The sequence below is a fragment of the Pseudomonas sp. PAMC25584 genome (assembly GCF_058135675.1).
On sequence record NZ_CM176870.1, the window covers coordinates 5,266,413 to 5,324,083 of the forward strand.

A 57,671-nucleotide genomic window follows, 5' to 3' on the forward strand; every position below is an offset into this window, starting at 1 on the left:
AGCATCGAACCGGTATTGGGGCAGTGAATGGTCAAGAACTCGCCGGTAACGGTTTCGATATCGGTGAGAAAACGCTTGTAGCGGCGAATCAGCCGCGCCTCTTCGAGGGGAGGATGAAAGCGCATCAGCCCTGCCAGCTGCGCAGGCCGCGGGCGATACGCTCCACCGCCTCTTGTAGCCGATCAAGGTTTTGCGTGTAGGCAAAGCGCACATGGTGACCGGCTTGATAGCGACCGAAATCCAGCCCTGGGGTGAACGCCACATGCTCGTTCTCAAGGAAATGACGGCAGAACGCGAAGGCATCATCGCCGAACGCGCTGATATCGGCGTACAAATAGAACGCGCCTTCCGGCTCGACGGCAATACCGAAGCCCAACTCGCGCAGGGCCGGCAGCAGGAAATCACGACGGCGACCGAACTCGGCGCGACGCTCTTCCAAAATGCTCAGGGTTTGCGGGGTAAAACAGGCCAGCGCTGCGTACTGCGCCATGCTGGGAGCGCTGATGTAGAGGTTTTGCGCCAGCTTCTCCAGTTCACCGACCGCATCGGGCGGCGCCACCAGCCAACCCAGGCGCCATCCGGTCATGCCGAAATACTTCGAAAAACTATTTAGGACAAACGCGTCATCGTCGACTTCCAGCACGCTGGCAGCGTCGGTGCCATAAGTGAGCCCGTGGTAGATCTCGTCCACCACCAGATGGCCGTTACGCGCCTTGATTGCGCTCGACAACCCGGCCAGTTCGTCCCGCGTAAGGATGGTGCCGGTCGGGTTGGCTGGCGACGCGACCAGCGCGCCGACGCTGTCCTGGTTCCAGTGCTTGGCCACCAGGTCGGCGGTCAATTGATAACGCACGTCCGGGCCGACGGGCACCAACTGCGCCGCGCCCTCCACCAGGCGCAGGAAGTGCCGGTTACACGGGTAACCCGGGTCGGCCAACAGCCAGTGTTTACCGGGGTCCACCAGCAGGCTGCTGGCCAACAGCAACGCGCCGGAGCCGCCCGGGGTGATCAGGATGCGCTCGGGGTCCACGCTCAGGCCGTAGCGTTGCTGGTAGAAACCGCTGATGGCATGGCGCAGTTCCGGCAGGCCGCGAGCTGCGGTATAGCGGGTCTTGCCATTGGCCAGCGCGGCCTGGCCGGCCTGGATGATCGGTTCGGCGGTGGTGAAATCCGGTTCACCGATTTCCAGATGGATCACATCATGGCCTGCCGCCTGCAGTTCATTGGCTCGCGCCAGCAACGCCATGACATGAAAAGGTTCGATGGCGCGACTGCGCGCACTGTAGGGCTGAGCCATTAGCCTTCCTTAACGGTGAGGACAAAAATAGCGATTCTACCGAACCCTCGCGGTAAAACATGCTCTATTGCCTGCTCAGCCATCCAAGATGAGCCCGGCAAGCGCTTGCAAAACGACTAAAATTAACCTTCGAGGCGATTCATACCCAGCCACAGCGGGCTGCTGCCATTTGCAACCTCTGCGTGATGGGCCTCGACAACCGGGAGTGGCGCGCCCTGAATCTATCTGGTAAGTTCGCCCGCTTGCAGCCGCAGGGCCGGCAGGTGTCGGTGACGTTGCAATCCTGCGCAATGGATTAGAAGAGTGAGAGGCGGTCTATTCATGTCCACCCAAGCAAAGCAACAGCAATCCCCAGGCCTCAGCGGCTTCGAACCTTACGTCGAGAAGAAAGGTGAGGAGTACATGGGCGAGCCCATGCGCGAGCACTTCACCAAGATCCTTAACAAGTGGAAACAGGACTTGATGCAGGAGGTCGACCGTACCGTTGACCATATGAAGGACGAAGCTGCCAATTTTCCTGATCCGGCCGACCGTGCGAGCCAGGAAGAAGAGTTCGCCCTTGAACTGCGCGCCCGTGATCGCGAGCGCAAGCTGATCAAGAAGATCGACAAGACGCTGCAGTTGATCAAAGACGAAGAATACGGCTGGTGCGAATCCTGCGGCATCGAAATCGGTATTCGCCGCCTGGAAGCACGTCCGACCGCCGATATGTGCGTGGACTGCAAGAATCTGGCAGAAATAAAGGAAAAACAGGTCGGCAAGTAATCCCTGCCGAACTGAACGAATGGGGCGTACAAACGCCCCATTTTTGTTTCTGGCGTTCAGCGATTTTCCAGTAGTATCCGGCCCATGACAGCCTCTCCCTATATCGGGCGTTTCGCCCCCACGCCCAGCGGCCATCTGCACTTCGGCTCGCTGGTCGCCGCCCTCGCCTCCTACCTCGACGCCCGCGCCAACCATGGCCGCTGGTTGATGCGTATGGAAGACCTCGACCCTCCACGCGAAGAACCCGGCGCCCAGGCGGCAATCCTGCACGCCCTGGAAAGCTACGGTTTTGAGTGGGACGGTGAACGGGTCCGACAAAGCGATCGGCACGACGCCTACGCCAAGGTGCTGAACGACCTGTTCAACCACGGCTTGGCCTATGCCTGCACCTGCTCGCGTAAACAACTGGAGCCCTACCACGGGATTTACCCAGGTTTGTGCCGTAATGCCGGTCACGACCAGCACGATGCAGCCATCCGCCTGCGCGTTCCGGAGTTGGAATACCACTTTACCGACCGCGTACAGGGCGAATTCCGACAACACCTGGGCCGCGATGTAGGCGATTTCGTCATCCGCCGCCGCGATGGCCTCTACGCCTACCAACTGGCCGTAGTGCTGGATGACGCCTGGCAAGGTGTTACCGACATCGTCCGCGGCGCCGACCTGCTCGACTCCACGCCACGCCAGTTGTACCTGCAAGAATTATTGGGGCTGCGCCAACCGCGCTACCTGCACGTGCCGCTGATCATCCAGCCGGACGGTAACAAGTTGGGTAAATCCTATCGTTCCCCGCCCTTGACCACGGACCAGGCCACGCCTTTGCTGTTGAGAGCCTTGCGCGCCCTCGGCCAGCAACCCGGCGACGAGCTGCTTCACGCCAGCCCACGGGAACTGCTGGATTGGGGCATTGCACACTGGGATGCGCGGCTGATCCCGCGCACACTCACGCTGGCCGAAACACAGTTGCGCTGAAGGCGCTTGCAGCCGGCCAGGCATCCGTTACCATCGCCGCAATTATTCGATCAGAGGCCAACATGTACATCTATCGCTTGGTCCTGCTGCTGGTCGTCGGGATCTACCTGTTTTCCCCCGCCATCATGGATTGGTGGATCGACGCCACAGGCGCCTGGTATCGCCCCTATCTGCTGTGGCTGATCCTGATCGTCGTGACTTTCATCCTGCAGAGCCAAAAAGATGCCGATGAGCTTTAGCCTCACCCAGATGCTGCTGATCAGCGCCGCCTACCTGGCCGCGTTGTTCGGCGTCGCCTGGATCAGTGAGCGCGGAATGATTCCGCGGGCGATCATTCGCCATCCGTTGACCTACACCTTGTCCTTGGGCGTGTACGCCAGCGCCTGGGCGTTTTATGGCACGGTGGGTCTGGCCTATCAGTACGGGTATGGCTTTCTGTCCAGTTACCTCGGGGTGTCCGGGGCCTTTTTGCTGGCGCCAGTGCTGCTGTACCCGATCCTGAAGATCACCCGGACCTATCAGCTGTCGTCCCTGGCCGACCTGTTCGCCTTTCGCTTTCGCAGCACCTGGGCCGGCGCGTTGACCACGATTTTCATGCTGATCGGTGTGCTGCCCTTGCTGGCCCTGCAGATCCAGGCGGTGGCCGACTCCATCAGCATCCTGACCCGTGAGCCGGTGCAATATCGCGTCGCCCTGGCCTTCTGCGCGCTGATCAGCCTGTTCACGATTTTCTTCGGTTCGCGCCACATCGCCACCCGCGAGAAACACGAAGGCCTGGTCTTTGCGATTGCTTTCGAGTCGGTGATCAAGCTGATCGCTATCGGTGGCGTCGGGCTCTATGCGCTCTACGGCGTGTTCGACGGCCCGCAACAGCTGGAGTTGTGGCTGCTGCAAAACCAGACCGCCCTCGCCGCGCTGCACACCCCGCTGCAGGAAGGCCCGTGGCGCACGCTGCTGCTGGTGTTCTTCGCCTCGGCCATCGTGATGCCGCACATGTACCACATGACGTTCACCGAGAACCTCAACCCGCGCTCGCTGGTCAGCGCCAGTTGGGGCTTGCCGCTGTTCCTGCTGTTGATGAGCCTGGCGGTGCCGCTGATCCTCTGGGCCGGCCTCAAGTTGGGCGCCACCACCAACCCCGAATACTTCACCCTCGGTGTCGGCATTGCCGCCAACAGCAAGGCCCTGGCGCTGCTGGCCTATGTTGGCGGTTTGTCAGCGGCCAGCGGTTTGATCATCGTCACGACGCTGGCCCTCTCGGGCATGGCGCTCAATCACCTGGTGCTGCCGCTGTACCAGCCGCCGGCCGAAGGTAATATCTACCGCTGGCTGAAATGGACCCGCCGCGCGCTGATCGTCGCGATCATCATGGCCGGCTACGGTTTCTACCTGCTGCTGGGCGCCGGGCAAGACCTGGCCAACCTGGGGATCGTCGCGTTTGTCGCAACCTTGCAGTTCCTGCCGGGGGTGTTGTCGGTGCTGTACTGGCCGACGGCCAATCGGCGTGGTTTTATCGCCGGGCTGCTCGCGGGGATTCTGGTGTGGATGATCACCATGCTGCTGCCGCTGGTCGGCAATCTGCAGGGTTTCTACATCCCGCTGCTGAACATGATCTACGTGCTCGACGACACCAGTTGGCACATGGCGGCGATTGCCTCGTTGGCCGCCAACGTGCTGATGTTCACCCTGATCTCGCTGTTCACCAACGCCAGCCCGGAAGAAACCAGCGCCGCCGAAGCCTGCGCGGTGGACAACGTGCGCCGTCCGCAACGCCGCGAGCTGCATGCCGCCTCGCCCCAGGAGTTCGCCACGCAACTGGCCAAACCCCTGGGCGCCAAGGCCGCGCAAAAGGAAGTCGAACAGGCGTTGCGCGATCTCTATCTGCCGTTCGACGAGCGCAGGCCCTACGCGCTGCGCCGCCTGCGCGACCGAATCGAAGCCAACCTGTCCGGGCTGATGGGTCCCAGCGTGTCACAGGACATGGTGGAAACGTTCCTGCCTTACAAGGCGAGCGGTGAAAACTACGTCACTGAGGACATCCATTTCATCGAAAGCCGGCTGGAGGATTACCACTCACGCCTCACCGGCCTCGCCGCCGAACTCGATGCCTTGCGCCGTTACCATCGCCAGACCCTGCAGGAACTGCCGATGGGGGTCTGTTCCCTGGCCAAGGACCAAGAGATTCTGATGTGGAACAAAGCCATGGAGGAACTCACCGGGATCGCCGCGCAACGGGTCGTGGGCTCGCGCCTCAATACCCTGGGCGACCCGTGGAAGGAACTGCTGCAAGGCTTTATCAACCTGCCCGACGAACACTTGCACAAGCAGCACCTGGCCCTCGATGGCCAGACCCGCTGGCTCAACCTGCACAAGGCGGCGATCGACGAGCCCCTGGCCCCCGGTAACAGCGGCCTGGTGTTGCTGGTGGAAGACCTGACTGAAACCCAGATGCTCGAAGACAAGCTGGTGCATTCCGAACGCCTGGCGAGTATCGGTCGCCTGGCTGCCGGCGTGGCCCATGAAATCGGCAACCCGATCACCGGTATTGCCTGCCTCGCGCAGAACCTGCGCGAAGAGCGCGAGGAAGACGGCGAAATCACCGAGATCAGTGGGCAGATCCTCGAACAGACCAAGCGCGTGTCGCGCATCGTGCAGTCGCTGATGAGCTTCGCCCACGCCGGCGCCCATCAGAACCACGACGAAGCGGTGTGCCTGGCCGAAGTCGCACAGGATGCCATTGGGCTGCTGGCCTTGAACCGGCGCAATTTCGAAGTACAGTTCTTCAATCTGTGCGATCCGGACCACTGGGTCGACGGAGACTCCCAGCGCTTGGCGCAGGTGCTGATCAACCTGTTGTCGAACGCCCGTGACGCCTCCCCGGCCGGCAGTGCGGTACGCGTCAAGAGCGAGGCATTCGAGCACACGGTCGACTTGATCGTGGAGGACGAAGGCAGCGGCATTCCACAGAACATCAAGGACCGCTTGTTCGAACCCTTCTTCACCACCAAGGACCCCGGTGAAGGCACCGGTCTGGGCCTTGCACTGGTCTATTCCATCGTTGAAGAGCATTATGGACAAATCACCATCGACAGCCCGGCTGACACAGAAAGCCAACGCGGCACCCGTATTCGGGTGACCTTGCCGCGTCATGTCGAAGCGACGTCCGCTGTGAACTGAGACCGTCGAGAGAATTGAATCAATGCCGCACATTTTGATCGTCGAAGACGAAACCATTATCCGCTCTGCCTTGCGTCGCCTGCTTGAACGTAATCAGTACCAGGTCAGCGAAGCCGGCTCGGTGCAGGAAGCCCAAGAGCGATTCAGCATTCCCACGTTCGACCTGATTGTTAGCGACCTGCGCCTGCCGGGCGCGCCGGGCACCGAGTTGATCAAGCTCGGCCAGGGCACCCCGGTGCTGATCATGACCAGCTACGCCAGCCTGCGCTCGGCAGTGGACTCGATGAAGATGGGCGCGGTGGACTACATCGCCAAGCCGTTCGACCACGATGAGATGCTCCAGGCCGTGGCCCGCATCCTGCGCGACCGCCAGTCGGCCAGCAGCGCTCCCACCGAACAGCGCACCGCCGGCAAGGCTGCCAACGGCGCCGACAAGCCGGGCATCGACAACAGCAATGGCGAGATCGGCATCATCGGTTCCTGCCCACCGATGCAGGACCTGTACAGCAAGATCCGCAAAGTCGCGCCGACGGACTCGAATGTGCTGATCCAAGGCGAATCGGGGACCGGTAAGGAACTGGTGGCCCGCGCCCTGCACAACCTGTCCAAGCGCGCCAAGGCACCGATGATCTCGGTGAACTGCGCGGCAATTCCTGAATCCCTGATCGAATCCGAATTGTTCGGCCACGAGAAAGGCGCGTTTACCGGTGCCAGCGCCGGGCGCGCGGGCCTGGTGGAAGCGGCGGACGGCGGCACGCTGTTCCTCGACGAAATCGGCGAGTTGCCCCTGGAAGCCCAGGCGCGTCTGCTGCGCGTGCTGCAGGAAGGGGAAATCCGCCGCGTAGGTTCGGTGCAATCGCAGAAGGTTGATGTGCGCCTGATCGCGGCCACTCACCGTGATTTGAAGAGCCTGGCCAAGATTGGCCAGTTCCGCGAAGACTTGTACTACCGCCTGCATGTCATCGCGCTCAAGCTACCGGCCCTGCGTGAACGGGGCGCCGACGTCAACGAGATCGCCAACGCGTTCCTGTTGCGCCAGAGCGCACGCATCAACCGTACCGACCTGCGGTTCGCGGCGGACGCCGAGCAGGCGATTCGGCACTACTCGTGGCCGGGTAACGTGCGGGAGTTGGAGAATGCGGTCGAGCGTGCGGTGATTCTGTCGGAGAGCCCGGAAATTTCCGCCGAAATGCTGGGTATCGATATAGAACTCAGCGACCTGGACGACGACGATTTCCTCGGCCTGGCCCCGCAACAGGGCGCCGCCGGGAATACCAGCCATGAACCGACGGAAGATTTGTCACTGGAAGACTACTTCCAGCATTTCGTCCTGGAGCACCAGGACCACATGACCGAGACCGAACTGGCGCGCAAGCTGGGCGTGAGCCGCAAGTGCCTGTGGGAACGGCGCCAGCGCTTGGGCATTCCACGACGCAAGACCGGAGTGGCCAGCGAGAGTTGAGGGTGCGCCCCCACAGGTAACACCCGCCGATGTGAAAAAACTGTTACCGCGGATATTTCGCGTAACAAAAGCCGGGGCTTACGGTAACGAAGCCCCGGCTTTTTTTTCGCCGCCAAAAAACCAAAAACCCCTCAACCCCCCGTTTTTGCTGGTCGGCACAAAAGTTGGCACGCACCCTGCTATATGCTTAGTACAAAAACAATAACAAGCTTTGTACAAGACAATAAAAATAAGACGAATCGACTCACGCACAATAAAAACAACACGGCGGAGGCGCAGCTAACTGATTCTTTTGGAGAGGCGTTGCATTTGGGGCTTGCCCCGCAACCAGGCAGAGAACAACAAAAACTGCCCTAAGGCAGAGCCTGAACTGGTTGGATCGTAGATCAGCAACACAGCAACCAAAGCAATCCGTTTGCTCTTGACTCCCGATTGGGAGTGCCATGAAGGTCACACTTCATGGCGAGGGCGATCAACAAAAACAAGAAGCCCGAAACCAATAATAAAAATAGAGCACGCAACTACTTCTGGGGGAGCTTCGGCTCCCCTTGTAGTTTCCGGTATTTAACGTTTTGAGGCTTATGGCGCAAGGCCTGCAGCTTGTTCCTACACCATCCCCCGACTAAATGCTAGAATCCCGGCCCATCATGCGGTCATTCTTTGTTATGGCCGAACATTCCTTCAAACAGTGCATCCCATGCTGAAGAAGTTGTTCCAGTCATTCCGTTCCCCCTTGCGTCGAACGCAACACAAACGCAGCACGCCTGAAGTGCTCAACAGCAGCCAACATTCGCTGCAACGCGCTCAGTTCAGCCGTTATGCAGTGAACATCGTCGAACGCTTGCAGAACGCCGGCTACCAGGCTTATCTGGTGGGCGGGTGTGTACGCGACATGTTGCTTAATATCACGCCCAAGGACTTCGACGTCGCCACCAGCGCCACGCCCGAGCAAGTGCGTGCCGAGTTTCGCAATGCGCGAATCATCGGCCGCCGCTTCAAGCTGGTGCATATTCACTTTGGCCGCGAAATCATCGAGGTCGCGACCTTCCGCGCCGGTCATCCGCAAAACGATGAGGAAGAGGACACCAATCAGTCTTCCCGAAACGAAAGCGGACGCATCCTGCGCGACAACGTCTACGGCACCTTGGAAGAAGACGCGCAGCGCCGCGACTTCACCATCAACGCCCTGTATTACGACCCGGTCAGTGAGCGCATCCTCGATTACGCCAACGGCGTACACGACATTCGCAACAACCTGATCCGCCTGATCGGAGACCCGGCGCAGCGCTACCAGGAAGACCCGGTACGCATGCTGCGGGCGGTGCGTTTCGCTGCGAAGCTGAACTTCGGTATCGAGCGACACACCGCTGCGCCGATTCGCGAACTGGCGCCGATGCTGCGGGAAATCCCCTCGGCGCGCCTGTTCGAAGAAGTGCTCAAGCTGTTTCTCTCGGGCTACGCCGCCGACACCTTCGAAATGCTCGTCGACCTGCAGTTGTTCGATCCATTGTTCCCGGCGAGTGCCGAAGCACTGGAATACAACCCGACGTATACCCACACCCTGATCAGCGAAGCGTTGATCAACACCGACCTGCGCATCAAGCAGAACAAACCGGTCACCCCGGCGTTCCTGTTTGCCGCCTTGTTGTGGCCGGCCTTGCCGAAACGCGTACTGCGCCTTCAGGATCGCGGCATGCCGCCGATCCCGGCCATGCAGGAAGCCGCTCACGAGCTGATCGCCGAGCAGTGCCAGCGCATCGCCATTCCGAAACGCTTCACCATACCGATCCGCGAGATCTGGGACATGCAGGAACGCCTGCCGCGTCGCAGCGGCAAGCGCGCCGACCTGTTGCTGGACAACCCGCGCTTCCGCGCCGGCTACGACTTCCTGCTGCTGCGTGAAAGCGCCGGCGAGCAGACCGACGGCCTGGGCGAATGGTGGACCGACTACCAGGACGCCAATGACAGCGAGCGCCGCGAGATGATTCGTGAGCTCGGCAGCAAAGGCGATGGCGTCGGCGAAGGCGTTGGCCCGAAAAAACGTCGTCGCAGCGGCAGCAAACGCAAGCGCAGCGCCGGCGATGCCTCGGGCGCCGCAGGCGAATAAACGTGGAACGCATCTACATCGGCATGGGCAGCAACCTGGCGGCCCCGGATCAACAATTGCGCAGCGCTATCGAAGCGTTGGCGCAATTGCCGGACACTACCGTCGCGGGGGTGTCGGCCTTCTATCAAAGCGACTCGCTGCTCCCCGGCCAACCGCGCTACACCAATGCGGTTGCGGCCCTGGACAGCAGCCTGGCGCCGCTGGAACTGCTCGATGCGCTGCAAGCCATCGAGAACGACCAAGGCCGCGAACGCCTTGAGCGTTGGGGCCCACGCACGCTCGACCTGGATATCCTGCTGTACGGCGACCGCCTGATCGACGAACCCCGCCTGCAAGTGCCGCACTACCAGATGCACCTGCGCGCCTTCGTGCTGTACCCGCTGGCCGAACTGGCGCCAGCCACCCTGCAATTGCCCGATGGCCAGCGCCTCAGCGACCTGCTGGCAGCCTGCCCGTTTGTCGGCCTGGAACGCATCGCTACTGCCTGACTCGCTGCCTGCCCCACCCTGCTGAATCGCATCAGTTACAGCGGTAACACCACCGCCGTAACAATGCGGTAACACATGCAATTGACTTCCCGTGCCCTCCTCACGACTATAGGCGTCCCGCTGCCGCCAACCGGCGCTAAAGGGCGCAATCCAGGCCTTATAAGCACTGCTATCAAGAAAGTGCGCCTGTATAAACGAAGACTCACGCGCGTTACTCGCTGTTTCCAAGCGCCTGAACGAGGACCCTTTTCATGCCAGACGTTACCCTGACCACCTTGCAGAGTCTCAAGCTCAAAGGTGAAAAAATCACCATGCTGACCTGCTATGACGCCACCTTCGCCCACGCCTGCTGCCAAGCCGGTGTCGAGGTGCTACTGGTGGGCGACTCCCTGGGCATGGTTCTTCAAGGGAATGACAGCACCCTGCCCGTCACCACGGATGAACTCGCCTACCATACCGCTAGCGTCAAGCGCGGTAACGACGGCGCGTTTATCATCGCCGACCTGCCATTCATGGGTTACGCCACCCTCGAACAAACCTTCCAGAACGCCGGCAAACTGATGCAGGCCGGGGCGCACATGGTCAAGCTGGAAGGCGCCGTCTGGCTCGCCGAGTCGATCCGCCTGCTGGCTGAACGTGGCGTGCCGGTGTGTGCGCACATGGGCCTGACGCCGCAGTCCGTGAATCTCCTCGGCGGCTATAAGGTCCAAGGCCGCAATGAAGCCCAGGCGCGCCAGATGCGTGCCGATGCCATTGCCCTGGAACAAGCCGGCGCGGCGATGATCGTGCTCGAATGCGTGCCCAGCGAACTGGCCGCAGAAATCACCCATGCGGTTAAAGTGCCCGTAATCGGCATTGGGGCCGGGTCGGCCACCGACGGCCAGGTCCTGGTGTTGCACGACATGCTCGGCCTGTCGATGACCGGCCGCGTGCCGAAGTTCGTGAAGAACTTCATGACCGGCCAAGACAGCATCCACGCCGCGTTGAGCGCATACGTTGCCGAAGTCAAAGGCGTGACCTTCCCTGGCGCCGAACACGGATTCTCTGCATGAACACCGTAAAAACCGTCCGCGAACTGCGGGCTGCCGTCGCCCATGCCCGCAACGCCGGCAAACGCATAGGCTTTGTGCCCACCATGGGCAACCTGCACAGCGGCCACGCGACCCTGGTGGCCAAGGCTGCCCAGCAGGCGGACTTCGTGGTGGCGAGCATCTTCGTCAACCCGCTGCAGTTTGGCGTCGGCGAAGACCTGGACACCTACCCGCGCACCCTCGCCGCCGACCAGGAAAAGCTCCTGCAAGCCGGCTGCAACCTGTTGTTCGCGCCGACCGTCGAGGAAATATACCCCGGCGGCATGACCGGCCAGACCCGCGTCAGCGTGCCGCAATTGTCCGAAGGCCTGTGCGGCGCCAGCCGTCCCGGGCACTTTGAAGGCGTGGCCACTGTGGTCAATAAGTTGTTCAACATGGTCCAGCCGGACATGGCCGTATTTGGCCAGAAGGACTACCAGCAACTGGCCGTGATTCGCGCCATGGTCCATGACCTGAACATGCCGATCCAGATCATCGGTGAACCGACCGTCCGCGCCGATGACGGCCTCGCGCTGTCATCACGCAACGGTTACCTCACCGCCGAGCAGCGGGCGATCGCGCCGGTGCTGTACCGCAGCCTGAGTCAGATGGCCGCCGCCATCAAACACGGTGACCGCGACTTCGCCAAACTGCGTGCCGAGCAGGTCCAGCAGATCGAGGCCGCCGGGATGCGCCTGGATTACCTCGAAGTGCGCCAAGGCGTCCACCTGCGTCCAGCCACGCCCGAGGATCGCGACGTAGTTATCCTGGTTGCGGCCTACCTGGGGGCGACACGCCTCATCGATAACCTGCACCTGAACCTCGACTGACCCCAGCCTGATGCGCCGGTATAAAAAAGTACCGGCCACAGCGCAGACAAAGCCAAGACATATCGACACGCTAGGTTTAATGTATTCGCCCAGCGCTATGGTTAGCGCTGTCTGGAACCCATTGTTTGATGAAACACTGGATGTTTCGGGCTTTGAAGTGTCCTAAAGGCAGTCCCCGTAATAAAAGGAAACCCGCAGCGATGGCGTACTACCGCACCCCTCATGACGTTACCGCTCTGCCGGCCTGGCAAGCGCTCAATCAACATCGCCAAGCCATGCAGGATTTCAGCATGCGCGACGCGTTCAATGCCAATCCTCAGCGTTTTTCCCAATTCACCTTGAGCAGCTGCGGGCTCTTCCTCGATTACTCGAAAAACCTGATCACCAGCGAAACCCGCGACCTGCTCGTGGGCCTGGCCAAGGAAGTCGACCTTAAAGCCGCGATCGACGCGCTGTATGCCGGCGAACCGGTGAACTCCTCCGAGGGGCGCCCTGCCCTGCACACCGCCCTGCGCCGCCCGGTGGGCGACAAGTTGTCGGTCAACGGCGTGAACATCATGCCGGACGTACACAAGGTGCTGAACCAGATCACCGACCTCGTGGGCCGCATCCACGACGGCCTGTGGCGTGGCTACAGCGAGAAGCCGATCACCGACGTGGTGAACATCGGCATCGGTGGCTCGTTCCTCGGCCCGGAGCTGGTCTCCGAAGCGCTGCTGTCCTACGCCCACAAAGGCGTGCGCTGCCACTACCTGGCGAATATCGACGGCAGTGAGTTCCACGAACTGACCATGAAACTGCGCGCCGAGACCACGCTATTCATCGTCTCGTCGAAATCCTTCAACACCCTCGAAACCCTGAAAAACGCCCAGGCCGCCCGCGCCTGGTACCTGGCCCAGGGTGGCTCGGAAGCCGAGCTGTATCGCCACTTCATCGCCGTATCGAGCAACAACGCGGCCGCCGTGGCCTTCGGTATTCGCGAAGAAAACATCTTCCCGATGTGGGACTGGGTCGGCGGCCGTTACTCGCTGTGGTCGGCTATCGGTTTGCCAATCGCCCTGGCCATCGGCATGTCGAACTTCAAGGAGCTGCTGTCCGGGGCCTACACCATGGACCAGCATTTCCAGAACACGCCGTTCGAACAGAACATGCCGGTGCTGCTTGGCCTGCTGGGTGTGTGGTACGGCAACTTCTGGGGCGCGCAGAGCCATGCGATCCTGCCCTACGACCACTACCTGCGTAACATCACCAAACACTTGCAACAGCTGGACATGGAATCCAACGGCAAGAGCGTGCGCCAGGACGGTACGCCAGTGTCCACCGATACCGGTCCGGTGATCTGGGGCGGCGTGGGCTGCAACGGTCAGCACGCGTACCACCAGTTGCTGCACCAGGGCACCCAACTGATCCCGGCTGACTTTATCGTGCCGATCGTCAGCTTCAACCCGGTGTCCGACCACCATCAGTGGCTGTACGCCAATTGCCTGTCCCAGAGCCAGGCACTGATGCTCGGCAAGACCCGCAGCGAAGCCGAAGCCGAACTGCGCGACAAGGGCCTGCCGGAAGCCGAAGTGCAAAAGCTGGCCCCGCACAAGGTGATCCCGGGCAACCGTCCGAGCAACACCCTGGTGGTCGAGCGCATCAGCCCGCGGCGCCTGGGCGCACTGGTCGCCATGTATGAGCACAAAGTGTTCGTGCAAAGCGTGATCTGGGGCATCAACGCCTTCGACCAATGGGGCGTGGAGCTGGGCAAGGAGCTGGGCAAAGGCGTTTACAACCGCCTGACCGGCGCCGAAGAAACCCCGGCCGACGATGCGTCGACCCAGGGCCTGATCAACTACTTCCGCGGTCGTCACCGCGGCTGACGTCGGTCACACAGGGCCGACGTCCATTTGGACGTCGGCCTTGAACCCTCCCCCTACTGGGTGCATCTTGATGACTTGTCGCAAAAACAAGAATAAGGATCGCTCATGTTCGATATCAGCACGTTTCCCATCGCCGATGCCGTTCGCCGGGCTGCGCAACTGAGTCAAGAGGACTACCAGCGCCTCTATCGCCAATCCATCGAACAGCCGGACACGTTTTGGGCTGAACAGGCCAAGCGCTTTCTCGATTGGATAACCCCCTGGCACACCGTCAATACCTCGGACATCAAGACCGGCGCCACCCAATGGTTTGCCGGCGGCCAATTGAACGTCAGCTACAACTGCATCGACCGTCACCTGGCGCAACGCGCCGATCAGCCAGCCTTCATCTGGGAGGGCGATGATCCGACCACGTCTTCCACCATCACCTACCGCCAACTGCACCAAAACGTCAGCCGCCTGGCCAATGTGCTGAAAAACCGTGGCGTGAAAAAGGGCGACCGGGTGTGTATCTACATGCCGATGATTCCTCAAGCGGCCTACGCCATGCTCGCCTGTACGCGGATTGGGGCAGTGCATTCAGTGGTGTTTGGTGGTTTCTCACCCGACGCCCTGCGCGACCGCATTCTCGACGCCGACTGCCGCACGGTGATCACCGCCGATGAAGGCGTGCGCGGCGGCAAGCCGGTGGCGTTGAAACAAAATGTCGACAAGGCCCTGGCCAGTTGCCCGAACGTCAGCACCGTACTGGTGGTGGCGCGTACCGGGGCGGCCGTGAACTGGAGCGACGGCCGCGACCTCAACTATCAACAGGCCGTGGATGCCGCCAGCGACGACTGCCCGCCCGAGCCGATGGACGCCGAAGACCCGCTGTTTATCCTCTACACCTCCGGCAGCACCGGCAAACCCAAGGGCGTGCTGCACACCACCGGCGGCTACCTGCTGCAAGCCGCGATGACCTTCAAATACGTGCTCGACTACCGCGATGGCGAAGTGTTCTGGTGTACCGCCGATGTGGGCTGGGTCACCGGCCATAGCTACATCGTGTACGGCCCGCTGGCTAACGGCGCCACGTCGCTGATATTCGAAGGCCTGCCCGTCTACCCGAGCAGCTCGCGCTTCTGGCAGGTCATCGACAAGCACCAAGTCAATATCTTCTACACCGCGCCCACGGCCCTGCGCGCGTTGATGCGCGAGGGTCACGCCCCGCTGGAAAACACCTCACGTGCCAGCCTGCGCCTGCTGGGCAGCGTCGGCGAGCCGATCAACCCGGAAGCCTGGGACTGGTACTTCAACGCCGTCGGCGAACAACGCTGCCCGATTGTCGATACCTGGTGGCAGACCGAAACCGGCGGCATCATGCTCAGCCCGCTGGTCAGTGCCCAGCGCATCAAGCCCGGCTGCGCGACCCAACCGATGTTCGGCGTACTGCCGGTGCTGCTCGATGAACACGGCAAGGAAATCAACGGCCCCGGCAGCGGCGTGCTGGCGATCAAATCCAGCTGGCCGGGGCAGATCCGCAGTGTCTATGGCGACCCGCAACGCATGATCGATACGTACTTCAAACCCTACCCCGGTTATTACTTTACCGGCGATGGCGCGCGGCGCGATGAAGACGGCGATTACTGGATCACCGGGCGCATTGACGATGTGATCAACGTCTCCGGCCACCGTATTGGCACCGCCGAGGTGGAAAGTGCCCTGGTGTTACATGACTGGGTGGCCGAAGCTGCGGTGGTGGGGTATCCCCATGACATCAAAGGCCAGGCCATCTATGCGTTCGTCACGCCGATGAATGGCGTGGAACCCAGCGATACGCTGAAAAAACACCTGCTCGAACTGGTCAGCAAGGAAATCGGCAGCTTTGCCAAACCGGAACTGATCCAATGGGCCCCGGCCTTGCCGAAAACCCGCTCGGGTAAGATCATGCGACGCATTTTGCGCAAGATCGCCTGCAACGAGTTGGACAGCCTCGGGGATACCTCCACCCTGGCCGACCCCAGCGTGGTCGCCGGCCTGATCAATAAACGCCTGAACCGATAGGAACCCGCGCGTCGCCATGGAATTTATCCGCAGCCGTATCGAAACCCAGTTGATGAGCCTCACCGGCTTGTCGCTGGGCCAGTTGGACCTGGAAAACCCCAAGGGCGACCCCGGCCTGTTCGGCCCGGACTCGGTCAGTTGGCAAGTGCATGGCGACTTCAGCAGCATGCTCATCGGCGGCATCAGCGCCTTGATGCTGCAAGCCTTGCACCCCTTGGCGCTGGCCGGCGTGTGGGACCATTCGAATTTTCGCCAGGACCTGCTCGGGCGCCTGCGCCGCACTTCGCAGTTCATCTCCGGCACCACCTTCGGCTCGCGCAAAGACGCCGAATGGCTGATCGAAAAAGTGCGCACCGTTCACCTCCAGGTCGTCGGGCATGCGCCGGACGGCCGCCCCTACGCGGCCAGCGACCCGGAGCTGCTGACCTGGGTGCATGTGGCGGAGGTCAGCAGCTTCCTCGCCGCTCACCTGCGTTATCGCAACCCACAGCTGTCGGGGCGCGACCAGGATCGTTACTACGACGAAATCGCGCTGGTCGCCGAACGCCTGGGCGCACGGAATGTGCCACGCTCACGCGAGGAAATTGCGGATTATCTGGCGTGTATTCGTCCGCAATTGTTGTGCGACGAGCGCAGCCGCGAAGTGCTGCGCCTGCTGCTCGATGCGCCGGCTCCCAGCACGCTGGCAAAACCCTTTGGCGCCCTGATGATGCAGGCCGGGATCGACCTGCTGCCGGACTGGGCGGGCGCGATGCTGGGGCAACACCCAAGCCTGTTGCAACGCCAGTTGGTGCGTGCCGGGGTCAAGCGCAGCGCACCGTTGCTGCGTTGGGCGATGCGCAATGGCTCGGTGCAGCGCGCACATCGGCGGATGGGGTTGATGTAGGCGGCGCTGCATAGCTGCTAAACTCCGCGCCCACATTTACCCAGCAAGGCGCGCTCCATGTCTCCCCTGAACCAGGCGCTGCGCGCCGCCCTCGATCATCGCCAAGACCTGATCAGCGAGCTGCATGCCCACGGCACCGACTGCTACCGGCTGTTCCATGGTAGCCAGGAAGGTGCAGGTGGCCTGACCATCGACCGCTATGGCCCGCAATTGCTGGTGCAGAGCTTCCACCAGGCGCTGGAAACCACCGACCTGCTGGAGCTGCATCAACTGATCAACCAGTACATGGGCCTGGAATTGCTGCTGGTGTACAACGATCGTTCCCGTGGCAACTCGCGGATCGACCGCGAAGACACGGTCTACCGCGCCACACCCGAGGCGCTGCAGGATCTGGTCGGCCACGAATGGGGCCTCAATTACCGCGTGCGTGGCCGCCATGCCGGGCAAGACCCGTTGCTGTTCCTCGACCTGCGCAACACTCGCGGCTGGGTCAAGGCACACAGTGCCGGCAAAAGCGTGCTGAACCTGTTTGCCTACACCTGTGGCGTGGGCCTGAGCGCTGCCGCCGGCGGTGCCCGTGAAGTGTGCAACCTGGATTTTGCCGAAGGCAACCTGGCGGTCGGGCGCGAAAACGGCTTGCTCAACCCGCAGCTGGTAAGCATGACGTTCGTGCAGTCCGATTATTTCCCGGCGATTCGCCAACTGGCCGGCCTGCCGATCACCCAGCGGCGCGGGCAGAAACTGCCGAGCTATCCCCGCCTGGAACCGCGTCAATATGACCTGGTGCTACTTGACCCGCCGGCTTGGGCCAAGAGCGCCTTTGGCACCGTCGACCTGTTACGCGACTATCAAAGCCTGCTCAAGCCGGCGCTGCTGGCAACCGCCGATGACGGCGTGCTGATCTGCTGCAATAACCTGGCAAAAGTGAGCATGGACGACTGGCGTGAGCAGGTTCTACGTTGCGCCGAGAAAGCCGGGCGTCCGGTACGCGACTGGCAAGTCATGCCACCTGGCGCCGACTTTCCGTCGCAAGACCAGCAACCACCGCTGAAGACTCTGATCCTGCAGTTATAGGAATTTTCTGAAAGGAGCTGGCTCTTCGGAACCGAAAACCCGTGCCATACTCCAAGGCACTCCTGTTCAACATAGATGGCGCCGCCCCATGCCCAAAGGATTGATCCGCGCCACTGGCGCCTTGTTGACTGTTGTTGCCCTGTACAGCTTGCTGGGCTTTTTGATTTTGCCCGGCATTGCCCTTCGCATAGCCAACCAACAGTTGGCCAACTACGCTACGGTGCCGGCGCGCATCGAGCGTATCGAGCTCAACCCGTTCAGTCTGGAACTGACGCTGTGGGGCCTTAAAATCGGCGAACCCGGCAAGGAACAAGTGGGTTTCGAGCGGCTGTACGCCAACCTGCAGCTCGACAGCCTGTGGACCCGCGCCCTGCACCTGGCCGATGTGCAACTCGACAAACCCAAGACCGAGTTGCTGTTCGACAAGTCCGGCCAGTTGAACCTGGCGCAGTTGTTCAAACTGCCGCCCAGCGAAGCGACCCCGACAGACCCCAACGCCAAGCCGTTCCCGCTGCGTATCGAGCGGATCAAGCTGGCGGGCGGCTATGTGCATTTCCAGGATCTGCGCCCCAGCGAGCCGATCGAGTTCCTCTACGACAAACTCGACTTCGAGCTGAAGAACCTCAGCACCCTGCCGGAAGACAATGCCAACATGACCCTGGTCGCCGCCGGCCCGGAAGGTGGGCAGATCGACTGGAAAGGTAACGTCAGCCTGGTGCCGATCACCTCCAAAGGCACCCTGAAAATCACCGACGGCAAGATGAAAGCCTGGTGGCCCTATGTGCGTGACGCACTGCCGTTGGTGCTCGAAAACGGTGTGCTCAACTTCAGCACGGACTACACGTTCAGCCTGGCCAAAGAGACCGAGCTGAACCTGACCAACACCGCCGCCAGCATCGCGCCATTCGCCATCAAGGCGCCGGATGGCCGGCCGCTGGTGCGCCTGGAGCGCCTGGACGTCAGCGAAACCACGATCGACCTGGCCAAGCAGCAGGTGGTGGTCGGCAAGATCCGCAGCAACAAGCTGGAAACCTGGGCCGCCCGCGAGGCCGATGGGCAACTGGACTGGCAGAAACTGTTCGCCAGCCAGCCGAGCAAGCCGGCCAAGGCGCCGGAACCGGCCAGCGCACCAGCGGCTGCCGACTCGCCAAAACCCGCTGTCGCAGCGCCCAGCAAACCGTGGCAAGTCCTGCTCAAGGATGTGCAACTGCGTAACTATCAGGTCCACCTGGCCGACCGCCAGGCCAAACCCGCCGTTGCTCTGGAACTGGGCCCGCTGAACGTCGATGTGCAGAACTTCGACAGCCTCAACGGCAACCCCTTTACCCTCAAGGTCGACACCGGCCTGGGCAAGCAAGGCAAGATCCAGGCAACCGGCGAGGTCAACCTCAGCCCGGTCAGCGCCAAGCTGAAAGTGAACACCCAGGATATCGACCTGCGGGTCGCGCAATCCTATATCAGCCCGTTCATACGCCTGGAGCTGCGTAGCGGCATGCTCGGCAGCAACCTCGACGTGAACCTGAAAAGCACCGATCCTCTGGCCCTGCAGATCACCGGCCGGGCGCAGGTCGATCAGTTGCACACCCTCGACACACTCAAGACCCGCGACTTCCTAAAATGGCAGCGCCTGGTGTTGGAAGGCGTGAACTATCAGCATGGCAACAGCCTGTCGATCGACAAGGTCAACCTGCTGCAGCCCTACGTGCGCTTCATGATCAACGATGATCGCACCACCAACGTCGACGACCTACTGATCCCACAGCCCGCCAACAGCGGCGCCAAGCCGGCGGCCAAGGCGGCTGCCAGTAACGAAAAACCTCTGGGCATTCATATCGGGCAGATTGCGATCAACGACGGTTCGGCGAACTTCGCCGACTTCAGCCTCACGCCCAACTTCGCCACCGCGATTCAACAGCTCAACGGGCAGATCGGCACCATTGACAGCCGCCAGGCCAAACCGGCCAGTGTCGACATCAAGGGCAAAGTGGATCGCTATGCACCGGTCACCATCAAAGGCAGCGTGAACCCGTTCGATCCGATGGCGGCGCTGGATATCGCCACCAGCTTCAAACGTGTCGAACTGACAACCCTGACGCCCTACTCGGGTAAATTCGCCGGTTTCCGTATTCGCAAGGGCCGCCTTAACCTCGACCTGCATTATGTGATCATCAAAGGCCAGTTGAAGGCCGAGAACAAAGTGGTGGTCGAGCAACTGCAACTGGGTGAGAAGGTCGACAGTGCCGATGCGGTAGACCTGCCGATTCGCCTCGCGATCGCTCTGCTCAAGGACTCTGACGGCAAGATCTCGATTGAGCTGCCCGTCAGCGGCGACTTGAATAACCCGCAATTCAGCGTGATGCCGATCGTGTGGCAGACATTGCGCAACCTGGTGGTGCGCGCAGCAACGGCGCCCTTCAAGTTTATCGGTGGGCTGGTGACCGGCGGCGGTTCGGAAGACCTCGGCAATGTCTCGTTCGCAGCAGGCTCCAGCGAACTGAACAAAGACGCCGAGGGCGCCCTGAACACCCTGGCCAACGCCCTCAAGGAGCGCCCGACCCTGCGCCTGGAAATCGAAGGCACCGCGGCTGCCGACAGTGACGGCAAGTTCCTGGCAGAGCAGCGCCTGGAGCGTGAATACCAGTACAACTACTACAAGATGCTGCAGCGCCGTGGGGACAAGGTTCCGGCCCAGGCTTCCTTGCTGCAAGTACCGGAAAAGGAAAAAGCCCCGTTGCTCGAGGGTATCTACCGCACCCGCCTGAAGCAACAACCACCGGCGGAATGGAAAAACCTGAGCGACGATGAGCGCACGGCCAAACTGAAGGACGGCGTGATCACGTTCTGGAGTGGCAGCGACGTGCTGCTGCGCCAGCTCGGTCAGGACCGCGCGAGCACCATCAAGGACTACCTCGTGGACAAAGGGCAGTTGGAAGATGATCGGGTGTACTTCATCGATGCCAAACTTGGCCAGGCCGAGAAGGATGGCCGGGTGATAACGCCGATGCATCTGGACGCTGAGTAACCCCCCAATCGTCATACACCGACGAAATGCAGAATAGAACAGGCCCCGACACATGTGCCGGGGCCTGTAATGACCACATCCCTATGGTCGGTCGCATGAACCCGTGAGGTGCATTGAGTGGATATCTAACTCACTCGTTGCCGCCGACGCCTAGTTCAGACGATAGGTTGGGCGTTACTCTGCTTTCAGGCCATCGGCCGATACAGCTTTCACGCCTTTGATTTTCTTGGTGATGTTCACCGCAGTAGTTTTCTGCGCTTCAGTCACTGCGACGGAAGAAGACAGGGAAACTACACCCTTGTTGGTTTCGACTTTGATGTCGGTACCAGGAATACCTTTCTCGGTGACCAAGTCAGCCTTCACTTTGGTGGTGATCCAAGTGTCCGAAGTGGCTTCCTTGGATTTGTCGATGTTGTCAGCTTTTACCGCACCGCCAGCCAGCAAGCCGTCAGCGGACACCGCAGTGACACCCTTGATACGCTTGGTGATGGCTACGGCGGTGGCTTTCTGCGAGTCGGAGATGGCAACGGTCGAAGACAGGGAAACCACACCTTTGTTGGTCTCAACCTTGATGTCCGAACCTGGGATGCCCTTTTCGGTCAGCAGGTCAGCTTTGACTTTGGTGGTGATCCAAGTGTCCGAGGTGGACTCTTTGGCTTTGGTCATTTCGCCAGCAGCCAGTGTCATAGGCGCCTGAGAGGTTTGAGCGAAGGCAACGTTGGCCATGGCCAGGGTCAAAGCGGTAGCAGTTGCGGTAGCGAGAGCGAACTTCTTCATACGAGTAACTCCTGTTTTATTAAAAGTCTGCAGTGTGTGTACCTTGATGCTGCAGCGTTAACAGGAATATTGCAGGCACTGTGCCAAGTCGAATCATAAAAATAAAACCTTTAAAAACAACACGTTAAGAATTTAGCCAGTTTTCGCATTCGTGCAATTTGCATGAAGCGGATCGTGCCTGCATGCAAGTTGCGGTTTTTGGATGTGATTAAGCGCCTGATTTTTCGGCATTTTCCTGCGCGCATAAAAAAAGGACTCCGAAGAGTCCTTTTTCAGCGTGAAGCCTGCGGGTATTTAAACGCCCGAAGCCTTGGCTGCTGCCACGTCTTTGATGGACAGCTTGATGCGGCCGCGGTTGTCCACGTCCAGTACCAGCACTTCCACTTCCTGGCCTTCTTTTAGAATGTCGGTCACTTTCTCAACACGAGCGTCGCTCAGCATGGAGATGTGAACCAGACCGTCTTTGCCTGGCAGGATGTTGACGAATGCGCCGAAATCGACGATGCGCTCAACTTTACCGACGTAGATCTTGCCAATCTCGGCTTCGGCAGTGATGCCCAGAACGCGCTGACGCGCAGCTTCTGCAGCTTCCTTGGTTTCGCCGAAGATCTTGATCGAGCCGTCGTCTTCGATGTCGATCGAAGCCTTGGTTTCTTCACAGATCGCACGAATAGTCGCGCCGCCTTTACCGATAACATCACGGATTTTGTCGGTGTCGATTTTCATCGCGATCATGGTCGGAGCATTTTCCGACAGCTCGGTACGGGACTGACCAATGATCTGGTTCATCTGACCGAGGATGTTCAGGCGCGCTTCCAGGGCTTGGCCCAGAGCGATTTCCATGATCTCTTCGGTGATGCCCTTGATCTTGATGTCCATCTGCAGCGCGGTCACACCTTTGGCGGTACCGGCTACCTTGAAGTCCATGTCGCCCAGGTGATCTTCGTCGCCCAGGATGTCGGTCAGGATGGCGAACTTCTCGCCTTCTTTAACCAGGCCCATGGCGATACCGGCAACCGGTGCCTTCATTGGCACACCGGCGTCCATCAGTGCCAGGGAAGCACCGCAGACCGAAGCCATGGAGCTGGAACCGTTGGACTCGGTGATTTCCGACACAACACGGATGGTGTACGGGAACACGTCTGCGGCAGGCAGCATGGCCGCAATCGAACGACGGGCCAGACGGCCATGACCGATTTCACGACGACCAGCACCACCCATGCGACCACACTCGCCCACCGAGAACGGAGGGAAGTTGTAGTGCAGCATGAACGGGTCTTTTTTCTCGCCTTCCAGGGTGTCCAGCAGTTGTGCGTCACGGGCAGTACCCAGCGTCGCGACTACCAGAGCCTGGGTTTCACCACGGGTGAACAGCGCCGAACCGTGAGTCTTCGGCAGAACGCCGACTTCGATGTTCAGCGGACGCACGGTGCGAGTGTCGCGACCGTCGATACGTGGCTTGCCGTTCACGATGTTTTCGCGAACGGTGCGGTATTCGATTTCACCGAAAGCCGCTTTGACGTCGCTGGAAGAAGGCTGGCCTTCTTCACCGGACAGCTTGGCCACAACCTGATCCTTCAACTCGCCCAGGCGAGCGTAACGGTCGGCCTTGACGGTGATGGTGTAGGCCTGGGAGATCGCTTCGCCGAATTCGGAGCGGATAGCGCCCAGCAGTTCAGTCGCTTCGGCTTGTGGAGCCCACGCCCAAGTTGGCTTGGCAGCTTCGGCAGCGAGTTCTTTAACAGCGTTGATCACAACCTGGAACTCGTCGTGAGCAAACAGTACAGCGCCCAGCATCTGGTCTTCGGTCAGCTCTTTGGCTTCCGATTCAACCATCAATACGGCTTCCGAGGTACCGGCAACGACCATGTCCAGGCTCGAGGCTTTTTGCTGCTCGTAAGTCGGGTTCAGCAGGTAGCCGGTGCTTTCGTGGAAAGCAACGCGCGCGGCGCCGATCGGGCCATCGAAAGGAATACCAGAGATGGCCAGGGCAGCCGAGGTACCGATCATCGCAGCGATGTCCGGATCGGTCTTTTTGCTGGTGGAAACGACGGTGCAGACAACCTGCACTTCGTTCATGAAGCCTTCTGGGAACAGCGGACGGATCGGACGGTCGATCAGTCGGGAAGTCAGGGTTTCTTTCTCGGAAGGACGGCCTTCGCGCTTGAAGAAACCGCCAGGGATCTTACCGGCAGCGTAAGTCTTTTCCTGGTAGTGAACGGACAGAGGGAAGAAGCCCTTGCTTGGGTCCGCGTGCTTGGCGCCAACAACGGTCACCAGTACGGTAACGTCGTCGTCAACGGTAACCAGCACTGCGCCGGAGGCTTGACGGGCGATACGGCCTGTCTCGAGGGTAACGGTCGACTGACCGAACTGAAATTTTTTGATAACCGGGTTCACGGTGTCCTACCTTCTTTGTGGCTCTTGGGGAACTTGTCTTCTTGCGAAATTCTTGGGCAATGTCGGGAATCGGCCCAACCCTTGTCCAGGGGTAAAACGTGTATCCAGATAAAACTTGAGGCTGGAAGCCTGCCATGGGCCAGCGGGAATCCCACTGACACACGACAAACAACCAACCTCTAGCGCAATCGCTTATTAGCGACGCAGACCCAGGCGACCGATCAGAGCCTGATAACGACCCAGATCCTTGCCTTTCAGGTAGTCCAGCAGCTTGCGGCGCTGGTTTACCATGCGGATCAGACCACGACGGGAGTGGTGATCTTTACCGTTGGCCTTGAAGTGACCTTGCAGCTTGTTGATGTTGTGAGTCAGCAGTGCAACTTGCACTTCTGGCGAACCAGTGTCACCAACAGCTTGCTGATAGTCAGCTACGATTTGTGCTTTTTCTTGAACGTCGAGAGCCATGAGGCAATCCTTTTTTCAGGAAACCACCCAAAGGGCAGTTTCAACAGGCCAGGGACAAATCCCTGTATCTAAAAATGAGTAGTGACCGTGCCTGCTAACAGCCACCCTCGTTCCAGTTTGCGTAAAAGCTACTGCGCTTTTACCACAAACAGGTTCCGGTCATTCTGACCGAATCAGTCGACGTGGCGCGATGCGCCCGTCTTCGCTCACTTCACCGATACCGATAAAGCGACCGTTATGATCCTGTACCCGCACCATGCCGAATTTCGGGGCGTCCGGGGCACGTACCGGCTGGCCGTTGAGCCAGTAGAACGCGCTGTGCTCCGAAAAGTGCAGCAATGGCCAATCGAGTAAACCGCTGTCCGATGGCATCAGAAAGCGATCAACCGCTTCATTGCCGCCTTCGGCGTGTACCGCTTCCAGCTCTTCCAGCGTAACCGTCTGCGCCAGACTGAAAGGGCCGGCCTGGGTGCGTCGCAGTTGTGCAACATACGCGCCGCAACCGAGCGTTTCACCAATATCTTCCACCAGGGTACGGATATAGGTGCCTTTGCTACAGTCCACGGCCAGGCGTGCGGTGTCGCCTTCACAGGCGAGCAATTCCAAGCGCGCAATAGTAACAGAACGCGGTTCGCGCTCCACTACTTCGCCCGCACGTGCCAGCTTGTAAAGTGGCTGCCCATCCCGCTTGAGCGCCGAGTACATCGGCGGTATCTGGCTGATTTTCCCACGAAAAGCGGGCAAAGCAGCCTCGATATCAGCACGACCAACGGTCACGTCACGAACCTGCAAAACATCACCTTCGGCATCGGCCGTGGTGGTGGTCTTGCCCAGTTGCATCAGGGTTTCGTAACCCTTGTCGGAATCGAGCAGGTATTGCGAGAACTTGGTGGCCTCGCCAAAGCACAACGGCAACACGCCGGTGGCCAGCGGGTCGAGGCTGCCGGTGTGCCCGGCCTTCTCGGCATTGAGCAGCCAACGGACTTTCTGCAACGCCGCATTGGAGGTAAAGCCAATGGGTTTATCGAGCAGAATGATGCCGCTGACGTTGCGACGGATACGTTTGACCTGAGCCACCGCTTACTCCTTGGCGTCTTCAGGTGTGGACGGGTGCTGATTATCCTCAGCCACGGCGCGCTCGATCAGTGCCGACAGGTGCGCACCACGCACGACGCTTTCGTCGTAGTGGAAGTGCAACTGAGGCACGCTGCGCAGCTTCATTTCGCGGGCCAACTGCATGCGCAGGAAACCTGCGGCCGAGTTGAGCACCTTGATGCTTTGCGCAATTTCTTCGCTGCTGTCCTCACCCATCACGGTGATGAAGATTTTGGCGTGACCCACGTCACGGCTCACGTCAACGGCGGTGATGGTGACCAGGCCAACACGGGGGTCTTTGACTTCGCGACGGATCAGTTGGGCCAGCTCGCGCTGCATCTGATCGCCGATACGCTGGGTACGGCTGTATTCTTTTGCCATGTCTTGTTACCTGTTACTGCCACACGGTGAAACCCGTGGGGTCTGAAAGCGGCAAACGCCCGGCCTGACAAAAGCCAGACCGGGCGTTGCGTTTAGAGTCCGAACGTTGAGCGGGGCATTTGCATGCCCACACGCGGCGTGGCTCCTGAAGTGCGCGAGTTAGAGGCTGCGAGCAACCTGAACCTTCTCGTAAACTTCGATCTTGTCGCCAGGCTTGACGTCGTTGTAGCTCTTGACGCCGATACCGCATTCCATGCCGGCACGTACTTCGGAAGCGTCATCCTTGAAGCGGCGCAGGGATTCCAGCTCGCCTTCGAAGATAACGATGTCTTCACGCAGTACACGGATTGGACGGTTACGGTGCACAACACCTTCGATAACCATGCAACCGGCGATCGCGCCGAATTTCGGCGAGCGGAACACGTCACGCACCTCGGCGATACCCAGGATATTCTCCCGAACGTCGCTGCCAAGCATGCCGGTAAGGGCTTTCTTGACGTCTTCGATGATGTCGTAGATGACGTTGTAGTAACGCATGTCCAGGCCTTCCTGCTCGACGATCTTGCGAGCGCCAGCATCGGCACGCACGTTGAAGCCGAACAGTACAGCGTTGGAAGCCAGTGCCAGGTTAGCGTCGGACTCGGTGATACCACCGACACCGCCACCGACGACACGCACTTGCACTTCGTCGTTACCCAGGCCGTTCAAGGCGCCGTTCAACGCTTCGAGGGAACCACGAACGTCAGATTTGAGGACGATGTTGAGCGTCTTCTTCTCTGCCTGGCCCATGTTCTCGAAGATGTTTTCCAGCTTGCCGGCGTGAGCGCGAGCCAGTTTGACTTCGCGGAACTTGCCTTGACGGAACAGAGCCACTTCACGGGCTTTCTTCTCGTCCGACAGCACGCTCATCTCGTCGCCAGCGTCCGGGGTACCGTCCAGGCCGAGGATCTCGACAGGGATGGAAGGACCCGCTTCCTTGATTTGCTTGCCGTTCTCGTCGAGCATGGCACGTACACGGCCGTAGTTCGAACCGACCAGCACCATGTCGCCTTGACGCAGGGTGCCGTCTTGAACCAGAACGGTTGCAACCGGGCCACGACCTTTGTCGAGACGCGACTCAACCACAACACCGCGACCTGGGGCCGATGGCGTTGCTTTCAGTTCGAGTACTTCAGCTTGCAGCAAGACCGCTTCGAGCAGCTCGTCCACGCCAGTACCGACTTTCGCCGAAACCGAAACGAACGGCGTATCACCGCCCCACTCTTCAGACGTCACGCCGTGAACCGACAGTTCGCTACGGATGCGATCGAGATCGGCGCCCGGCTTGTCGATTTTGTTCACTGCCACAACCAGTGGAACACCAGCGGCCTTGGCGTGCTGGACAGCTTCAATGGTCTGCGGCATTACGCCGTCGTCCGCTGCAACCACCAGGATCACGATGTCAGTCGCCTTGGCACCACGGGCACGCATTGCGGTAAACGCGGCGTGACCTGGGGTGTCGAGGAAGGTGACCATGCCGCGATCGGTTTCAACGTGGTACGCGCCGATGTGCTGGGTGATACCGCCGGCTTCGCCTGCAGCTACCTTGGCACGACGGATGTAGTCGAGCAGCGATGTCTTACCATGGTCAACGTGGCCCATTACGGTCACAACTGGCGCACGGGAGAACGTCTCACCTTCAAACTTCAGGGACTCGGCCAGGGAATCTTCCAGGGCGGTGTCGCTGACCAGGGTCACTTTGTGGCCCAGTTCTTCGGCTACCAGTTGAGCAGTTTCCTGATCAAGCACCTGGTTGATGGTCGCGGGAGTACCCAGTTTGAACATGAACTTGATGATTTCTGCAGCCTTGACCGACATCTGATTGGCGAGATCGCCAACTGTGATGGTCTCGCCGATCTGCACATCACGCACGACAGGGCCGGTTGGGCTCTGGAAACCGTGGGCGTTGCGTTTTTTCAGCTTGGCCTTGCCGCGACCACCACGACGAAAGCTATCGCTTTCTTCGTCGGTAGTACGTGGCGCAACGCGTGGAGCAGGCGCTTTCTCTTTGACCGAGGCGCGATGCGGAGCGTTTTTGCGCTCGCCATCACCGCCGCCACCGCGACGACTATTATCGTCGGCACGTGGTTTGTCCGGACGACGAGGTTCGTCACGCTTGCGGGCGTCAGCAGCAGGTGCTGGTGCAGCGGCAACCGGAGTGGCCTCACGCACAGCTTCTACAGGCGCAGCAGGAGCCGCGACCGCTTCAGTACCAGCAGGTTGCGCAGCAGTAGGCTGGCGACGCGCTTCTTCTTCGGCGCGACGCTTGGTTTCTTCTTCAGCCTTCTGACGAGCAGCATTATCTACTGAGCGGCGTTCTTCCAGATCGCGTTTGCGCTCGGCTTCGATTTCTTCCGGGCTGCGCTGTACGAAGACTTTCTTCTTGCGTACTTCAACGCTGATGCTCTTGCTACCAGCAACACGCAGGGTGCTGGTGGTTTTGCGCTGCAATGTAATCTTGCGCGGTTCTTCCACTTTCGCCTTGTGGCTGCTCTTCAAGTGAGTCAGCAAAGACTGCTTCTCACTATCGCTCACACCTTCATCGGCGGCGGTGTGCGGCAGACCTGCCTCACGCATCTGCTGCAACAGGCGCTCTACCGGTGTTTTGACCTCATCGGCCAGTTGTTTCACCGTGACTTGCGTCATGCACTTCTCTCCTCAGGCCGCGCCTAATTACTCGAACCAATGGGCTCGGGCGGCCATGATCAACTTGCCGGCACGATCATCGTCAATGCCGTCGATGTCGAGCAGATCGTCAATAGACTGCTCGGCCAGGTCTTCGCGGGTAATTACGCCGCGCACCGCCAGTTCCATCGCCAAATCCTTGTCCATACCCTCAAGCGAGAGCAGGTCTTCGGCCGGATGGGCGTCTGCCAGCTTTTCCTCAGTAGCGATGGCTTTAGTCAACAAACGATCCTTGGCCCGAGCGCGAAGCTCGTTGACGGTGTCTTCGTCAAAGCCATCGATGTTGAGCATTTCTTCCAACGGTACGTAGGCAATCTCTTCCAGGCTGGTGAAGCCTTCATCTACCAGCACCTGCGCCAGGTCTTCGTCGACTTCCAACTCGTCGATGAAGTTGCGCAGGATGTCACCGGTTTCAGCTTGCTGCTTAGCCTGGATGTCCGATTCGGTCATCACGTTCAGGGTCCAGCCGGTCAGTTGGCTGGCCAGACGCACGTTCTGACCTCCACGACCAATGGCCTGAGCCAGATTGTCAGCGCCAACGGCGATGTCCATTGCATGGGCATCTTCGTCAACGATAATTGCCGCCACTTCAGCCGGCGACATGGCGTTGATCACGAACTGCGCCGGGTTATCGTCCCACAGGACGATATCCACACGCTCACCGCCCAACTCGCCCGACACTGCCTGGACGCGCGAGCCGCGCATACCAATGCAAGCGCCCTGCGGGTCGATGCGTTTGTCCTTGGAGCGGACCGCGATCTTGGCGCGCGAACCCGGGTCGCGGGCCGCAGCCATGACTTCGATCAGGCCTTCGGCGATTTCCGGCACTTCGATACGGAACAGCTCGATCAGCATTTCCGGCGCGGTACGCGACAGGATCAACTGAGGGCCGCGGTTCTCGGTGCGGATTTCCTTGAGCAACGCACGCAGACGCACGCCGACACGGAAAGTTTCGCGAGAGATGATGTCTTCGCGGGCCAGCAACGCTTCGGCGTTGTTGCCCAGGTCGACGATCACGTTGTCGCGGGTGACTTTTTTCACGGTGCCGGAGATGATTTCCCCCAGACGCTCGCGATAGGCGTCAACGACTTGAGCACGCTCAGCTTCGCGAACCTTCTGCACAATGACTTGCTTGGCAGTTTGCGCAGCAATACGGCCGAACTCGATCGATTCGATCTTTTCTTCGACAACATCACCGACATTGGCGCCAGGGTGCGTTTCAGCAACCTTGCTCGGCCAGGTTTCGATGGCCGGATCATCAAGATCGGCTTCTTCAACAACCGTCCAGCGACGGAAAGTCTCGTAGGCACCGGTGTGGCGATTGATTTCCACACGCAGATCAACTTCGTCTTCAAAACGCTTTTTGGTAGCAGTGGCCAGGGCCAGCTCCAGCGCCTCAAAAATCACGTTTGCCGGTACGCCCTTTTCATTGGATACCGACTCAACAACCAGCAGTACTTCTTTGCTCATCGTACGCCTCGCCTTTCGCAAGCCATTGGATCCGCGGGATCCGCGTCTCAGTCAAAACTGGGAATAATGTTGGCCTTGTCGATCATATCGATCGGCAACAGGAACTCATGGTCTTCTACTTGCACCACGACATCCTGCTCTTCTACACCGCGCAGAAGGCCCTGAAAATTGCGCCGCCCTTCAAAGGGCGATCGCAGCTTGATTTTCACTTGTCCACCGGCAAATTTTGCAAACTGCTCGAGAGTGAACAGTGGGCGTTCCATGCCTGGCGAGGAAACTTCGAGGGTGTACTCAACAGCGATTGGATCTTCAACATCCAGAACACCACTGATCTGACGGCTGACAATGGCACAATCGTCCACCAGCACGCCGCCCTCTTTATCAATATAAACGCGCAACATTGAGTGGCGACCTTGAGCCGAAAACTCAATACCCCAGCATTCATAGCCCAGGGCCACGACCACCGGGGCCAGCAAGGCCTGCAACTCTTCTAGCTTGCTCGACACCTGAACCCCCTCGTGCATGTATGTGCATGCTGTGCAAAATAAAAAAATGGGCGAAACGCCCATCCTTGAAACGCCGTCGAATAGCGGCGTTGAAAGTGTCCAGCTAACAAAAAGCCCCTTAATAAGGGGCTCCGCTAAAACTGGTTGCGGGGGCCGGATTTGAACCGACGACCTTCGGGTTATGAGCCCGACGAGCTACCAGACTGCTCCACCCCGCGACAAAGCTGGGGCGGAAGTATACGACCGATCCCTTACAGGGTCAATGTAACCTTCCACCTACAAGAAAGCCCGCAACAGCGGGCTCTCCTGATAATTGGTACCGAGAAGGGGACTCGAACCCCTACACCCTATGGGCACAACCACCTCAAGGTTGCGTGTCTACCAATTCCACCACCTCGGCAATACAGCGTTTACAACCCTTCTTACTTTTGCTCTTGAGCTGGAGGCACGTCAGTCGCTGGAGTAGCAGACTTTTGCTCTTGAAGCACCGGGACGTCATCAGAAGCCGGCTTTGCTTTTGGCACTTCCAATACAGCTGGGTTTGGCAAACCTACTTGAGTCAGCACATGAGCTTTCTCTTTAGCAAAGTAACCTAACCCTAAGCTGGTTATGAAGAAACCTGCGGCAAGTATAGCAGTAAACTTACTAAGAAAGGTAGAGGAACCTTGGCTTCCGAATACAGTATTTGAAGCACCTGCACCGAAAGACGCACCAGCATCCGCACCTTTACCCTGTTGCAACAAAACCAGGGCAATTACGCCCAGGGCAGCCAACAGATGAAAAACGACTACGACTGTTTCCAGCATTTTTTCAGTTTCCCGCGGCGCGACAAATCGCACCGAACTCATCTGCATTCAGGGAAGCTCCACCAATGAGCCCCCCATCGATATCCGGCATGCCGAACAGTTCGACCGCATTGGCCGCCTTCACGCTGCCGCCGTATAGAAGCCGCACACCTTGTGCGACCTCAGAATTCTCTGCCGCTAACTGCGCGCGGATGGCTGCATGCACATCCTGCGCCTGTTGCGGTGTTGCAGTCAGCCCGGTGCCAATGGCCCAGACCGGCTCGTAAGCAATGACTGCCTTCGCAAACGCACCAACACCCAGCTCTTCGATGATGCTGCCCAACTGACGCGAGACAACCTCGAAGGTGTTGCCCGATTCACGCTGCTCAAGGGTCTCCCCTATGCACAACACCGGAATCAAGCCACAAGCCTGTGCCGCTGCGAACTTGCGATTGAGTGTTCCGTCACGCTCGCCCATCAACTGACGGCGCTCGGAGTGCCCAATAAGCACATAGGAACAACCCGCATCAACCAACTGACTTGGCGAAATCTCACCTGTCAGCGCACCTTGCATGGGTTCCATCGCAGAATTCTGCGCGCCGATCTGAATCGACTTACCTTTCAAGCCATCAACCACTTGGTTGATATGCAAGCAAGATGGAAAAACCGCGACATCAACACTGCTCGGCAAGGCCAAATGACGAAGGCCATTGATCAGCTCAGCGACACTGGCGCGGGTACCGTGCATCTTCCAGTTACCAGCTACCATAGTGCGACGCATGCTGTACCTCGTCGGTCAAAGTGGGCGCAGATGTTACCCAACCACATCATCACTGGCAAGCCGAATTCAGGCGCAAACTTCAGTTACCAGTTTTGCCAGGTCTTCGGCATGGCCGCGAACCTGGGTTTCGTCCTCGCCTTCGACCATGACGCGCACCAGAGGCTCTGTGCCAGACTTGCGCAGCAACACTCGCCCACGCCCCGCCATTGCCAGGGTCACGCGCTCGCAGGCCGCTTTGACAGCCGGGTGCTCGATCGGGTTGTCGCCACCGGAAAAACGCACATTGAGCAGCACCTGCGGGCACTTGCGCAAGGCCTGACGCGCCTGGGCCAGGCTCTCCTGGCGACGGCGCAACGACAACAATACCTGCAGCGCTGCAATGATCGCGTCACCCGTGGTGGTGTGCTGGAAGCACACGACATGGCCGGAGTTCTCGCCACCGATCTGCCAATTGCGCTCCTGCAGCTCGGCAATCACATAGCGATCCCCGACATTGGCCCGCACAAAAGGAATTCCCAGCTCGGCCAGCGCCAACTCCAACCCGAGATTGCTCATCAGCGTGCCGACAACACCACCCTGCAGCCGATTACGCTCATGCAGGTCACGAGCAATGATGAACAGCAGGTCATCGCCATCAACCACGGCGCCGGTGTGATCCACCATCAATACGCGGTCGCCGTCACCATCAAAGGCGATACCCAGGTCGGCATGCTCGGCAAGGACGGCAGCCTGCAGTTGCTCCATATGCGTGGAGCCACAGTTGTCGTTGATGTTCAACCCGTTAGGCTGGGCCGACAGCACCGTCACTTCCGCACCCAGCTCCTTGAATACGCTCGGCGCGACCTTATAGGTCGCACCATGAGCACAGTCGACGACGATCTTAAGCCCGGCGAAATTGGTGCTGCTTGGCACACTGCTCTTACAGAACTCGATATAACGGCCAGAGGCGTCATTGATCCGCGACACCTTGCCCAGCTTGCTGGACTCGACCACCGTCATCGGCGCATCCAGCAGCTCTTCGATCATCAACTCGATCTCGTCCGGCAGCTTGGTGCCCTGCCCCGAGAAGAACTTGATGCCGTTGTCATCATGGGGATTGTGCGAGGCACTGATCACAATACCGGCTTCAGCGTGAAAGGTACGCGTCAGGTAAGCGATCGCCGGGGTCGGCATGGGGCCCAGCAGCATCACATCAGCACCGGCGGCGGACAATCCAGCCTCCAGCGCAGACTCAAACATATAGCCCGAGATACGCGTGTCCTTGCCTACCAGGATGCGGCACGCGCCCATGCTGCGGAACGCCATGCCTGCCGCCCAACCCAGCTTGAGCATGAAATCAGGGGTAATCGGAAACTCGCCGACCCGACCACGAATACCGTCGGTGCCAAAGTATTTCTTTGTCATAAGTGCTCCATCATTCTTATTCGGCCGATTCTACTGCGGCAAGCATGCGGACAACATCCACGGTCTCGGCGACATCATGCACACGCAAGATGCGCGCACCCTTGGTCACAGCAAGTGCCGCAAGCGCCAACCCGCCATAAAGCCGCTCGCCCACCGGACGATTCAGCGCCTGACCTATCATGCTCTTGCGCGAAACGCCGACCAACAAAGGCCGACCCAGGGCATGCAAGGCTTCCATATGCTTGAACAGACTTAGATTGTGCTGCAGGGTCTTGGCGAAGCCAAACCCCGGATCGAGGATGATCTTGTCGGCAGCGATCCCTGCTGCGGCGCATTGAGCAATGCGATCAGCCAGGAACCCACTCACTTCGCCAACCAGATCATCGTAGTGCGGATTATCCTGCATATTGCCGGGCTCACCCAGCATATGCATCAGACAGACCGGCAGGCCGGTAGCCGCGGCAGCGTCCAGCGCGCCATCACGCCGCAACGAACGCACATCGTTGATCAGCCCCGCCCCCAGGCGCGCCGTTTCACGCATCACGGCCGGGGTCGATGTATCCACTGAAATGATCACATCCAACTCGCGAGCGATGCGCTCGACGATCGGCGCCACCCGCTCCAGCTCCTCCACGGGAGAAACAACGCGAGCGCCGGGCCGGGTCGACTCGCCGCCGACATCGATCAAGGTCGCACCCGCCGCCACCATCGCCTCGGCGTGACGCAACGCAGCATCGAGCTGATTGAAGCGGCCACCATCGGAAAAGGAATCGGGGGTTACGTTAAGAATGCCCATGACATGTGTATGGGCCAAATCAAGAACCCGGTTGCCGCAAGGCAACCGGGTGGAGGACGACGCAGAAGTCATTTCAAACCTTAGTGGTCAGCTGCAGGACCGCCGATCGGGTTTTCAGGGCGTTCGTTCTGAACCACTGGCGGCGTGCCAGAGGTGCCCGAACCACCTTCCCAATCGCGAGGTTCACGCGGTGTACGGCCAGCCATGATGTCGTCGATCTGGTCGGCATCAATGGTTTCGTACTTCATCAGCGCATCCGCCATGGCATCAAGCTTGTCGCGGTTCTCGGTGAGGATCTGCTTGGCCGTGCCGTAGCACTGGTCAATGATGCTGCGCACTTCGGAGTCGATCAGCTTGGCTGTTTCACCGGAGAAGCTGGCACTTTGACCGCCACCGCCACGACCCAGGAACACTTCACCTTCTTCCTCGGCGTACATCAAAGGACCGAGTTTCTCCGACAAGCCCCACTTGGTCACCATGTTCCGCGCAATCTGGCTGGCGCGCATGATGTCGTTGGAAGCGCCGGTGGTTACACCGTCGAAGCCCAGGGTCATCTCTTCGGCAATTCGGCCACCGTACAGCGAGCAGATCTGGCTGATCAAGGCACGCTTGGAGAGGCTGTAGCGATCCTCTTCCGGCAGGAACATGGTGACACCCAGCGCTCGACCACGAGGAATGATCGACACCTTGTAGACCGGGTCATGCTCAGGCACGACGCGCCCCACAATGGCGTGACCCGCTTCGTGATAAGCGGTGTTCTGCTTCTCTTTCTCGGACATGACCATGGATTTGCGCTCGGCGCCCATCATGATCTTGTCTTTCGCCAGTTCGAACTCTTTCATTTCAACGATGCGCTTGCCGGTACGGGCCGCAAATAGCGAAGCCTCGTTCACCAGGTTGGCCAGGTCAGCACCGGAGAAGCCTGGCGTACCGCGGGCAATCACGGCCGGAGCCACGTCGTCGCCCATCGGCACTTTACGCATGTGTACTTTCAGGATCTGTTCACGACCACGGATATCCGGCAAGCCAACCACGACCTGACGGTCGAAACGGCCTGGACGCAGCAACGCAGGGTCCAGTACGTCCGGACGGTTGGTTGCGGCAATGACGATGATGCCGTCATTCATTTCAAAACCATCCATCTCCACCAGCAACTGGTTGAGGGTCTGCTCACGCTCATCGTGACCACCACCCATGCCAGCACCACGATGGCGACCGACGGCGTCGATTTCATCGATAAAGATGATGCATGGCGCGTGTTTCTTGGCCTGCTCGAACATGTCGCGAACGCGGCTGGCACCGACGCCAACGAACATCTCAACGAAATCCGAACCGGAAATGGTGAAGAAAGGCACTTTGGCTTCGCCGGCAATTGCCTTGGCCAGCAAGGTTTTACCGGTCCCCGGAGGGCCAACCATCAGCACACCGCGAGGAATGCGACCGCCCAGGCGCTGGAATTTGCCCGGATCACGCAGGAACTCGACCAGCTCGCCCACTTCTTCCTTGGCTTCGTCGCAACCGGCGACATCACCCAGGGTTGTCTTCACTTGGTCTTCGGAGAGCAGACGCGCCTTGCTTTTGCCGAAACTCATCGGCCCGCCCTTGCCTCCCGCACCACCTTGCATCTGGCGCATGAAGAACATGAACACGGCGATGATCACCAGGATCGGGAAGCTCGCCACCAGGAGTTGAGTCCAGATGCTCTGCTGCTCAGGCAGTTTGCCTTCGACAACCACGTGGTTATTCACCAGGTCGCCGATCAGACCGTTGTCCTGGATTGCCGGACGAATGGTCTTGAAGCCGTCGCCATCGTTGCGCTTGCCGGTAATCACGTAGCCATCAACCGCTACGCGCTCGACCTTGCCATCCTTAACTTGCTGGATGAAGTCGGAATAGTTGAGGGTCTGCGGCTCGTTAGGGCTGGAGAAGTTGTTCATCACCGTCACCAGGACAGCCGCGATGATCAACCACAGGATCAGATTCTTTGCCATATCGTTCAATTAACTACCCTCTGAAGCAAGCTCCGCTACTGGCGCGCGCTTCGCATGATATTCACCAGCCTAACTTACTACATTACCTACAACTCTGGCAGGCACCGTCTGTAACCCTTTGTGAAACTTTGACTACACAATATTCGTAAAGCTTCGTGACGAAAGCGATATAAAAAAACCTATCGACTCCCTTCAAACCTTCAAAGACGCTCATCACTCGCTGCGCCTTCGATCCCGCGGAACCCCCGCGCCAGCAGATATTGCTCGCGAGACCGGTCCCGGGAAGAGTCCGGCTTGCGCATCTGCACCTTGTCGAACAGCTTGCGGATGTTCTTGTGGTACTCGTCGAAGCCCTCACCCTGGAAGACTTTGACCAGGAAATCACCACCCGGGCGCAATACCCGCCCCGCCAGATCCAGCGCCAACTCGCACAGGAACATGGCTCGCGGCATATCAACAGCCGGTAATCCACTCATATTGGGGGCCATGTCGGAAATCACAAGGTCCACCTGCGAATTTCCCACCGCCTGCAGGATCTCAGCCAACACCGCGTCCTGGGTAAAGTCACCATGAACGAAGGTCACATCCGGGATGCTGTCCATCTCCAGAATGTCGGAAGCGATCAAACGGCCTTGACCACCAATCAGACGACTGGCCACCTGGGACCAGCCACCCGGGGCGGCCCCCAGGTCGATCACGCTCATGCCGGGGCGGAACAATTTGTCCTTTTCCTGCAACTCCAGCAGCTTGTAGCTGGCCCGGGAGCGGTAGCCGTCCTTTTGCGCCTTTTTGACGTAAGGGTCGTTGAAATGCTCTTGCAGCCACTTAAGGCTAGTTTTGGAACGGGCCACGGGCCACCTCGAAAATAAAACGGGTCGTGATTAACTGGGCGGTCCCGGACTCGCTCGGGTAAACTGGCCGCCGCTTTTTACAAGATCAGACGCAGGGGTCAGATTATGCCGCTCACTCAAGAGCAGAAGAAACAGTACAAATCCATTGGCCACCATCTGAAACCAGTTTTGATCGTGGCCGACAACGGTTTGACTGAAGGTGTGTTAGCCGAACTTGAACGCGCATTGGGCGATCACGAACTGATCAAGATCAAGGTCAACATCCTTGACCGCGAAGCGCGCCTGGCAGCCATTGCAGAACTGTGCAAGGTTGGCAAGGCAGACCTGGTCCAGGTCATCGGCAAGATGGCACTGCTGTATCGCAAGAACTTCAGCGTCAACAAGCAACTGTCGAACGTTCATCGCTTCAAATGACAACAAGGGTCACGGGCGTGCTTCGCGCGCCCCGCCACTCCAACCCGGCGCCGGTTGCATCACCAGCACCAGGCCGGAAAACCCTAGCACAAGATAGCTGAATAGCTGCCAGCGCAACGCTTCCGGCAGCCACACATGCACGATGCAATACATTGCACACGCATACAGCGCCATCAACAGCAGTTGGCCGCGAATATCCCGCCACAAACTCCCCAAGCCTTCGGCCTTGATCAGCACCAGCGCCTGAAGCGTTACGCACGCCGCCGCAAAACCCACCAGCAACGCACTCAATAATCCATCGATCTCATCGATCAACAACGGCGCCAGGCCAATCAGGCCCAACGCCGGTAACACGCCAATATGCAGCAACCACAGGCCGCCCACCCAAAGCATCTGGGCAAACTGCCAAAGCATGGCGCCCGCACGAAGCGGGCGCCGCCTTTCAGACATGGCGAACTTCGACAATCTCGTACTCGATCACGCCACCTGGCGTTTTCACAACCACCACATCCCCCTCTTCCTTGGCAATCAAGGCACGGGCCAGTGGCGAACCGACGGAGATCTTGCCGAGTTTGAAGTCAGCCTCATCCTCACCCACGATGTGGTAGACCACGCTTTCGTCAGTCTCGACGTTGGCGATTTCCACCGTGGTGCCGAAAATCACTTTGCCGGTGTGCGGGATGGTCGTGACATCGATGATCACCGCATTCTGCATACGGCCTTCGATATCACGTATCCGCGCTTCGACCATACCCTGCTGCTCGCGGGCAGCGTGGTATTCAGCGTTTTCCTTCAAGTCACCCAGTTCGCGGGCCGTGCCGATGTCCTGGCTCAGCTTTGGACGGACGACCTTGGTCAGATGGGCGTGCTCCTCTTCCAGGGCCTTGGCGCCCCGGACGGTCATTGGGTATTTGATCATGCCTTCAATCCTGCGTGTAGATCCTGCAAGCGACGCACGGTCTTTTCCGGACCGAACTTAAGCGCTTCGCAGATAGCTTCGCCAGCAGCAATGGTAGTGGTGCAGTAAATCTTGTGCTGCAAGGCATTACGACGAATGGAGTAAGAATCCGCGATCGACTGACGACCCTCGGTGGTGTTGATGATCAGGGTGACTTCGTCATTCTTGATCATATCGACCACGTGCGGACGGCCTTCCGTCACCTTGTTCACGCGACGCACTTTCAGGCCCGCCGCTTCAATCAGCTTGGCGGTCCCGGCGGTGGCCACGATCTCGAAGCCCAAGTTGATCAGATCACGGGCCACGCCTGCAACCAGTGGCTTGTCATCATCGCGCACGCTGATGAAAGCAGTACCGCCGGTCGGCAGCACTTCGCTGGCGCCCATCTGGGCCTTGGCAAAGGCCTCACCGAAGGTATCGCCCACGCCCATCACTTCACCGGTGGACTTCATCTCTGGGCCGAGGATCGGGTCCACACCAGGGAACTTGGCGAATGGGAACACCGCCTCTTTCACGCTGTAGAAGTTCGGAATGATTTCCTTGGTGAAGCCGATTTCCTTCAGAGTCTTACCGGCCATCACGCGGGCAGCGATCATGGCCAGGGACACACCGATGCACTTGGACACGAACGGCACGGTACGCGAGGCGCGCGGGTTGACTTCAATGACGTAGATATCGTCGCCTTGCAGCGCCAACTGTACGTTCATCAGGCCGACCACACCCAGTTCCAGGGCCATTTTCTTGACCTGTTCGCGCATCTCGTCCTGGATGTGCGCCGGCAGCGAGTACGGCGGCAGCGAGCACGCGGAGTCACCGGAGTGAACGCCCGCCTGTTCGATGTGCTGCATGATCGCGCCGATGACCACGTCAGTACCGTCGCACACTGCGTCCACGTCCATCTCGATGGCGCAGTTGAGGAAGTGGTCCAGCAGCACCGGGCTGTCGTTGGACACTTTCACCGCATCACGCAGGTAACGCTTGAGTTCTTCTTCTTCGTAGACGATTTCCATCGCCCGTCCGCCCAGTACGTAGGAAGGACGCACCACCAGCGGGTAGCCGATCTTGCCGGCCGCACGGAGGGCTTCGTCTTCGCTGCGCACGGTAGCGTTTGGCGGCTGACGCAGGTTCAGGCGCTCGACCATTTGCTGGAAGCGCTCACGGTCTTCGGCACGGTCGATGGCGTCCGGGCTGGTGCCGATGATCGGCACGCCAGCGGCTTCCAGGGCACGAGCCAGTTTCAGTGGGGTTTGGCCGCCGTACTGGACGATCACGCCTTTTGGCTTCTCGACGCGCACGATTTCCAGCACGTCTTCCAGGGTTACCGGCTCGAAGTACAGGCGATCGGAGGTGTCGTAGTCTGTGGATACGGTTTCCGGGTTGCAGTTGACCATGATGGTCTCGTACCCGTCTTCGCGCAGGGCGAGGGCGGCGTGTACGCAACAGTAGTCGAACTCGATGCCCTGGCCGATACGGTTCGGACCGCCACCCAGGATCATGATCTTGTCGCGACCCGACGGCGCAGCTTCGCACTCTTCCTCGTAGGTGGAGTACAGGTAAGCGGTGTCGGTGGAAAACTCGGCGGCGCAGGTGTCAACGCGCTTGTAGACCGGGAAGATATCCAGCTTGTGGCGATGGGTCCGCAGGTTTTTCTCGGTCACACCCAGCAGCTTGGCCAGGCGCTGGTCGGAGAACCCTTTGCGCTTGAGGCGGAACATCGTGTCGCGGTCGATGCTGGCCAGACCCAGGGTCTTGACCTTCTCTTCCTCCTTGATCAGATCTTCGATCTGCACCAGGAACCACGGATCAATCATGTTCATGCCGAAGATGTCTTCGACGGTCATGCCGGCGCGGAACGCGTCAGCAACGTACCAGATACGCTCGGCGCCCGGCACGGTCAGCTCGCGCTTGAGCACGCTCATGCTTTCCGGATTGCTCAGGTCGAGCTTCTCGTCCAGGCCGCAAACGCCTACTTCGAGGCCGCGCAGGGCTTTCTGCAGGGATTCCTGGAAGGTCCGGCCAATGGCCATGACCTCACCAACCGACTTCATCTGGGTGGTCAGGCGCGCGTCAGCCTTGGGGAACTTCTCGAAGGCAAACCGCGGCAGCTTGGTCACAACGTAGTCGATGGACGGCTCGAAGGACGCCGGGGTCTTGCCGCCGGTGATGTCGTTCGACAGTTCGTCCAGGGTGTAACCCACGGCCAGCTTGGCCGCGACCTTGGCGATCGGGAAACCGGTGGCTTTCGAGGCTAGGGCCGACGAACGCGACACACGCGGGTTCATCTCGATCACGACCATGCGGCCGGTGGTCGGGCAGATGCCGAACTGTACGTTGGAACCGCCCGTCTCTACGCCGATCTCGCGCAGTACCGCCAGAGAGGCGTTACGCAGGATCTGGTATTCCTTGTCAGTCAGGGTCTGTGCCGGAGCAACGGTGATCGAGTCGCCGGTGTGTACGCCCATCGGGTCGAAGTTTTCGATGGAGCAGACGATGATGCAGTTGTCCTTCTTATCGCGGACAACCTCCATCTCATATTCTTTCCAGCCGATCAGGGATTCGTCGATCAGCAGCTCTTTGGTCGGCGACAGGTCCAGGCCACGGGCGCAGATTTCTTCGAACTCTTCACGGTTGTACGCAATACCGCCACCGGTACCGCCCATGGTGAAGGACGGACGGATGATGCACGGAAAGCCCAGGGTCTCGAGGACCGCATTGGCTTCTTCCATGTTGTGGGCGATACCGGAACGCGGGCACGCCAGGCCGATGGACTTCATTGCCTTGTCGAAGCGCGAACGGTCTTCAGCCTTGTCGATGGTGTCGGCGTTTGCACCGATCATCTCCACGCCGAATTTTTCCAGGATGCCTTCGCGCTCCAGGTCCAGGGCGCAATTCAGAGCGGTTTGGCCACCCATAGTTGGCAGCAGTGCGTCCGGACGCTCTTTCTCGATGATCTTGGCAACGGTCTGCCACTTGATCGGTTCGATGTAGGTGGCGTCGGCCATGTCCGGGTCGGTCATGATGGTGGCCGGGTTGGAGTTCACCAGGATGACGCGGTAACCCTCCTCGCGCAGGGCTTTACAGGCCTGGGCGCCGGAGTAGTCGAATTCGCAGGCCTGGCCGATCACGATCGGGCCAGCGCCGAGAATCAGGATACTTTTTATGTCTGTACGTTTTGGCATGGGTTTGTCACTCAAATCCGCAGGTCAGTCGGCAAGCCGTCTTGAACAATCTTTGAAGAGCCTGCGGGGGCCACCGACATTCGGGGCCGCCCGCACGCCACTCAGTCAGCGTCGCTTGGCCATCTCATTGATGAAACGGTCGAACAGCGGCGCTACGTCGTTCGGGCCCGGGCTGGCTTCAGGGTGGCCCTGGAAGCTGAACGCGCTCTTGTCGGTGCGCTCGATGCCTTGCAGGGAACCGTCGAACAGCGACTTGTGAGTTGCACGGAGGTTGGCCGGCAAGGTCACTTCATCCACCGCGAAACCGTGGTTCTGGCTGGTGATCATCACCACACCGGTGTCCAGGTCCTGCACAGGGTGGTTGGCGCCGTGGTGGCCGTGCCCCATTTTCAGGGTCTTGGCACCGGAGGCCAGGGCGAGCAACTGGTGGCCCAGGCAGATACCGAACACCGGGATCTCGGTCTCCAGCACCGCCTTGATCGCCTTGATGGCGTAGTCGCAAGGCTCGGGGTCGCCCGGGCCGTTGGACAGGAACACACCGTCCGGCTGCAGGGCCAGGACGTCGCTGGCCGGGGTTTGCGCCGGCACGACGGTCACGCGGCAACCGCGCTCAACCAGCATGCGCAGGATGTTGTACTTGATGCCGTAGTCGTAGGCCACTACGTGGTAGGGCAGATCGGCAGCGTCGATGGTCTCGTGGCTGTCGGTCTTCAAGTCCCAGACAGTGGAGCGCCATTCGTACTTTTCCTGGGTGCTGACGACTTTCGCCAGGTCCATGCCTTTCAGGCCAGGGAAGCCTTGCGCTGCAGCGATCGCCGCCGCTTCGGAAATATTGTCACCGGCCATAATGCAGCCGTTCTGCGAGCCTTTTTCACGCAGGATGCGCGTCAGACGGCGCGTATCGATACCGGCGATCGCCACAACGTTGTTGGCTTTCAGGTAATCGGACAGCGACATCGTGCTACGCCAGTTGCTCGCAACCAGGGGCAGGTCACGAATCACCAGGCCCGCCGACCAGACACGATCAGATTCGACGTCTTCCGGTGTAGTACCGGTGTTGCCGATGTGCGGATAGGTCAGGGTAACGATCTGTTGGGCGTAGGAAGGATCGGTAAGGATTTCCTGATAGCCGGTCATGGCAGTGTTAAACACCACCTCTCCAACGGTTTGACCGTCGGCTCCAATGGCTTCGCCGCGAAAAATGCTGCCATCAGCAAGGGCGAGTATGGCTGGCTTAGTCAAGAAGACCTCCCGTAAATAAAGCCTGAAAGGGCGATCGCAGGTTGTAAAAAAGCGGAGTGACGTATGGACACGTCACCCCGCTTCTTCACTGAATTATTCTGCGCGCTTTTAGTGGACACACTAAAGCTGTAGCTTACAGAAAAAGGCTATTTTGGTCCACCGCTAATGAGCCTTAAAGGCAGGAGAATGCGACAGGACGTCGCTTAGCGGGTAAAAACGGGGCCTTAGGATAATCCCGAGACCCCATTTTAGCTACTGATTAGTGCAGATCCAGCACATCGCGCATGTCATACAGACCCGGCGCACGACCGTCCAGCCACAGCGCAGCACGCACCGCACCTTTGGCGAACGTCATGCGACTGGAGGCTTTGTGCGTGATTTCCAGGCGCTCGCCTTCAGCAGCGAACAGCACGGTGTGATCGCCGACGACGTCGCCACCGCGAACAGTGGCAAAGCCAATGGTGTCACGCGCACGCGCACCGGTATGGCCTTCACGCCCGTACACCGCCACCTTCGACAAGTCTCGGCCCAGGGCATCGGCGATAGCCTCACCCATGCGCAATGCCGTTCCCGACGGCGCATCGATCTTGTGGCGATGATGGGTCTCGATGATTTCGATATCCGCCTCATCACCCAGCACGCGCGCCGCCAGGTCCAACAGCTTGAGCGAGAGGTTCACGCCCACACTGAAGTTGGCGGCAAACACGATGGGAATGTCCTTGCCCGCCTCGACCAGCAACTGCTTCTGCTCAGCACTCAAACCGGTGGTGCCAATCACCATGGCTTTGCCCGCCTTGCGGCAGAACGCCAGGTTTTTCAGCATCACGTCTGGCAGCGTAAAGTCGATCAGTACGTCGAATTCGTCCGCCACCAACTCCAGATTGCCGGACAACGACACCCCAATACGCCCCAGCGAAGCCAGCTCACCGGCATCGGCACCGATCAACGTACTGCCAGGGCGAACGATCGCCGCCGTCAGGCCGGAGGCCGGCGAGCGCTGCTGCACCGCCTCGATCAAGGTTTTCCCCATGCGCCCGGCAGCGCCCATTACGGCTATACGTCGCATACTCAATTCCTTACAGGTCGCCGAAGAAGCGCTTCACACCATCGAAGAAGCCAGTGGTTTTCGGCGAATGGGAATCGTCGCCTGCCAACGAACTGCGGAACTCTTCGAGCAGTTCACGCTGACGACGGCCCAGATTGACCGGCGTTTCAACGGTGACACGACACATCAGGTCGCCCGCACCGCCACCACGCACCGGCGCAACGCCTTTGCCACGGATACGGAACTGCTTGCCGGTCTGCGTCCCCTCAGGGATCTTGAGATTGACCCGGCCGTCCAGGGTCGGAATCTCCAGCTCGCCGCCCAGGGCCGCGTCGACAAAGCTGATCGGCACTTCGCAGAACAGGTGCTTGCCGTCACGCTGGAAGATCGAGTGCTCGCGCACATTGATCACCACGTACAGATCACCCGTCGGACCACCCTGGGTCCCCGCCTCGCCTTCGCCCGACAGGCGAATGCGGTCACCGGTATCTACGCCCGCCGGCACTTTGACCGACAGGGTTTTGTACTCTTCGACACGCCCTTCGCCGTGGCAGGAATCGCATGGGTCAGAGATGATCTTGCCTTGGCCTTGGCAACGCGGACAGGTCTGCTGCACCGAGAAGAAGCCCTGCTGCATGCGGACCTGACCGATACCGCCGCAGGTCGGGCAAGTGATTGGCGCCGAGCCTTTCTTGGCACCCGAACCGTCGCAAGGCTTGCAGTTGACCAGCGTTGGCACGCGGATATTGACGCTGGTGCCGCGCACGGCTTCTTCCAGGTTCAGCTCCAGGGTGTAGCGCAGGTCGCTGCCACGCTGGGCGCCGCCACGCTGACCACCACGGCCACCGCCGAAGAAGTCACTGAACACATCGCCGAAAATATCGGAGAAGTTCTGACCGCCAAAGCCGGCACCGCCGCCACCCATGCTCGGATCGACGCCGGCGTGACCATACTGGTCGTAGGCTGCACGCTTGTTGGGATCACACAGGCATTCGTAGGCCTCGTTGGCCTCTTTGAACATTTCTTCGGATTCTTTGTTGTCCGGATTACGGTCCGGGTGGTGCTTCATCGCCAGGCGACGGTAAGCCTTCTTCAGGTCCGCCTCGCTGGAACCGCGCTCCACACCCAATACTACGTAATAGTCACGCTTTGCCATAAGTCTTTGCACTCTTAAGGACGTTCAGCCAGACCCTCCTGAGCCTTGCCGAACTCGTTGAGCCCCAATACAGGCCCGGACCCAACTCACGTCAATTCAACGATCCTGGTCATAACTACTTTCAGCCAGGGATCCGGCCAAAAACGCGGTGACTGTCGCCGGAAAGCAGGAGCATTCCCGATCACACCGCCAGCATCCGAGCGTTGTCGCATGCTGTAAAAATTTGCATACCCCAGACACGCCAACGCGGGAGCAAGCTCCCGCGCGGCGACATCCTACCAGTCACCGCTTGTTAGCGGTCAACCGGCCAAGCAGATTACTTCTGCTCTTTGACTTCTTCGAACTCGGCATCGACAACGTCGTCGTGCTTGGCTTCAGGCTCTGCCTGATGCGCTGCACCGTCAGCTGGCTGACCTTGTTCGGCGTACATTTTCTGAGCAACCGGTGCGGAGACTTTCGACAGTTCCTCAACCTTGGCTTCGATGGCAGCCTTGTCGTCACCTTTAATCGCGGCTTCCAGAGCAACCACAGCAGCTTCGACCGCGGTTTTTTCTTCGGCAGTCACTTTGTCGCCAGCTTCAGTGATCATTTTGCGTGTCGAGTGAACCAGTGCGTCGCCCTGGTTACGAGCAGCGGCCAACTCTTCAAACTTCTTGTCCGCCTCGGCATTGGTTTCCGCATCACGAATCATCTGCTGAATTTCTTCATCAGACAGACCAGAGTTGGCCTTGATGGTGATCTTCTGCTCTTTCCCGGTCGCCTTGTCTTTGGCGCCTACGTGCAAGATGCCGTTGGCGTCGATGTCGAAAGTCACTTCGATTTGTGGCACGCCACGTGGTGCTGGCGGGATCTCGGCCAGGTCGAACTTGCCCAGGGACTTGTTCTGCGCCGCTTGCTTACGCTCACCTTGCAGGACGTGAATGGTCACGGCGCCCTGGTTGTCATCGGCAGTCGAGAACACTTGCGATTTCTTGGTAGGAATCGTGGTGTTTTTCTCGATCAGCGCGGTCATCACGCCGCCCATGGTTTCGATACCCAGGGTCAGCGGGCTGACGTCCAGCAACAATACGTCTTTCACGTCGCCAGCCAGTACCGCACCCTGGATGGCAGCACCCATGGCAACCGCTTCGTCCGGGTTCACGTCTTTACGTGCTTCTTTGCCGAAGAACTCGGTCACCAACTTCTGAACCAGTGGCATACGGGTCTGACCGCCGACCAGGATCACGTCATTGATCGCACCCACTTCAATACCCGAGTCTTTCAGTGCAATGCGGCAAGGTTCGATGGTGCGCTGAACCAAGTCTTCAACCAGCGCTTCCAGCTTGGAGCGCGAGATCTTCACGTTCAAGTGCTTAGGACCGGTAGCGTCTGCAGTGATGTACGGCAGGTTAACGTCGGTCGACTGAGCCGAGGACAGCTCGATCTTGGCTTTCTCAGAGGCTTCTTTCAGACGCTGCATCGCCAGCGGGTCACCCTTGAGGTTCATGCCGCTTTCTTTCTTGAACTCGTCGACGAGGTAGTCGATCAGACGGATATCGAAGTCTTCACCACCCAGGAAAGTGTCGCCGTTGGTGGCCAACACTTCGAACTGGTGCTCGCCATCAACTTCCGCGATTTCGATCACGGACACGTCGAAGGTACCGCCACCCAAGTCATAAACGATGACGGTGTGGTCGCCCTTAGCCTTGTCCATGCCGTAAGCCAAAGCGGCCGCAGTGGGTTCGTTGATGATACGTTTTACGTCCAGGCCCGCGATGCGGCCGGCGTCTTTGGTCGCCTGGCGCTGGCTGTCGTTGAAGTAGGCCGGAACGGTGATCACCGCCTCGGTCACTGCTTCACCGAGGTAGTCTTCGGCGGTTTTCTTCATCTTTTTCAAGATTTCAGCCGAGATTTGTGGCGGCGACATTTTCTGGCCGTTTACTTCAACCCAGGCGTCACCGTTGTCAGCCTTGGCGATTTTGTAAGGGACCATCTTGATGTCTTTCTGTACGACTTCTTCGTCGAACTTACGACCGATCAAACGCTTCACCGCGTACAGGGTGTTGTGCGGATTGGTCACAGCCTGGCGCTTGGCCGACTGACCGACGAGGATTTCACCGTCGTTGGCGTAAGCAACGATCGACGGCGTAGTACGCGCGCCTTCGGCGTTTTCAATGACTTTTGCAACGCCGTTTTCCAGCACGGAGACACAGGAGTTGGTGGTCCCCAGGTCGATACCGATAATTTTGCCCATGATTTACTCTCCCGAAACTTGAATTTGGATGCCGCAGCAGTGGTGGCTAACTGCGGTAGCACTTAAACGCTTGACTTATAGATGGGGGCCTTGCGGCGAATTTCAAGCCTGCTCATCAATCGAAGGTGAAACCGGCGCAGGCGCCTTGCTGACTACAACCATTGCCGGGCGCAGCAAGCGACCGTTGAGCTGGTATCCCTTCTGGAACACTTTCAACACGCGGTTTGGCTCATGATCATGGCTTTCCTGCATAGCCATGGCCTGGTGATGCTCAGCGTTGAACGGCTCGCCACCTTGCGGATCGACCGCCTCCAACTGATAACGCTTCAGGGTGTCCTGGAACATTTTCAGGGTCAGCTCGATACCTTCACGCATCGGGCGGATGTTTTCGTCGTCCGGGCTGGACAACTCAAGTCCGCGCTCCAGGCTGTCGATGATCGGCAACAGATCACCGGCGAATTTTTCCAGCGCGAACTTGTGGGCCTTTTCTACATCCTGCTCAGCGCGGCGGCGGACATTCTGCAGATCGGCGGCAACACGCAAAGATTGGTCCTGCGCAGCGGCCAATTGCTCTTCGAGCACTTGCACACGAGTTGCCAACTCATCACCGGCAGCCGAATTGGCGTCTGGAGTTTGCGTATCCTGCGTCTGTTCGTCAGCCATAGATTTCTCCTTTCAAAATCATGCGCGAACTCAACTCGCGCTTCTGTTCCGGTATATGGGGCCACAATTTCCAGGTTCAAGGGTGCAGGCGTTACCAAAAGTCTTTCAGCTGACCCAGATCAATTCCGACCCGTTCATTCCCCTTCGCGCTAAAAAAAACACCAGACCAAGCAAATCGAGCTAAGCGTCAGGATTGTCAGCTCGGAACAAAACACTGTATAAATAACCAGACCTAAAGCCTGGGAGCGGCCGTCATGCTCGTGCACCTGTCCGTACATAACTACGCCATCGTTGAACATCTGGATCTCGAACTGGATCGCGGGATGAGCGTAATCACAGGCGAAACCGGCGCCGGCAAGTCGATCATGCTCGACGCCCTCGGCCTGACCCTGGGAGACCGCGCCGACAGTGGCGTGGTACGCCCCGGCGCAGACAAGGCCGATATCCTGGCGACCTTCGACCTGGCGGACATCCCCGAAGCGGAAGCCTGGCTTGCCGAACGCGACCTTAATAATGAAGGGCCGTGCATCCTGCGCCGGGTCATCACCGCCGAAGGACGCTCCCGCGGCTATATCAACGGCACACCCTGCCCCCTGGGTGACTTGAAAGCCCTTGGCGAGCTGCTGATCGATATCCACAGCCAGCACGAACACCAATCCCTGCTCAAAACCGACACCCATCGCCGCCTGCTCGATGAATACGCCGGCACCACCGACCTGGCCCGCCAGGTCCAGCTAGCCGCGCAGCGCTGGCGCCAGACCCGCCTGGAACTGGAGCGCCTCTCCAATTCCGGCGACGAGCAGCGCGCACGCCATCAATTGCTCAGCTATCAACTCGAAGAGCTGGAAAGCCTCGGCCTTGGCGAAAGCGAGCTGGAACAGCTTGAGCAGGAACACAAGAACCTCACCAACGCCGAAACCCTGCTGGGTATTTGCCGCCAGGTGGTGGAGCAATGCAGCGAGAGCGATTCGGGCAATGTACTGAATGCACTGACCGTCAGCCTCAATCGGCTGTCCAGTGTGAACAATGCGTCCGGTTCGCTGAATGAAGCCACGACCTTGCTGACCAGCGCGCAAATTCAGGTAGAAGAAGCGGTAGGCGAACTGAACCGCTTCCTGGACCACTTCGACGCCGACCCGGCACGCCTGCAGGAAATAGAAGAACGCCTGGACACCATCTACACCCTGGCGCGCAAACATCGAATCCAGCCCACTGAAGTGGCAACGATGCAGCAGAAGCTGCTGGATGAAATCGAAACCCTGAACGCGAATGACGAATCCATTGAGCGCCTGAGCGACGAACTGGCTTCTTTCGCCCGCCACTATCAAGAGAAGGCCCGTGAACTGAGCGACCTGCGCCACCAAGCCGCCACAGGCCTGGCCAGCGCGGTAGAGCAGGAAATCCAGCGCCTGGGCATGCCCGGCGGCCGCTTCACCATCGAACTGCGCACCAACACCAGCAACGAACTGCAGCCCCATGGCCTGGAACAGGTAGAACTGCTGGTCAGCGCCAACCCGGGGCAGCCGCTCAAGGCGCTGGCAAAAGTCGCCTCCGGTGGTGAGCTCTCACGGATCAGCCTGGCGATTCAGGTGATCACCGCCCAGACCTCGCGGGTTCCGACACTGGTCTTTGACGAGGTGGACGTTGGCATTGGTGGCCCGACCGCAGAAATTGTCGGCCAACTGCTTCGCCGCCTGGGGGATCGCGGCCAGGTGCTGACAGTCACCCACTTGCCGCAAGTGGCCGCCCAAGGGCATCAGCATTTGTTTGTACATAAAGTACGGGGCAGCGATGCGACACGCACTGCAGTGTCCAAGCTGAATAAGTCGGAGCGTGTTGAGGAAGTGGCGCGCATGCTCGGCGGTATCGACCTGACCAAAGAGTCCCTGGCCCACGCGAAGAAAATGGTGGTGGCGGCGAAGGCCTGAGCGAACCAGCAATTTTCACGCTTATAGAAAGCACGAAGGCGACCCTGGGGTCGCCTTCAATCGTTTCGCAGAGTCAATCTGCGCCGATTTTTACTTTTTCTTACGAACGTAAAGAACCAAATTATGGTCCGCCAAGTCGTAGCCATGCTCCTCGGCAATTGCCTTCTGAAGCCGCTCGATTTCCGGGTTGGTGAATTCGATAACCTCACCACTGTCCACATCGACCATGTGGTCGTGATGACCACCGTCAGCCAATTCGAACACTGCATGACCGCCGTCGAAATTATGACGAACCACCAGCCCTGCGGCTTCAAACTGGGTCAGCACACGGTAAACCGTGGCCAGGCCAACGTCCTCATTAGACTCCATCAGCGCCTTGTAAACATCCTCGGCACTCATGTGGCGCTGCTCAGCAGAATCAAGCATTTGTAGAATTTTGACGCGTGGCAGAGTCACTTTAAGACCGGCTTTGCGTAGTTCGCTATTTTCAACCATGGTTAGCTTTCTCGCGGATGCTGCTTCGCAGCTTCTCTTAATACGGGTATGATCGGCGTTTACGTTGTCCCAGCCAAGATAGTGGAAGTCGCCCACCGATGCAAAACACCAAGCTCTTGCTAACCAGTTTCACCTTTGTGGGACTGCTCGCACTCGCCGGTTGTTCATTCCCCGGGGTTTACAAAATCGACATCCAGCAGGGCAATGTCGTCACACAGGACATGATAGACCAGTTACGCCCGGGAATGACCCGACGGCAAGTGCGGTTTATTATGGGTAACCCCCTGCTGACTGACACGTTCCATGCCGATCGCTGGGATTATCTCTATAGCATCCAGCCTGGGGGCGGTGAACGCCAACAGGAGCGTGTCGCTGTCATCTTTAATGGCAATGATCAACTGGTCAGCCTGTCCGGCGACTTCATGCCCGGCGTAAGCCGCGATGAAGCCTTACTGGGCAAGGACAACGGCACCAACGTGACTGCGCCAGCGCAGGGAGCCGAGAAGCCGAAGTCCGAAGTACCGGCCAAGCCAGGCTCATTGCTCGACAAGATCCAGAAAGACGTCGACGGCGTGCAAACCGTTCCAGTCCCGACGCCACAGCCTCTGGACACCAGCCCGCAGTAAGTGTGCGGTGTTCGATAAAAAGCCCGGCATGCCGGGCTTTTTGTTGCCTGCTGATTGGCCGGCCTATGAACGCTGTTGCTTGGCCAGCGCCGCCTTGGCCGCTCGCAGCCTGCGCACTTCTTTGGGGTCGGCCAGCAGCGGGCGGTAAATCTCAATACGATCACCTGACTGCACGGTGCGCGTATCGGGGTCCACCACCACCCTGCCGAATATCCCCAGCGGGCAATCAGCAAGGTCCACCTCAGGAAAGTGCGCCGCAATACCCGACGCCAGCACCGCTGCCCGCAGGCTCGTGCCCGATGCCACCGCGACCGCCAGCAACACCTGGCGATCCACCCCGGCATACACCACTTCAATCTCAAACATGCAGTTGCTTGGCTCGCTGACAGAACGCGTCGACCAGGGTATTGGCGGCCTGATTGAACAGAGGCCCCAACGTCGCCCGCACAATGGGCCCCGCATAATCGAAGGACAGATCCAGGCTGATCTTGCAGGCCTGCTCGGTCAACACCTTGAATACCCAGACACCATGCAACTGGGTGAACGGCCCTTCCTGCAGATTCATTTCAATGGATTTGCCCGGCACCAGGACATTGCGTGTGACAAAGTGCTGGCTGAGCCCTCCCTTGGCCACCCCGACACTGGCAACCATGTGCTCATCACTGCTTTCCAGCACCTCGGCGGTCGAGCACCACGGCAGGAATTCCGGGTAACGCGCCACGTCGTTGACCAGGTCATAAAGCGCCTGGGCCGGATAGGGCAGCAGGGCCGAACGTTGAATATGCGTCGTCATGTGAGCGTTATTTCCACAACTGAGCGGCAAACATCGAGAAAGAACAACCCGATCCGCGAGAGAAAAAAACCAAAGAACTGCCGGTATTGTCCGGGATTCGTCCAACACGCTCAAGCACACAGGTTGACCGTAGCCGACACGCTCGCAACTCCCTATAATGCCGCCCCTATGGCTAAACAAAAGAAACACCCCACAGGGACCATCGCGCAAAATAAAAAGGCGCGACACGATTACTTCATCGAACATCGGTTCGAGGCTGGTCTGGTCCTGGCCGGCTGGGAAGTAAAAAGTCTGCGAGCCAGCAAGCTGCAGCTAGTCGACAGCTATGTGCTGCTCAAGGATGGCGAGGCGTGGCTGCTTGGCAGTCATATCACCCCGCTGACCACCGCGAGCACGCACGTGATTGCCGACCCGGTGCGCACACGCAAGCTGCTGCTCAACGCCCGCGAACTGGACAAGCTCGCCGCCGCCGTACAGCAGAAAGGCTATGCCTGCATCTGCCTGTCCTGGTACTGGAGCAAGCATCTGGTCAAGTGCGAGATCGCACTGGGCAAGGGCAAGAAGGAATACGACAAGCGCGATACCGAGCGCGAGCGCGATTCCGATCGTGAGCTGCATCGCGCCGTGCGCAACAAGGGCAAGGAAGAATAATCCTGGTGACGCTGTAGCCTTGGGTGCCTCACCCTCGGCTACATGCTCTTGCGCCGCTCCGCCCGGGCCACGCGCTGAACTTCCTGACGCACCTCCTCCAACACCTCCTGCACATACAACAGATGACGCGTTGAGACTTCCCGCGCCTGCTCGGCCCGCCCCTCGATAATCGCCAGGTACAAATCCCGATGCTGACTGATCAGCATGTCGCGGGTTTCCGTGCGCTGCTGATACATGCCGCCAATATTGGTCACCACGTTCCGCTTGAGCAGGTCGAACAACCCACGAATGGTGTGCAACAGCACGGCGTTGTGGCTGGCCTCGGCAATGGCCAGGTGAAACCGCGCATCCGCAGCCCCCTCCTCCGCCCGACTGACTTTATCGTCGCGCGCGTAACAATCCTGTAGCGCTTCAAAGGCCGCCGTCAGCCGCTCACGGTCGACTTCGGTAGCGCGCAACGCTGCGTAATAAGCACAGGACGCTTCGAGGGTTTGGCGAAACTCCAGCAAATCACGCTGAGCCTCGGGATTGTTTTCCAGCAGGCGCAACAACGGATCGCTGAACGTCGAGCCCAACGACTCAGCCACATAATTGCCACCGCCCTGGCGACTGACCAGCAAACCCTTGGCCGCCAGCTTCTGAATCGCCTCACGCAGCGAGGGGCGCGACACGCCGAACTTTTCAGCCAACGCGCGCTCGGCCGGCAAGCGCTCGCCCGATTTCAGCGTGCCCTCAAGGATCATGCCCTCAAGCTGCTCGACAATATCGTCAGACAAACGGCGCTGACGCACCTGATCAAACCCCATAACACTCTCTCCACGATCCCGACCACTCGCCGGGGCCTCTATTCTGGCCTATCGCAACGCTTGCAGCACCCATCAGAACACCTTCGATTTATCCGATCAGAGCAGCCGCCCATAACTTTAAGACCAAAGTTTCGCAGGCGGCAAATTGACACACCACCGCCAAGGCTTTTACTCTAGCCAACAGCGGCTGTAAATTGGTATTACCAATTACCCAAGCCGACTAAAACGTGCCTAACCAACAACAATTAGGGGCCACCCCATATGCAAACTTGGCAACAGCTCTACAGCCCGCTCGGCAGCCTCGGCCTGTCCGCACTGGCCGCCGTTATTCCAATCGTATTTTTCTTCTTGGCTCTGGCCGTGTTTCGCCTTAAAGGCCACGTCGCTGGCAGCATCACGCTTGCGCTGTCGATCCTGGTGGCAATCTTTGCCTTCCAGATGCCGGTGGACATGGCACTGGCCGCTGCCGGCTACGGCTTTGCCTACGGCCTGTGGCCAATCGCCTGGATCATCGTCGCAGCGGTATTCCTCTACAAACTGACGGTCAAAAGCGGCCAGTTCGAGATCATCCGCAGCTCGGTGCTGTCGATTACCGACGACCAACGCCTACAGGTCTTGCTGATCGGTTTCTGCTTCGGCGCATTCCTGGAAGGTGCCGCCGGCTTCGGTGCTCCCGTGGCGATTACCGCCGCGCTGCTGGTCGGCCTGGGTTTCAACCCGCTGTACGCCGCCGGCCTGTGCCTGATTGCCAACACCGCACCTGTCGCCTTCGGCGCCCTGGGGATTCCGATCATCGTCGCCGGACAAGTGACCGGCATTGACGCGTTCAAGATCGGCGCCATGACCGGTCGCCAATTGCCACTGCTGTCGCTGTTCGTACCGTTCTGGCTGGTGTTCATGATGGACGGCCTGCGCGGCGTGCGCGAAACCTGGCCGGCCGCCTTGGTGGCAGGCCTGAGCTTTGCCGTCACCCAATACTTCACGTCCAACTTCATCGGCCCGGAACTGCCGGACATCACCTCGGCCCTGGCCAGCCTGGTTTCCTTGACCCTGTTCCTGAAAGTCTGGCAACCCAAGCGCACCGCCGGCGCACAGATTGCCGGTGCAACCTCCAACGCAACGGTCACCGCCAGCGTCGGCGGCTTCGGCCTGCCACGCAGCACTGTCGCTTCGCCCTACAGCCTGGGGCGAATCTTCAAGGCCTGGTCGCCGTTCCTGATCCTGACCGTGCTGGTGACCATCTGGACCCTCAAGCCATTCAAGGCGATGTTCGCTGCGGGCGGCTCGATGTACAGCTGGGTGTTCAACTTCGCGATCCCGCACCTGGACCAAATGGTGGTCAAGGTTGCGCCTATCGTGACCAATCCGACGGCCATCCCCGCCATATTCAAACTGGACCCGATTTCAGCGACCGGCACCGCGATCTTCTTTTCCGCGCTGATCTCGATGCTGATATTGAAGATCGACATCAAAACTGGTCTTACCACTTTGAAAGAGACCTTCTACGAACTGCGCTGGCCGATCCTGTCCATCGGCATGGTGCTGGCCTTCGCCTTCGTCACCAACTACTCGGGCATGTCCTCGACCATGGCGTTGGTCCTGGCCGGCACCGGTGCAGCCTTCCCGTTCTTCTCGCCGTTCCTCGGCTGGCTGGGGGTTTTCCTGACAGGCTCCGACACCTCGTCCAACGCCCTGTTCAGCTCGCTGCAAGCCACCACCGCCCACCAGATCGGTGTCAACGACGTCTTGCTGGTAGCGGCGAACACCAGCGGCGGCGTGACCGGCAAGATGATTTCGCCGCAATCGATCGCCGTGGCCTGCGCCGCTACCGGTCTGGTCGGCAAGGAATCCGACCTGTTCCGCTTCACCCTCAAGCACAGCCTGTTTTTCGCCACCATCGTCGGGCTGATCACGCTGGCCCAGGCCTACTGGTTCACCGGCATGCTCGTGCATTGAAACCACAGGCAATCAAGCAATAACCGACGCCGAACAGCGATTTCGGCGTCAGCTTTCCACAACCCATCTGCCGGGCCGCTGAACACGCTGCTGCCCTGACGGACGGACAACCGGGACTACCCGGAGAACGCGCCTGATGAGCGAGCTTTTTTACAACGCCGTGCCGAATGCCACCCGTGTCGCGCCGCCCCTGGCCCAGCCACGTGAATACCCCCACGAAAAACCGCAGAAGGTCTACCTGTTCGGCACCTGCGTGGTGGACCTGTTCTATCCCGAAGCCGGCATGGACGCGATCCACCTGCTGGAGCGCGAAGGGATCTGCGTGGACTATCCCCAAGGGCAAAGCTGCTGCGGGCAACCGGCCTACACCTCGGGTTATACCGACCAGGCCCGACAAGTGGCGCGCGCGCAACTGGCGTTGTTCGCCGGCGACTACCCAGTGGTGGTGCCGTCCGGTTCCTGTGCCGGCATGTTACGCGAGCACTACGCCGACCTTTTCAAGGACGAACCCGACACCCTCAAACAAGTGCAGGCCCTCGCGGCCCGTACTTATGAGTTGGCGGAGTTCCTGTTGTTCGTGTGCAAGGTGCAACTCAACGACAGCGGGGCGCCGGTCAAAGTCGCCCTGCACACTTCATGCTCCGCGCGCAGGGAAATGAATACCCACCTCCACGGCCGCGAATTGCTGGCCCAACTGCGCAATGTCGAACGCGTCGACCACAGCCACGAAAGCGAATGCTGTGGCTTTGGTGGAACGTTCAGCGTGCGCATGCCGGACATTTCCGGCGCAATGGTGGCCGACAAGACCCGAGCCTTGCAGGAATCCGGCGCCCATCAAGTGCTGAGCGCTGATTGCGGCTGCTTGATGAACATCAATGGCGCCCTGGAGAAACAGCAAGCCGCCTTACGCGGCCAACACCTGGCCAGCTTTCTCTGGCAACGCACCGGGGGTGAGCGATGAACGCCGCTGCGCTGATTCCGACCGTCGATGTGTCGGAAGACTTCCGCACCCGCGCCCACCAGGCGCTGGGCGACACGCAACTGCGAAACAACTTTCGCAACGCGATGGATTCCCTGATGAGCAAACGGGCGGCGTCTTTCAGCGACGCCCACGAACGCGAACACCTGCGCGCCCTCGGTAACGCGGTGCGCGCCCGAGCCCTGTCGAAGCTGCCCGACCTGCTCGAACAACTGGAAGCCAACCTGACCCGTAACGGCGTGACCGTGCATTGGGCCGAAACGGTTGAAGAGGCCAATGCGATCGTCTTGTCGATCATCCGCCGGCGTGCAGCCACGCAGGTGATCAAAGGCAAATCCATGGTCAGCGAAGAGATGGAGATGAACCACGTACTTGCCACCCAAGGCATCGAATGCCTTGAGTCGGACATGGGAGAGTTTATTGTTCAACTCGACCACGAGAAGCCATCCCACATCATCATGCCGGCGATCCACAAGAACGCCAGCCAGGTCGCGTCGCTGTTCCACGAAAAACTCGGCGTGGAGTACACCAAGGATGTCGACCAGTTGATTCAGATTGGTCGCCGTGTGCTGCGGGAAAAGTTCTTCGAAGCAGATATCGGCGTCTCCGGCGTCAACTTCGCCGTGGCCGAAACCGGCACGCTGCTGCTGGTGGAAAACGAAGGTAACGGGCGTATGTCGACCACGGTGCCACCGGTGCATATCGCCGTGACCGGCATCGAGAAGGTCGTGGAAAACCTGCGTGACGTAGTGCCGTTGCTGTCGCTGCTGACCCGCTCCGCGCTCGGTCAGCCGATCACCACCTACGTCAATATGATCTCCGGCCCGCGCAAGCCCGATGAGCTCGACGGCCCAGAAGAAGTCCACCTGGTGTTGCTGGACAATGGGCGCAGCCAGGCGTTTGCCGACAGTGAACTGCGCCAGACGCTCAACTGCATTCGCTGTGGCGCCTGCATGAATCATTGCCCGGTGTATACCCGAATCGGCGGCCATGCCTACGGAGAGGTGTACCCCGGCCCGATCGGAAAAATCATCACGCCGCATATGGTCGGCCTGGCGAAAGT

At 59.4% G+C, this 57,671-nt stretch carries 49 protein-coding genes and 2 tRNA genes (2 of these 51 cut by a window edge); 21 read left to right on the top strand and 30 right to left on the bottom strand.

Annotated elements, in window-relative coordinates:
* Window positions 1-125, bottom strand: partial view of a DNA/RNA nuclease SfsA gene (sfsA, locus tag ACS5Q8_RS24595; protein WP_276194913.1) — the start only. The gene continues 589 nt to the left of window position 1, outside the view; only the first 125 of its 714 coding nucleotides appear in the window; it begins with the start codon at window positions 123-125; its stop codon lies beyond the left edge, outside the window.
* A complete protein-coding gene (locus ACS5Q8_RS24600; RefSeq protein ID WP_465159529.1) occupies window positions 125-1,297 on the bottom strand; it encodes a pyridoxal phosphate-dependent aminotransferase in 1,173 nt (390 codons plus the stop codon). Before ACS5Q8_RS24600 ends, sfsA begins: the two co-directional genes overlap by 1 nt.
* A gap of 321 nt (window positions 1,298-1,618) precedes the next feature.
* Here ACS5Q8_RS24600 and dksA point away from each other — a divergent pair, with 321 nt between their 5' ends.
* From dksA to ACS5Q8_RS24670, 14 genes are all read left to right on the top strand, one after another.
* Window positions 1,619-2,062 (top strand): RNA polymerase-binding protein DksA, encoded by a 444-nt coding sequence (dksA, locus tag ACS5Q8_RS24605; RefSeq protein ID WP_247399809.1) that lies wholly within the window; start codon window positions 1,619-1,621, stop codon window positions 2,060-2,062.
* An 84-nt stretch (window positions 2,063-2,146) separates the two neighbouring features.
* Window positions 2,147-3,034 carry a tRNA glutamyl-Q(34) synthetase GluQRS gene (gene gluQRS, locus ACS5Q8_RS24610; RefSeq protein WP_426100648.1) on the top strand — a complete coding sequence of 296 codons (888 nt, stop codon included), beginning with the start codon at window positions 2,147-2,149 and terminating at the stop codon, window positions 3,032-3,034.
* A gap of 62 nt (window positions 3,035-3,096) precedes the next feature.
* Window positions 3,097-3,273, top strand: coding sequence for a hypothetical protein (locus ACS5Q8_RS24615; protein ID WP_003176118.1), 177 nt, complete (start codon window positions 3,097-3,099; stop codon window positions 3,271-3,273).
* Complete coding sequence (locus ACS5Q8_RS24620) at window positions 3,257-6,211, top strand: sensor histidine kinase (protein WP_276194916.1); 2,955 nt, start codon at window positions 3,257-3,259, stop codon at window positions 6,209-6,211. The genes ACS5Q8_RS24615 and ACS5Q8_RS24620 overlap by 17 nt, the downstream gene beginning before the upstream one ends.
* 22 nt (window positions 6,212-6,233) lie before the next feature.
* A complete protein-coding gene (locus tag ACS5Q8_RS24625) occupies window positions 6,234-7,673 on the top strand; it encodes a sigma-54-dependent transcriptional regulator (protein ID WP_276194917.1) in 1,440 nt (479 codons plus the stop codon).
* A 697-nt stretch (window positions 7,674-8,370) separates the two neighbouring features.
* Complete coding sequence (locus tag ACS5Q8_RS24630) at window positions 8,371-9,780, top strand: polynucleotide adenylyltransferase PcnB (protein ID WP_276194918.1); 1,410 nt, start codon at window positions 8,371-8,373, stop codon at window positions 9,778-9,780.
* Between the two features lie 2 nt (window positions 9,781-9,782).
* Entirely contained in the window at window positions 9,783-10,268 is a 486-nt protein-coding gene (folK, locus tag ACS5Q8_RS24635) for a 2-amino-4-hydroxy-6-hydroxymethyldihydropteridine diphosphokinase (RefSeq protein WP_443695080.1), read from the top strand.
* Window positions 10,269-10,519: 251 nt separating this feature from the next.
* On the top strand, window positions 10,520-11,320 hold the full coding sequence (gene panB, locus ACS5Q8_RS24640) for a 3-methyl-2-oxobutanoate hydroxymethyltransferase (RefSeq protein ID WP_276194920.1): 801 nt from the start codon (window positions 10,520-10,522) through the stop codon (window positions 11,318-11,320).
* Complete coding sequence (gene panC / locus ACS5Q8_RS24645; RefSeq protein ID WP_465159530.1) at window positions 11,317-12,168, top strand: pantoate--beta-alanine ligase; 852 nt, start codon at window positions 11,317-11,319, stop codon at window positions 12,166-12,168. The genes panB and panC overlap by 4 nt, the downstream gene beginning before the upstream one ends.
* A 200-nt stretch (window positions 12,169-12,368) precedes the next feature.
* A complete protein-coding gene (gene pgi / locus ACS5Q8_RS24650; RefSeq protein WP_276194922.1) occupies window positions 12,369-14,033 on the top strand; it encodes a glucose-6-phosphate isomerase in 1,665 nt (554 codons plus the stop codon).
* A gap of 105 nt (window positions 14,034-14,138) precedes the next feature.
* Window positions 14,139-16,076, top strand: coding sequence for an acetate--CoA ligase (gene acs, locus ACS5Q8_RS24655; RefSeq protein ID WP_465159531.1), 1,938 nt, complete (start codon window positions 14,139-14,141; stop codon window positions 16,074-16,076).
* Between the two features lie 16 nt (window positions 16,077-16,092).
* Window positions 16,093-16,962 carry an oxygenase MpaB family protein gene (locus ACS5Q8_RS24660; RefSeq protein WP_276194924.1) on the top strand — a complete coding sequence of 290 codons (870 nt, stop codon included), beginning with the start codon at window positions 16,093-16,095 and terminating at the stop codon, window positions 16,960-16,962.
* 57 nt (window positions 16,963-17,019) lie between these two features.
* Window positions 17,020-18,036 carry a class I SAM-dependent rRNA methyltransferase gene (locus ACS5Q8_RS24665; RefSeq protein WP_276194925.1) on the top strand — a complete coding sequence of 339 codons (1,017 nt, stop codon included), beginning with the start codon at window positions 17,020-17,022 and terminating at the stop codon, window positions 18,034-18,036.
* An 88-nt stretch (window positions 18,037-18,124) separates the two neighbouring features.
* On the top strand, window positions 18,125-21,058 hold the full coding sequence (locus ACS5Q8_RS24670) for a DUF748 domain-containing protein (RefSeq protein WP_276194926.1): 2,934 nt from the start codon (window positions 18,125-18,127) through the stop codon (window positions 21,056-21,058).
* A 174-nt stretch (window positions 21,059-21,232) separates the two neighbouring features.
* Here the strand turns inward: ACS5Q8_RS24670 and ACS5Q8_RS24675 are convergent, their stop codons facing one another.
* From ACS5Q8_RS24675 to rlmE, 16 genes are all read right to left on the bottom strand, one after another.
* Window positions 21,233-21,835: a BON domain-containing protein gene (locus ACS5Q8_RS24675; RefSeq protein WP_247395697.1), complete on the bottom strand. Its 603-nt coding sequence runs from the start codon at window positions 21,833-21,835 to the stop codon at window positions 21,233-21,235.
* Between the two features lie 294 nt (window positions 21,836-22,129).
* On the bottom strand, window positions 22,130-24,235 hold the full coding sequence (gene pnp / locus ACS5Q8_RS24680) for a polyribonucleotide nucleotidyltransferase (protein WP_247395696.1): 2,106 nt from the start codon (window positions 24,233-24,235) through the stop codon (window positions 22,130-22,132).
* A 195-nt stretch (window positions 24,236-24,430) separates the two neighbouring features.
* On the bottom strand, window positions 24,431-24,700 hold the full coding sequence (rpsO, locus tag ACS5Q8_RS24685) for a 30S ribosomal protein S15 (RefSeq protein WP_003176135.1): 270 nt from the start codon (window positions 24,698-24,700) through the stop codon (window positions 24,431-24,433).
* 159 nt (window positions 24,701-24,859) lie between these two features.
* On the bottom strand, window positions 24,860-25,777 hold the full coding sequence (truB, locus tag ACS5Q8_RS24690; RefSeq protein ID WP_247395695.1) for a tRNA pseudouridine(55) synthase TruB: 918 nt from the start codon (window positions 25,775-25,777) through the stop codon (window positions 24,860-24,862).
* Window positions 25,778-25,780: 3 nt separating this feature from the next.
* Complete coding sequence (gene rbfA / locus ACS5Q8_RS24695; RefSeq protein ID WP_247395694.1) at window positions 25,781-26,176, bottom strand: 30S ribosome-binding factor RbfA; 396 nt, start codon at window positions 26,174-26,176, stop codon at window positions 25,781-25,783.
* A gap of 159 nt (window positions 26,177-26,335) precedes the next feature.
* Window positions 26,336-28,861 (bottom strand): translation initiation factor IF-2, encoded by a 2,526-nt coding sequence (gene infB / locus ACS5Q8_RS24700; protein WP_276194927.1) that lies wholly within the window; start codon window positions 28,859-28,861, stop codon window positions 26,336-26,338.
* Window positions 28,862-28,888: 27 nt separating this feature from the next.
* A complete protein-coding gene (gene nusA, locus ACS5Q8_RS24705) occupies window positions 28,889-30,370 on the bottom strand; it encodes a transcription termination factor NusA (RefSeq protein WP_253399163.1) in 1,482 nt (493 codons plus the stop codon).
* 47 nt (window positions 30,371-30,417) lie between these two features.
* Window positions 30,418-30,876 (bottom strand): ribosome maturation factor RimP, encoded by a 459-nt coding sequence (rimP, locus tag ACS5Q8_RS24710; protein WP_026140087.1) that lies wholly within the window; start codon window positions 30,874-30,876, stop codon window positions 30,418-30,420.
* Between the two features lie 141 nt (window positions 30,877-31,017).
* Window positions 31,018-31,094, bottom strand: a tRNA-Met gene (locus ACS5Q8_RS24715).
* A gap of 96 nt (window positions 31,095-31,190) precedes the next feature.
* Window positions 31,191-31,276, bottom strand: a tRNA-Leu gene (locus tag ACS5Q8_RS24720).
* Window positions 31,277-31,298: 22 nt separating this feature from the next.
* On the bottom strand, window positions 31,299-31,682 hold the full coding sequence (secG, locus tag ACS5Q8_RS24725) for a preprotein translocase subunit SecG (protein WP_078835321.1): 384 nt from the start codon (window positions 31,680-31,682) through the stop codon (window positions 31,299-31,301).
* A 4-nt stretch (window positions 31,683-31,686) separates the two neighbouring features.
* Window positions 31,687-32,442, bottom strand: a complete 756-nt coding sequence (tpiA, locus tag ACS5Q8_RS24730) for a triose-phosphate isomerase (RefSeq protein ID WP_426100636.1) — start codon at window positions 32,440-32,442, stop codon at window positions 31,687-31,689.
* A gap of 66 nt (window positions 32,443-32,508) precedes the next feature.
* Window positions 32,509-33,846 carry a phosphoglucosamine mutase gene (glmM, locus tag ACS5Q8_RS24735; RefSeq protein WP_247395688.1) on the bottom strand — a complete coding sequence of 446 codons (1,338 nt, stop codon included), beginning with the start codon at window positions 33,844-33,846 and terminating at the stop codon, window positions 32,509-32,511.
* Between the two features lie 16 nt (window positions 33,847-33,862).
* Window positions 33,863-34,714, bottom strand: coding sequence for a dihydropteroate synthase (gene folP, locus ACS5Q8_RS24740; protein ID WP_253399173.1), 852 nt, complete (start codon window positions 34,712-34,714; stop codon window positions 33,863-33,865).
* 8 nt (window positions 34,715-34,722) lie between these two features.
* The gene (ftsH, locus tag ACS5Q8_RS24745) at window positions 34,723-36,633 is read right to left on the bottom strand and encodes an ATP-dependent zinc metalloprotease FtsH (protein ID WP_276194929.1); all 1,911 of its coding nucleotides are present in this window, start codon (window positions 36,631-36,633) and stop codon (window positions 34,723-34,725) included.
* Between the two features lie 200 nt (window positions 36,634-36,833).
* Entirely contained in the window at window positions 36,834-37,484 is a 651-nt protein-coding gene (gene rlmE / locus ACS5Q8_RS24750; RefSeq protein WP_247395685.1) for a 23S rRNA (uridine(2552)-2'-O)-methyltransferase RlmE, read from the bottom strand.
* 105 nt (window positions 37,485-37,589) lie between these two features.
* On the opposite strand from rlmE, the gene ACS5Q8_RS24755 reads away from it, so the two are divergent.
* The gene (locus ACS5Q8_RS24755; RefSeq protein ID WP_017139256.1) at window positions 37,590-37,898 is read left to right on the top strand and encodes a YhbY family RNA-binding protein; all 309 of its coding nucleotides are present in this window, start codon (window positions 37,590-37,592) and stop codon (window positions 37,896-37,898) included.
* A 9-nt stretch (window positions 37,899-37,907) separates the two neighbouring features.
* On the opposite strand, the gene ACS5Q8_RS24760 is transcribed toward ACS5Q8_RS24755, so the two are convergent.
* From ACS5Q8_RS24760 to grpE, 8 genes are all read right to left on the bottom strand, one after another.
* Window positions 37,908-38,312, bottom strand: coding sequence for a hypothetical protein (locus tag ACS5Q8_RS24760; RefSeq protein WP_017847416.1), 405 nt, complete (start codon window positions 38,310-38,312; stop codon window positions 37,908-37,910).
* A gap of 28 nt (window positions 38,313-38,340) precedes the next feature.
* A complete protein-coding gene (gene greA, locus ACS5Q8_RS24765) occupies window positions 38,341-38,817 on the bottom strand; it encodes a transcription elongation factor GreA (RefSeq protein WP_017847415.1) in 477 nt (158 codons plus the stop codon).
* The gene (gene carB / locus ACS5Q8_RS24770; RefSeq protein ID WP_276194930.1) at window positions 38,814-42,035 is read right to left on the bottom strand and encodes a carbamoyl-phosphate synthase large subunit; all 3,222 of its coding nucleotides are present in this window, start codon (window positions 42,033-42,035) and stop codon (window positions 38,814-38,816) included. Before carB ends, greA begins: the two co-directional genes overlap by 4 nt.
* A gap of 105 nt (window positions 42,036-42,140) precedes the next feature.
* Window positions 42,141-43,277 (bottom strand): glutamine-hydrolyzing carbamoyl-phosphate synthase small subunit, encoded by a 1,137-nt coding sequence (carA, locus tag ACS5Q8_RS24775; protein WP_276194931.1) that lies wholly within the window; start codon window positions 43,275-43,277, stop codon window positions 42,141-42,143.
* Between the two features lie 259 nt (window positions 43,278-43,536).
* Window positions 43,537-44,343 carry a 4-hydroxy-tetrahydrodipicolinate reductase gene (gene dapB / locus ACS5Q8_RS24780; RefSeq protein WP_253399179.1) on the bottom strand — a complete coding sequence of 269 codons (807 nt, stop codon included), beginning with the start codon at window positions 44,341-44,343 and terminating at the stop codon, window positions 43,537-43,539.
* 10 nt (window positions 44,344-44,353) lie between these two features.
* Entirely contained in the window at window positions 44,354-45,478 is a 1,125-nt protein-coding gene (gene dnaJ, locus ACS5Q8_RS24785; protein WP_247395678.1) for a molecular chaperone DnaJ, read from the bottom strand.
* A gap of 316 nt (window positions 45,479-45,794) precedes the next feature.
* On the bottom strand, window positions 45,795-47,711 hold the full coding sequence (gene dnaK / locus ACS5Q8_RS24790; RefSeq protein WP_247395676.1) for a molecular chaperone DnaK: 1,917 nt from the start codon (window positions 47,709-47,711) through the stop codon (window positions 45,795-45,797).
* A gap of 102 nt (window positions 47,712-47,813) precedes the next feature.
* Window positions 47,814-48,374 carry a nucleotide exchange factor GrpE gene (grpE, locus tag ACS5Q8_RS24795; protein WP_247395674.1) on the bottom strand — a complete coding sequence of 187 codons (561 nt, stop codon included), beginning with the start codon at window positions 48,372-48,374 and terminating at the stop codon, window positions 47,814-47,816.
* A gap of 254 nt (window positions 48,375-48,628) precedes the next feature.
* Between grpE and recN the strand changes: the two genes are divergently transcribed.
* Window positions 48,629-50,302, top strand: a complete 1,674-nt coding sequence (gene recN / locus ACS5Q8_RS24800; protein WP_276194932.1) for a DNA repair protein RecN — start codon at window positions 48,629-48,631, stop codon at window positions 50,300-50,302.
* A 90-nt stretch (window positions 50,303-50,392) separates the two neighbouring features.
* On the opposite strand, the gene fur is transcribed toward recN, so the two are convergent.
* Entirely contained in the window at window positions 50,393-50,797 is a 405-nt protein-coding gene (gene fur / locus ACS5Q8_RS24805; protein WP_247395699.1) for a ferric iron uptake transcriptional regulator, read from the bottom strand.
* Between the two features lie 98 nt (window positions 50,798-50,895).
* On the opposite strand from fur, the gene ACS5Q8_RS24810 reads away from it, so the two are divergent.
* On the top strand, window positions 50,896-51,423 hold the full coding sequence (locus ACS5Q8_RS24810) for an outer membrane protein assembly factor BamE (protein ID WP_247395671.1): 528 nt from the start codon (window positions 50,896-50,898) through the stop codon (window positions 51,421-51,423).
* A gap of 63 nt (window positions 51,424-51,486) precedes the next feature.
* On the opposite strand, the gene ACS5Q8_RS24815 is transcribed toward ACS5Q8_RS24810, so the two are convergent.
* Window positions 51,487-51,789 carry an RnfH family protein gene (locus ACS5Q8_RS24815; protein WP_276194934.1) on the bottom strand — a complete coding sequence of 101 codons (303 nt, stop codon included), beginning with the start codon at window positions 51,787-51,789 and terminating at the stop codon, window positions 51,487-51,489.
* On the bottom strand, window positions 51,782-52,216 hold the full coding sequence (locus ACS5Q8_RS24820; protein ID WP_276194935.1) for a type II toxin-antitoxin system RatA family toxin: 435 nt from the start codon (window positions 52,214-52,216) through the stop codon (window positions 51,782-51,784). Before ACS5Q8_RS24820 ends, ACS5Q8_RS24815 begins: the two co-directional genes overlap by 8 nt.
* A 168-nt stretch (window positions 52,217-52,384) precedes the next feature.
* Between ACS5Q8_RS24820 and smpB the strand changes: the two genes are divergently transcribed.
* On the top strand, window positions 52,385-52,867 hold the full coding sequence (smpB, locus tag ACS5Q8_RS24825) for an SsrA-binding protein SmpB (protein ID WP_048724498.1): 483 nt from the start codon (window positions 52,385-52,387) through the stop codon (window positions 52,865-52,867).
* Window positions 52,868-52,905: 38 nt separating this feature from the next.
* Here the strand turns inward: smpB and ACS5Q8_RS24830 are convergent, their stop codons facing one another.
* Window positions 52,906-53,673 carry an FCD domain-containing protein gene (locus tag ACS5Q8_RS24830; protein ID WP_276194936.1) on the bottom strand — a complete coding sequence of 256 codons (768 nt, stop codon included), beginning with the start codon at window positions 53,671-53,673 and terminating at the stop codon, window positions 52,906-52,908.
* 261 nt (window positions 53,674-53,934) lie between these two features.
* On the opposite strand from ACS5Q8_RS24830, the gene ACS5Q8_RS24835 reads away from it, so the two are divergent.
* The 3 genes from ACS5Q8_RS24835 to ACS5Q8_RS24845 form a co-directional block, all read left to right on the top strand.
* Window positions 53,935-55,629, top strand: a complete 1,695-nt coding sequence (locus ACS5Q8_RS24835) for a lactate permease LctP family transporter (protein ID WP_276194937.1) — start codon at window positions 53,935-53,937, stop codon at window positions 55,627-55,629.
* Between the two features lie 136 nt (window positions 55,630-55,765).
* The gene (locus ACS5Q8_RS24840; RefSeq protein WP_426100630.1) at window positions 55,766-56,590 is read left to right on the top strand and encodes a (Fe-S)-binding protein; all 825 of its coding nucleotides are present in this window, start codon (window positions 55,766-55,768) and stop codon (window positions 56,588-56,590) included.
* Window positions 56,587-57,671, top strand: the 5' portion of a protein-coding gene (locus tag ACS5Q8_RS24845) for a LutB/LldF family L-lactate oxidation iron-sulfur protein (RefSeq protein ID WP_276194939.1). The gene runs 370 nt beyond the window's last position; only the first 1,085 of its 1,455 coding nucleotides appear in the window; the start codon lies at window positions 56,587-56,589; its stop codon lies off the right edge, out of view. The genes ACS5Q8_RS24840 and ACS5Q8_RS24845 overlap by 4 nt, the downstream gene beginning before the upstream one ends.

What these genes read in the sequence shown, in the direction of transcription:
- glmM (WP_247395688.1), bottom strand. Translation starts at nt 33,846, where the DNA reads ATGACAAAGAAATACTTTGGCACCGACGGTATTCGTGGTCGGGTCGGC.
- recN (WP_276194932.1), top strand. Translation starts at nt 48,629, where the DNA reads ATGCTCGTGCACCTGTCCGTACATAACTACGCCATCGTTGAACATCTG.
- ACS5Q8_RS24840 (WP_426100630.1), top strand. Translation starts at nt 55,766, where the DNA reads ATGAGCGAGCTTTTTTACAACGCCGTGCCGAATGCCACCCGTGTCGCG.
- rpsO (WP_003176135.1), bottom strand. Translation starts at nt 24,700, where the DNA reads ATGGCTCTCGACGTTCAAGAAAAAGCACAAATCGTAGCTGACTATCAG.
- ACS5Q8_RS24755 (WP_017139256.1), top strand. Translation starts at nt 37,590, where the DNA reads ATGCCGCTCACTCAAGAGCAGAAGAAACAGTACAAATCCATTGGCCAC.
- carB (WP_276194930.1), bottom strand. Translation starts at nt 42,035, where the DNA reads ATGCCAAAACGTACAGACATAAAAAGTATCCTGATTCTCGGCGCTGGC.
- dapB (WP_253399179.1), bottom strand. Translation starts at nt 44,343, where the DNA reads ATGCGACGTATAGCCGTAATGGGCGCTGCCGGGCGCATGGGGAAAACC.
- panC (WP_465159530.1), top strand. Translation starts at nt 11,317, where the DNA reads ATGAACACCGTAAAAACCGTCCGCGAACTGCGGGCTGCCGTCGCCCAT.
- dnaK (WP_247395676.1), bottom strand. Translation starts at nt 47,711, where the DNA reads ATGGGCAAAATTATCGGTATCGACCTGGGGACCACCAACTCCTGTGTC.
- greA (WP_017847415.1), bottom strand. Translation starts at nt 38,817, where the DNA reads ATGATCAAATACCCAATGACCGTCCGGGGCGCCAAGGCCCTGGAAGAG.
- ACS5Q8_RS24830 (WP_276194936.1), bottom strand. Translation starts at nt 53,673, where the DNA reads ATGGGGTTTGATCAGGTGCGTCAGCGCCGTTTGTCTGACGATATTGTC.
- ACS5Q8_RS24630 (WP_276194918.1), top strand. Translation starts at nt 8,371, where the DNA reads ATGCTGAAGAAGTTGTTCCAGTCATTCCGTTCCCCCTTGCGTCGAACG.
- dnaJ (WP_247395678.1), bottom strand. Translation starts at nt 45,478, where the DNA reads ATGGCAAAGCGTGACTATTACGTAGTATTGGGTGTGGAGCGCGGTTCC.
- ACS5Q8_RS24600 (WP_465159529.1), bottom strand. Translation starts at nt 1,297, where the DNA reads ATGGCTCAGCCCTACAGTGCGCGCAGTCGCGCCATCGAACCTTTTCAT.
- rbfA (WP_247395694.1), bottom strand. Translation starts at nt 26,176, where the DNA reads ATGGCAAAAGAATACAGCCGTACCCAGCGTATCGGCGATCAGATGCAG.
- ACS5Q8_RS24815 (WP_276194934.1), bottom strand. Translation starts at nt 51,789, where the DNA reads ATGTTTGAGATTGAAGTGGTGTATGCCGGGGTGGATCGCCAGGTGTTG.
- ACS5Q8_RS24660 (WP_276194924.1), top strand. Translation starts at nt 16,093, where the DNA reads ATGGAATTTATCCGCAGCCGTATCGAAACCCAGTTGATGAGCCTCACC.
- ACS5Q8_RS24620 (WP_276194916.1), top strand. Translation starts at nt 3,257, where the DNA reads ATGCCGATGAGCTTTAGCCTCACCCAGATGCTGCTGATCAGCGCCGCC.
- folP (WP_253399173.1), bottom strand. Translation starts at nt 34,714, where the DNA reads ATGACTTCTGCGTCGTCCTCCACCCGGTTGCCTTGCGGCAACCGGGTT.
- nusA (WP_253399163.1), bottom strand. Translation starts at nt 30,370, where the DNA reads ATGAGCAAAGAAGTACTGCTGGTTGTTGAGTCGGTATCCAATGAAAAG.
- ACS5Q8_RS24760 (WP_017847416.1), bottom strand. Translation starts at nt 38,312, where the DNA reads ATGCTTTGGCAGTTTGCCCAGATGCTTTGGGTGGGCGGCCTGTGGTTG.
- ACS5Q8_RS24810 (WP_247395671.1), top strand. Translation starts at nt 50,896, where the DNA reads ATGCAAAACACCAAGCTCTTGCTAACCAGTTTCACCTTTGTGGGACTG.
- ACS5Q8_RS24675 (WP_247395697.1), bottom strand. Translation starts at nt 21,835, where the DNA reads ATGAAGAAGTTCGCTCTCGCTACCGCAACTGCTACCGCTTTGACCCTG.
- acs (WP_465159531.1), top strand. Translation starts at nt 14,139, where the DNA reads ATGTTCGATATCAGCACGTTTCCCATCGCCGATGCCGTTCGCCGGGCT.
- infB (WP_276194927.1), bottom strand. Translation starts at nt 28,861, where the DNA reads ATGACGCAAGTCACGGTGAAACAACTGGCCGATGAGGTCAAAACACCG.
- panB (WP_276194920.1), top strand. Translation starts at nt 10,520, where the DNA reads ATGCCAGACGTTACCCTGACCACCTTGCAGAGTCTCAAGCTCAAAGGT.
- smpB (WP_048724498.1), top strand. Translation starts at nt 52,385, where the DNA reads ATGGCTAAACAAAAGAAACACCCCACAGGGACCATCGCGCAAAATAAA.
- ACS5Q8_RS24670 (WP_276194926.1), top strand. Translation starts at nt 18,125, where the DNA reads ATGCCCAAAGGATTGATCCGCGCCACTGGCGCCTTGTTGACTGTTGTT.
- secG (WP_078835321.1), bottom strand. Translation starts at nt 31,682, where the DNA reads ATGCTGGAAACAGTCGTAGTCGTTTTTCATCTGTTGGCTGCCCTGGGC.
- ACS5Q8_RS24625 (WP_276194917.1), top strand. Translation starts at nt 6,234, where the DNA reads ATGCCGCACATTTTGATCGTCGAAGACGAAACCATTATCCGCTCTGCC.
- ACS5Q8_RS24835 (WP_276194937.1), top strand. Translation starts at nt 53,935, where the DNA reads ATGCAAACTTGGCAACAGCTCTACAGCCCGCTCGGCAGCCTCGGCCTG.
- gluQRS (WP_426100648.1), top strand. Translation starts at nt 2,147, where the DNA reads ATGACAGCCTCTCCCTATATCGGGCGTTTCGCCCCCACGCCCAGCGGC.
- fur (WP_247395699.1), bottom strand. Translation starts at nt 50,797, where the DNA reads ATGGTTGAAAATAGCGAACTACGCAAAGCCGGTCTTAAAGTGACTCTG.
- ftsH (WP_276194929.1), bottom strand. Translation starts at nt 36,633, where the DNA reads ATGGCAAAGAATCTGATCCTGTGGTTGATCATCGCGGCTGTCCTGGTG.
- ACS5Q8_RS24820 (WP_276194935.1), bottom strand. Translation starts at nt 52,216, where the DNA reads ATGACGACGCATATTCAACGTTCGGCCCTGCTGCCCTATCCGGCCCAG.
- ACS5Q8_RS24665 (WP_276194925.1), top strand. Translation starts at nt 17,020, where the DNA reads ATGTCTCCCCTGAACCAGGCGCTGCGCGCCGCCCTCGATCATCGCCAA.
- tpiA (WP_426100636.1), bottom strand. Translation starts at nt 32,442, where the DNA reads ATGCGTCGCACTATGGTAGCTGGTAACTGGAAGATGCACGGTACCCGC.
- grpE (WP_247395674.1), bottom strand. Translation starts at nt 48,374, where the DNA reads ATGGCTGACGAACAGACGCAGGATACGCAAACTCCAGACGCCAATTCG.
- pgi (WP_276194922.1), top strand. Translation starts at nt 12,369, where the DNA reads ATGGCGTACTACCGCACCCCTCATGACGTTACCGCTCTGCCGGCCTGG.
- ACS5Q8_RS24615 (WP_003176118.1), top strand. Translation starts at nt 3,097, where the DNA reads ATGTACATCTATCGCTTGGTCCTGCTGCTGGTCGTCGGGATCTACCTG.
- dksA (WP_247399809.1), top strand. Translation starts at nt 1,619, where the DNA reads ATGTCCACCCAAGCAAAGCAACAGCAATCCCCAGGCCTCAGCGGCTTC.